57 protein-coding genes, 1 tRNA gene and 4 pseudogenes are annotated in these 57,671 nt (G+C 39.1%); 9 read left to right on the top strand and 53 right to left on the bottom strand.

Translation table 11 applies throughout. The annotated features are described in order from the left end of the window. Positions 1-45: 45 nt before the first annotated feature. A complete protein-coding gene (gene selD, locus M313_RS0106465; RefSeq protein WP_083800882.1) occupies positions 46-1,110 on the top strand; it encodes a selenide, water dikinase SelD in 1,065 nt (354 codons plus the stop codon). A 24-nt stretch (positions 1,111-1,134) separates the two neighbouring features. Here selD and M313_RS26305 read toward each other — a convergent pair whose 3' ends face one another. The 7 genes from M313_RS26305 to M313_RS0106435 form a co-directional block, all read right to left on the bottom strand. Further along, entirely contained in the window at positions 1,135-2,031 is an 897-nt protein-coding gene (locus M313_RS26305; protein WP_234946546.1) for a SelB domain-containing protein, read from the bottom strand. 43 nt (positions 2,032-2,074) lie between these two features. Then, a complete protein-coding gene (selB, locus tag M313_RS26300; RefSeq protein WP_234946545.1) occupies positions 2,075-3,007 on the bottom strand; it encodes a selenocysteine-specific translation elongation factor in 933 nt (310 codons plus the stop codon). Then, positions 3,000-3,230, bottom strand: coding sequence for a spore germination protein (locus tag M313_RS22865; RefSeq protein ID WP_234946543.1), 231 nt, complete (start codon positions 3,228-3,230; stop codon positions 3,000-3,002). Before M313_RS22865 ends, selB begins: the two co-directional genes overlap by 8 nt. A 58-nt stretch (positions 3,231-3,288) precedes the next feature. Then, complete coding sequence (locus M313_RS0106450) at positions 3,289-3,780, bottom strand: hypothetical protein (protein WP_010193521.1); 492 nt, start codon at positions 3,778-3,780, stop codon at positions 3,289-3,291. Positions 3,781-3,942: 162 nt separating this feature from the next. Continuing rightward, positions 3,943-4,092, bottom strand: coding sequence for a hypothetical protein (locus M313_RS25750; RefSeq protein ID WP_010193520.1), 150 nt, complete (start codon positions 4,090-4,092; stop codon positions 3,943-3,945). Between the two features lie 131 nt (positions 4,093-4,223). After that, positions 4,224-5,141, bottom strand: a complete 918-nt coding sequence (locus M313_RS0106440; RefSeq protein ID WP_010193519.1) for a hypothetical protein — start codon at positions 5,139-5,141, stop codon at positions 4,224-4,226. A 44-nt stretch (positions 5,142-5,185) separates the two neighbouring features. After that, the gene (locus M313_RS0106435; RefSeq protein ID WP_010193518.1) at positions 5,186-6,031 is read right to left on the bottom strand and encodes a hypothetical protein; all 846 of its coding nucleotides are present in this window, start codon (positions 6,029-6,031) and stop codon (positions 5,186-5,188) included. 237 nt (positions 6,032-6,268) lie between these two features. On the opposite strand from M313_RS0106435, the gene M313_RS26095 reads away from it, so the two are divergent. Next, positions 6,269-6,439: a hypothetical protein gene (locus M313_RS26095; protein WP_010193515.1), complete on the top strand. Its 171-nt coding sequence runs from the start codon at positions 6,269-6,271 to the stop codon at positions 6,437-6,439. Between the two features lie 41 nt (positions 6,440-6,480). Here the strand turns inward: M313_RS26095 and M313_RS0106425 are convergent, their stop codons facing one another. From M313_RS0106425 to M313_RS0106390, 8 genes are all read right to left on the bottom strand, one after another. Next, the gene (locus M313_RS0106425; protein ID WP_010193514.1) at positions 6,481-7,182 is read right to left on the bottom strand and encodes a hypothetical protein; all 702 of its coding nucleotides are present in this window, start codon (positions 7,180-7,182) and stop codon (positions 6,481-6,483) included. After that, positions 7,179-7,934 carry a hypothetical protein gene (locus tag M313_RS0106420; protein ID WP_148978917.1) on the bottom strand — a complete coding sequence of 252 codons (756 nt, stop codon included), beginning with the start codon at positions 7,932-7,934 and terminating at the stop codon, positions 7,179-7,181. Before M313_RS0106420 ends, M313_RS0106425 begins: the two co-directional genes overlap by 4 nt. Next, the gene (locus M313_RS0106415; protein WP_010193512.1) at positions 7,918-8,814 is read right to left on the bottom strand and encodes an ATP-binding cassette domain-containing protein; all 897 of its coding nucleotides are present in this window, start codon (positions 8,812-8,814) and stop codon (positions 7,918-7,920) included. The genes M313_RS0106420 and M313_RS0106415 overlap by 17 nt, the downstream gene beginning before the upstream one ends. Before the next feature lie 3 nt (positions 8,815-8,817). Then, positions 8,818-9,198 carry a GntR family transcriptional regulator gene (locus M313_RS0106410; RefSeq protein WP_010193511.1) on the bottom strand — a complete coding sequence of 127 codons (381 nt, stop codon included), beginning with the start codon at positions 9,196-9,198 and terminating at the stop codon, positions 8,818-8,820. Between the two features lie 133 nt (positions 9,199-9,331). Beyond that, a complete protein-coding gene (locus M313_RS0106405; protein ID WP_010193510.1) occupies positions 9,332-9,823 on the bottom strand; it encodes a GyrI-like domain-containing protein in 492 nt (163 codons plus the stop codon). 11 nt (positions 9,824-9,834) lie between these two features. Beyond that, positions 9,835-10,311 carry a GyrI-like domain-containing protein gene (locus M313_RS0106400; RefSeq protein WP_010193508.1) on the bottom strand — a complete coding sequence of 159 codons (477 nt, stop codon included), beginning with the start codon at positions 10,309-10,311 and terminating at the stop codon, positions 9,835-9,837. 81 nt (positions 10,312-10,392) lie between these two features. Further along, positions 10,393-11,052 carry a DUF429 domain-containing protein gene (locus tag M313_RS0106395; RefSeq protein WP_010193506.1) on the bottom strand — a complete coding sequence of 220 codons (660 nt, stop codon included), beginning with the start codon at positions 11,050-11,052 and terminating at the stop codon, positions 10,393-10,395. 21 nt (positions 11,053-11,073) lie between these two features. After that, positions 11,074-11,835 carry an AAA family ATPase gene (locus M313_RS0106390; RefSeq protein ID WP_010193504.1) on the bottom strand — a complete coding sequence of 254 codons (762 nt, stop codon included), beginning with the start codon at positions 11,833-11,835 and terminating at the stop codon, positions 11,074-11,076. Between the two features lie 140 nt (positions 11,836-11,975). Between M313_RS0106390 and M313_RS25745 the strand changes: the two genes are divergently transcribed. Both M313_RS25745 and M313_RS0106380 read left to right on the top strand, forming a co-directional pair. Beyond that, positions 11,976-12,072: transfer RNA gene (locus tag M313_RS25745), tRNA-Sec, on the top strand. 708 nt (positions 12,073-12,780) lie between these two features. Next, positions 12,781-13,023 carry a DUF2817 domain-containing protein gene (locus M313_RS0106380; RefSeq protein WP_010193502.1) on the top strand — a complete coding sequence of 81 codons (243 nt, stop codon included), beginning with the start codon at positions 12,781-12,783 and terminating at the stop codon, positions 13,021-13,023. Positions 13,024-13,105: 82 nt separating this feature from the next. Here the strand turns inward: M313_RS0106380 and M313_RS0106375 are convergent, their stop codons facing one another. The 9 genes and pseudogenes from M313_RS0106375 to M313_RS0106335 form a co-directional block, all read right to left on the bottom strand. Then, on the bottom strand, positions 13,106-13,465 hold the full coding sequence (locus M313_RS0106375) for a hypothetical protein (protein ID WP_010193501.1): 360 nt from the start codon (positions 13,463-13,465) through the stop codon (positions 13,106-13,108). A 146-nt stretch (positions 13,466-13,611) separates the two neighbouring features. Continuing rightward, positions 13,612-14,100: a hypothetical protein gene (locus M313_RS0106370; RefSeq protein ID WP_157182426.1), complete on the bottom strand. Its 489-nt coding sequence runs from the start codon at positions 14,098-14,100 to the stop codon at positions 13,612-13,614. 124 nt (positions 14,101-14,224) lie between these two features. After that, positions 14,225-15,484: a glutamate-5-semialdehyde dehydrogenase gene (locus M313_RS0106365; RefSeq protein ID WP_010193498.1), complete on the bottom strand. Its 1,260-nt coding sequence runs from the start codon at positions 15,482-15,484 to the stop codon at positions 14,225-14,227. 48 nt (positions 15,485-15,532) lie between these two features. Next, positions 15,533-16,654 (bottom strand): annotated as a pseudogene (gene proB, locus M313_RS22860) (glutamate 5-kinase). A 34-nt stretch (positions 16,655-16,688) separates the two neighbouring features. Then, a complete protein-coding gene (proC, locus tag M313_RS0106355) occupies positions 16,689-17,531 on the bottom strand; it encodes a pyrroline-5-carboxylate reductase (RefSeq protein WP_010193495.1) in 843 nt (280 codons plus the stop codon). Between the two features lie 422 nt (positions 17,532-17,953). Next, positions 17,954-19,162, bottom strand: coding sequence for a purine-cytosine permease family protein (locus tag M313_RS0106350; RefSeq protein WP_010193494.1), 1,209 nt, complete (start codon positions 19,160-19,162; stop codon positions 17,954-17,956). Beyond that, positions 19,155-20,327, bottom strand: a complete 1,173-nt coding sequence (locus tag M313_RS0106345; protein ID WP_010193491.1) for a DUF58 domain-containing protein — start codon at positions 20,325-20,327, stop codon at positions 19,155-19,157. Before M313_RS0106345 ends, M313_RS0106350 begins: the two co-directional genes overlap by 8 nt. A gap of 2 nt (positions 20,328-20,329) precedes the next feature. Continuing rightward, the gene (locus M313_RS0106340; protein ID WP_029326368.1) at positions 20,330-21,268 is read right to left on the bottom strand and encodes an AAA family ATPase; all 939 of its coding nucleotides are present in this window, start codon (positions 21,266-21,268) and stop codon (positions 20,330-20,332) included. Positions 21,269-21,412: 144 nt separating this feature from the next. Continuing rightward, positions 21,413-22,204: an ATP-binding protein gene (locus tag M313_RS0106335; RefSeq protein ID WP_010193485.1), complete on the bottom strand. Its 792-nt coding sequence runs from the start codon at positions 22,202-22,204 to the stop codon at positions 21,413-21,415. Between the two features lie 132 nt (positions 22,205-22,336). Here M313_RS0106335 and M313_RS0106330 point away from each other — a divergent pair, with 132 nt between their 5' ends. Then, positions 22,337-22,762: a DUF2621 domain-containing protein gene (locus M313_RS0106330; protein WP_010193482.1), complete on the top strand. Its 426-nt coding sequence runs from the start codon at positions 22,337-22,339 to the stop codon at positions 22,760-22,762. A gap of 17 nt (positions 22,763-22,779) precedes the next feature. Here M313_RS0106330 and M313_RS22855 read toward each other — a convergent pair whose 3' ends face one another. From M313_RS22855 to M313_RS0106315, 3 genes are all read right to left on the bottom strand, one after another. Continuing rightward, complete coding sequence (locus M313_RS22855; RefSeq protein WP_050780653.1) at positions 22,780-23,274, bottom strand: CcdC family protein; 495 nt, start codon at positions 23,272-23,274, stop codon at positions 22,780-22,782. Between the two features lie 153 nt (positions 23,275-23,427). Next, entirely contained in the window at positions 23,428-23,787 is a 360-nt protein-coding gene (locus M313_RS0106320; protein WP_010193477.1) for a response regulator, read from the bottom strand. Between the two features lie 105 nt (positions 23,788-23,892). Beyond that, positions 23,893-24,603 (bottom strand): cytochrome c biogenesis CcdA family protein, encoded by a 711-nt coding sequence (locus M313_RS0106315; RefSeq protein WP_010193473.1) that lies wholly within the window; start codon positions 24,601-24,603, stop codon positions 23,893-23,895. Positions 24,604-24,830: 227 nt separating this feature from the next. On the opposite strand from M313_RS0106315, the gene M313_RS0106310 reads away from it, so the two are divergent. Beyond that, complete coding sequence (locus M313_RS0106310; protein WP_010193472.1) at positions 24,831-24,992, top strand: aspartyl-phosphate phosphatase Spo0E family protein; 162 nt, start codon at positions 24,831-24,833, stop codon at positions 24,990-24,992. Between the two features lie 104 nt (positions 24,993-25,096). Here M313_RS0106310 and M313_RS0106305 read toward each other — a convergent pair whose 3' ends face one another. From M313_RS0106305 to M313_RS0106275, 7 genes are all read right to left on the bottom strand, one after another. Next, positions 25,097-26,896, bottom strand: a complete 1,800-nt coding sequence (locus tag M313_RS0106305) for an ABC transporter ATP-binding protein (RefSeq protein WP_010193471.1) — start codon at positions 26,894-26,896, stop codon at positions 25,097-25,099. Between the two features lie 3 nt (positions 26,897-26,899). Next, a complete protein-coding gene (locus tag M313_RS0106300) occupies positions 26,900-28,648 on the bottom strand; it encodes an ABC transporter transmembrane domain-containing protein (protein ID WP_010193470.1) in 1,749 nt (582 codons plus the stop codon). A 129-nt stretch (positions 28,649-28,777) separates the two neighbouring features. Continuing rightward, positions 28,778-28,996, bottom strand: a complete 219-nt coding sequence (locus M313_RS0106295) for a YneF family protein (protein WP_010193468.1) — start codon at positions 28,994-28,996, stop codon at positions 28,778-28,780. Between the two features lie 92 nt (positions 28,997-29,088). Beyond that, on the bottom strand, positions 29,089-29,520 hold the full coding sequence (gene sirA, locus M313_RS0106290) for a sporulation inhibitor of replication protein SirA (protein WP_010193467.1): 432 nt from the start codon (positions 29,518-29,520) through the stop codon (positions 29,089-29,091). 165 nt (positions 29,521-29,685) lie between these two features. Further along, positions 29,686-31,692, bottom strand: a complete 2,007-nt coding sequence (tkt, locus tag M313_RS0106285; RefSeq protein ID WP_010193466.1) for a transketolase — start codon at positions 31,690-31,692, stop codon at positions 29,686-29,688. A gap of 92 nt (positions 31,693-31,784) precedes the next feature. Then, on the bottom strand, positions 31,785-32,015 hold the full coding sequence (locus tag M313_RS0106280) for a DUF896 domain-containing protein (protein WP_010193465.1): 231 nt from the start codon (positions 32,013-32,015) through the stop codon (positions 31,785-31,787). Positions 32,016-32,060: 45 nt separating this feature from the next. Further along, positions 32,061-32,735, bottom strand: a complete 675-nt coding sequence (locus M313_RS0106275; RefSeq protein ID WP_010193463.1) for a YneB family resolvase-like protein — start codon at positions 32,733-32,735, stop codon at positions 32,061-32,063. Positions 32,736-32,873: 138 nt separating this feature from the next. Here M313_RS0106275 and lexA point away from each other — a divergent pair, with 138 nt between their 5' ends. Further along, entirely contained in the window at positions 32,874-33,485 is a 612-nt protein-coding gene (lexA, locus tag M313_RS0106270) for a transcriptional repressor LexA (RefSeq protein ID WP_010193459.1), read from the top strand. Between the two features lie 39 nt (positions 33,486-33,524). Here lexA and M313_RS0106265 read toward each other — a convergent pair whose 3' ends face one another. From M313_RS0106265 to hflX, 8 genes are all read right to left on the bottom strand, one after another. Then, a complete protein-coding gene (locus M313_RS0106265) occupies positions 33,525-34,148 on the bottom strand; it encodes a DUF421 domain-containing protein (RefSeq protein WP_010193456.1) in 624 nt (207 codons plus the stop codon). Between the two features lie 107 nt (positions 34,149-34,255). Beyond that, positions 34,256-35,194 carry a nucleoside hydrolase gene (locus tag M313_RS0106260; protein WP_010193454.1) on the bottom strand — a complete coding sequence of 313 codons (939 nt, stop codon included), beginning with the start codon at positions 35,192-35,194 and terminating at the stop codon, positions 34,256-34,258. Positions 35,195-35,264: 70 nt separating this feature from the next. Beyond that, entirely contained in the window at positions 35,265-35,498 is a 234-nt protein-coding gene (locus M313_RS0106255; RefSeq protein ID WP_010193452.1) for a phage holin, read from the bottom strand. Positions 35,499-35,518: 20 nt separating this feature from the next. Then, positions 35,519-35,920, bottom strand: coding sequence for a hypothetical protein (locus tag M313_RS0106250; protein ID WP_010193450.1), 402 nt, complete (start codon positions 35,918-35,920; stop codon positions 35,519-35,521). A gap of 124 nt (positions 35,921-36,044) precedes the next feature. Further along, positions 36,045-37,379 (bottom strand): type I glutamate--ammonia ligase, encoded by a 1,335-nt coding sequence (glnA, locus tag M313_RS0106245; RefSeq protein ID WP_010193448.1) that lies wholly within the window; start codon positions 37,377-37,379, stop codon positions 36,045-36,047. A gap of 68 nt (positions 37,380-37,447) precedes the next feature. Beyond that, a complete protein-coding gene (locus M313_RS0106240) occupies positions 37,448-37,852 on the bottom strand; it encodes a MerR family transcriptional regulator (RefSeq protein WP_010193446.1) in 405 nt (134 codons plus the stop codon). 563 nt (positions 37,853-38,415) lie between these two features. Beyond that, a complete protein-coding gene (locus tag M313_RS0106235) occupies positions 38,416-39,684 on the bottom strand; it encodes a methionine gamma-lyase family protein (protein ID WP_010193444.1) in 1,269 nt (422 codons plus the stop codon). Between the two features lie 12 nt (positions 39,685-39,696). Continuing rightward, complete coding sequence (gene hflX / locus M313_RS0106230) at positions 39,697-40,965, bottom strand: GTPase HflX (RefSeq protein ID WP_010193443.1); 1,269 nt, start codon at positions 40,963-40,965, stop codon at positions 39,697-39,699. Positions 40,966-41,140: 175 nt separating this feature from the next. Between hflX and M313_RS0106225 the strand changes: the two genes are divergently transcribed. Continuing rightward, the gene (locus tag M313_RS0106225) at positions 41,141-41,749 is read left to right on the top strand and encodes a trimeric intracellular cation channel family protein (RefSeq protein WP_010193441.1); all 609 of its coding nucleotides are present in this window, start codon (positions 41,141-41,143) and stop codon (positions 41,747-41,749) included. Between the two features lie 35 nt (positions 41,750-41,784). Here M313_RS0106225 and M313_RS0106220 read toward each other — a convergent pair whose 3' ends face one another. Beyond that, positions 41,785-42,858: a glycosyltransferase family 2 protein gene (locus tag M313_RS0106220; protein WP_010193439.1), complete on the bottom strand. Its 1,074-nt coding sequence runs from the start codon at positions 42,856-42,858 to the stop codon at positions 41,785-41,787. 140 nt (positions 42,859-42,998) lie between these two features. Between M313_RS0106220 and M313_RS22850 the strand changes: the two are divergent. Further along, positions 42,999-44,505 (top strand): annotated as a pseudogene (locus M313_RS22850) (phytoene desaturase family protein). Positions 44,506-44,549: 44 nt separating this feature from the next. Here the strand turns inward: M313_RS22850 and spoVK are convergent. The 10 genes and pseudogenes from spoVK to tdh all read right to left on the bottom strand — a co-directional run bounded on the left by spoVK (position 44,550) and on the right by tdh (position 57,374). After that, complete coding sequence (spoVK, locus tag M313_RS0106210; protein WP_392396761.1) at positions 44,550-45,470, bottom strand: stage V sporulation protein K; 921 nt, start codon at positions 45,468-45,470, stop codon at positions 44,550-44,552. Between the two features lie 318 nt (positions 45,471-45,788). Then, the gene (hfq, locus tag M313_RS0106205; protein ID WP_010193436.1) at positions 45,789-46,016 is read right to left on the bottom strand and encodes an RNA chaperone Hfq; all 228 of its coding nucleotides are present in this window, start codon (positions 46,014-46,016) and stop codon (positions 45,789-45,791) included. 30 nt (positions 46,017-46,046) lie between these two features. Continuing rightward, positions 46,047-46,997, bottom strand: coding sequence for a tRNA (adenosine(37)-N6)-dimethylallyltransferase MiaA (miaA, locus tag M313_RS0106200; RefSeq protein WP_010193435.1), 951 nt, complete (start codon positions 46,995-46,997; stop codon positions 46,047-46,049). A 93-nt stretch (positions 46,998-47,090) separates the two neighbouring features. Continuing rightward, positions 47,091-48,982 (bottom strand): annotated as a pseudogene (mutL, locus tag M313_RS22845) (DNA mismatch repair endonuclease MutL). Positions 48,983-49,008: 26 nt separating this feature from the next. Beyond that, positions 49,009-51,616 (bottom strand): annotated as a pseudogene (gene mutS, locus M313_RS0106190) (DNA mismatch repair protein MutS). 146 nt (positions 51,617-51,762) lie between these two features. Next, on the bottom strand, positions 51,763-52,302 hold the full coding sequence (locus tag M313_RS0106185) for an outer spore coat protein CotE (protein ID WP_010193431.1): 540 nt from the start codon (positions 52,300-52,302) through the stop codon (positions 51,763-51,765). 654 nt (positions 52,303-52,956) lie between these two features. Next, positions 52,957-53,394 (bottom strand): YlbF/YmcA family competence regulator, encoded by a 438-nt coding sequence (locus M313_RS0106180; RefSeq protein ID WP_010193429.1) that lies wholly within the window; start codon positions 53,392-53,394, stop codon positions 52,957-52,959. 3 nt (positions 53,395-53,397) lie between these two features. Then, on the bottom strand, positions 53,398-54,942 hold the full coding sequence (miaB, locus tag M313_RS0106175; RefSeq protein WP_010193427.1) for a tRNA (N6-isopentenyl adenosine(37)-C2)-methylthiotransferase MiaB: 1,545 nt from the start codon (positions 54,940-54,942) through the stop codon (positions 53,398-53,400). A 191-nt stretch (positions 54,943-55,133) separates the two neighbouring features. Continuing rightward, positions 55,134-56,312: a glycine C-acetyltransferase gene (locus tag M313_RS0106170; protein WP_010193426.1), complete on the bottom strand. Its 1,179-nt coding sequence runs from the start codon at positions 56,310-56,312 to the stop codon at positions 55,134-55,136. Between the two features lie 21 nt (positions 56,313-56,333). Continuing rightward, positions 56,334-57,374, bottom strand: a complete 1,041-nt coding sequence (tdh, locus tag M313_RS0106165) for an L-threonine 3-dehydrogenase (RefSeq protein WP_010193425.1) — start codon at positions 57,372-57,374, stop codon at positions 56,334-56,336. Positions 57,375-57,671: the final 297 nt, after the last annotated feature.

The raw sequence follows: 57,671 nt of genomic DNA, 5'->3' as shown, positions 1-57,671 counted from the left end.
GCCTTTGAGCGAATATACTTAGACAAGACAGGAGGTGCCCTAATAATGAGTGAATACGAAAAAATTCGTTTAACATCACTATCGACTAAAGCTGGTTGAGGATGCAAACTTGGTCCTAGCGACCTCGCGCAAGTTTTGCGTGATTTACCTGCGAATAACCACGATCCTAATTTATTGGTTGGCTACAGCACTTCAGATGATGCCGGTGTCTATAAAATAACGGATGAAATTGCCATGATCCAAACACTTGATTACTTTACACCGGTTGTGGATGACCCGTACATGTTTGGACAAATAGCTGCTGCGAATGCATTGAGTGATGTTTATGCGATGGGTGGCACCCCAAAAACAGCACTCAATATTGTTGGATACCCAATAAAAAAATTGGGACCAGAAATTCTTCACTCCATCCTTTCAGGTGCGATGGCTAAAGTGAAGGAAGCCGGTGCAGTCATTGTTGGTGGTCATTCCATTGATGACCAAGAACCAAAATTCGGCTTATCTGTTACAGGGTTTGCCCATCCGGATCATATTTGGAAGAATATCGGTGCTCGCCCCGGGGATGCACTTGTATTAACAAAACCTATTGGGGTGGGAATTCTGACTACCGCCATAAAGCGGGAAAAAGCAACAGATGAACAAATTACTCTCGTAACGGAAACAATGGCTTCCTTAAACAAACATGCTGCTGAAACATTGAAAGAATACAATCCGAATGCCGTTACAGACGTTACTGGTTTTGGACTTCTCGGACATGCAAGTGAAATCGCCCGTGGAAGCGGCTTAAGCTTACATATCGATCAGAAGAAGGTTCCTGTTCTGGCCGGAACGTATGAGCTGGCAGAAGAAGGAATTGTCCCTGGTGGATCTAAGTCCAACCATCAATGGTTAGAGAATGAAGTCTGTTATGATGATTGCGTCTCTTTACATGAGCAGCTGGTGTTGTGTGATGCCATCACATCTGGCGGCTTGTTGGTCAGCATGCCTGAAATGGAAGCATATCAGTATGTAAGCAAGCTCAAAGAGAATAATGTGCATGCTACTGTTATAGGATCTGTGAAAGAAAAAAGTGGAAAATTCATTTATGTAAACAAAAACGGTGCCAACTGATGACTTTCAGTAGCACCGTTTTCATTATAACCAATACCGAACAGAATCTTCTCTTTTTGTAATTTGTAAGGCATCTAGCAATTCCATATAAGGAATCAAATACTTACGGGACAATCCAAGTTCCTCTTTTACTCCGCTCAGCTCTATTTCCTTTGAATATTTTTTCTTTAGTTTAGAGACAGAACTTTCTATACTTTTTACACTTACTAAATGCTTTTCATCCAACTCATACACTTTTTTCTGCCTGATTAAATAATGCTGAAGGTCGCGCAGTTCCTTTTCAGGAAGTCCCGCCTCTCGCCCATATTGTTCATAAGGTTTAGGTGTAAGCGCGTCCCCCTCAATACCAGTTACGACCTGTTCCATTCTTTTTTTCCAAGAAGGAGGAAAGTGCGGTTCAAAGCCAGCATCATACAATACACTTTCATCGCGCATTATTTTACCGTCATCTTGTAGAGTTTGAAGGACATGTTCTACTAAATTCTTAGGTGAAAAATTAGAAAGTAATTCTGCCTTTGCCACTCCTGCTTTTAATGGATTGGCCTCGTGGAAAGCATGAATGTAGCTGGTTACTTGATGCGAAGTAGCTTTAATATTTTCTGAACTTGTATAGTATTTATCCTTTATTTTGATCAGTTTTCCTACTTCCAATAAGGAATTCAGCTCCATTTTGCTCAATCCTGTTTCTTCTTGTATATCTTTAGGTTCTAACAGCTTATTCTTTCTTAATGCTTGAGCGACCCTTTCTTCCGGGCTCCCTTCTTTCACTTTTTGTAGTGTTCGTATTGTGTTTTCTCCAAACTTATATTTAGAGCCTTTTGCTTGTATAACCAAGCCTCCACCGACTGTTTCGACTGGAGTAGGTCTTCTGACGATGAATTTGTCTCCTCGTTTCACTGTTATTTTTTGCTCTAAACGCAACTGACACAGAACATCTTCATTTGAATCTTGATATTCATTTCGATCAAAAAAAGATGATTTTCCCCATCACTTCGGCAGTACCGATATGTACTTTTACTACACTTCTTTGCTTAATAGGATATTGCAGTTTCTTAATGAATTTCAAACTGACATCAATGGTATCTGTTGTTTCATATGTCTGGGAAAGAACTAGTACGTCCCCTCGGGTGATATCCTCAGCACTAATATTTGGAAGATTAACCGCAACCCGCTGACCGGCCTTTGCCTTATTAACCATTTTATTATGTACTTGCAACTGCCTTGCTTTTACTGGTACTCCAGCAGGAAGAATTTGAAGCTCATCCTCTGTTTGAACGATCCCCTCCAAAATCGTTCCCCGGACGACCGTCCCTTGACCTTTGATGGTAAACACCTGATCAATCGGCAAACGGAAATCTCCAGTCTCCTGCTTATGTTGTATATTTTGTAATTGACCACGGATCGTTTCCTTTAAGTTCTCTATACCTATATTCTTGGTACTGTCCAAGAAAACTACTGGAGCATGATGAAATACGGAACCCTCTAACTCATCCATTATTTCTTCTTGAACTAAATCCAATAATTCTTCTTCCACTTTATCTTTTTTTGTAATGGCGATGATTCCTTTCTGGATTTGGAGGAACTTGACTATTTCCAGATGTTCTTTCGTCTGTGGCATAACCCCTTCATCTGCAGCAACGACCAAAATGACCAAGTCTATTCCCGACACCCCTGCAATCATCTGACGAATAAACCGTTCATGTCCAGGCACATCTATAATGGATAAAAGAGACCCATCCTCCATTTCTAACGGAGCATAACCGAGTTCAATGGATATTTGTCTCTCCTTCTCTTCTTTGAGTCTATCGGTATCCACACCAGTAAGTGCCTTTGTCAGCGTGGTCTTTCCGTGATCGATATGCCCTGCCATCCCGATGGTATAATGTTTATTAATCAAACCCCTCACCTATTTCATCATTAATTTGTACATTTTTCTTCCCGCATACGTTGACCACACTTATTTTTGTAAACGTTTTGATGCACTGTCCAAGATTTCCGGAACCAGAGCCTGTCACACCAGTTTCCTCTACAATTGGACTAGCTTTAAATATGTTACCAAAGTTTACGACTCCACCGCTTACTTCCTTAATTACAACTTTATTAATAAAGCATGCCATCATTGTCACCCCTTTTCTGATAGGGTATGAAAGCATGTTTATGCTTGTATAGGTGGACGTCCTATTTTTTATAATGTTGTTTCAAGTATTGTTGCCACTCTTCTTCTGTCCAAGAAGTGTGTTTTTTTTCTTGTAAGAAACCCTTTTTCCATTGCCTTTTTACATTTGCGACCTCATTTGCCTGGATACTACTATGATTTAGTGCTTTTGCCCGGATATCGTCCCAATCAGGTTTTCGATCTCCAGGGGGACGGGAAAGAAATGGATCAAAGATTAACTTTAATGCTAAAAGTAGCAATAGAATGCTAAGGATAAATTTCACCAATGTATGTAGCGGAAGGATTAACAAAATCAGAGCAAAGAACAATAACACTGTCCAGATTTTGCCGCTCAAGTTCTTCATTATCTTCCTGCTTACCTTACTGCTGTTTTGAATTTGAGTTTCGTATTTATTTTCTATTTCACAATACACACAATATGGTTCAATCTCCTGTGTTACCCTGTTATAACATTCCGCAAGTGCCTTTTTGTGCTTTGTACAATATAAGTCCAAATCGTGCCTCCACTAAAACTGTCTTTATCCCCGATTATACCAATCAATTGGAGAAACTTGAAATATTATACGGTACAATGCAAAAGAAGCGTCACCAATATGGTACGCTTCTCTCTTCTTGCTTTTCCATTATGTAGGATTGCAAGATCATGAATTTGAAATTTAGTAGTTTAGTTTTATTGGATTTACTAAAGCCGGTAAGCTTTCTGTTGAATCCGAAACATTTACTTCAACCACTTTAAAATCAGTTGCATATGTCTCCAATTTGTATTCTGCAAATTCATTTCCGTCTTTTAAAATTAGTTCTTTCATGGCTCAAACTCCCCTTACAAATTTTTATCACACAATGAAAAGTATATGCGCTTTGTGAAAAAATGTGACAGGAGAGAGTAAAAATTTAAAAGACTCCAGGATTCTTGTGAACCCTGGAGTCTACTACTTAATTATTCTACTTCCGTTTCTTCTTCCATTGTTTCTTCCTCTACCGTAATACGAACAGCAGATTGAAGTGCAGCATGTTCTTTCGCTTTTTCGTTAGCATTTTTGCTACCGTTAGCGTTTTGTTTGTTCTCAACAGAAGGACTTACCTTATCAGTAGTTTCTTCTGAAGTTTCCTCTTCTACTTCTTCTGTTGCTTCTTCTGTAGTTTCCTCAGTTACTTCTTCAGTCGCTTCTTCCGTAGTTTCCTCGGTCACTTCTTCTGCCGCTTCTTCCGTAGTTTCCTCAGTCACTTCTTCTGTCGCTTCTTCCGTAGTTTCCTCGGTCACTTCTTCTGTCGCTTCTTCCGTAGTTTCCTCAGTCACTTCTTCTGTCGCTTCTTCCGTAGTTTCCTCGGTCACTTCTTCTGTCGCTTCTTCCGTAGTTTCCTCAGTCACTTCTTCTTCCACTACTTCTTCAGTATTACCGTGGACAGCAGCATTAGGCGCGGCATTTAGTTTCGCTTGTTCATTGGCTTTTTCACTTGCCATGGAACGGCCTTTGTTTGCTTTTTTCTCCTCTTCCACTTCAACCGCTTCTTCCGTTACAGGTTCTTCTTGAACTTCATCGATAACCGGTTGTGCTTCTTTAGGCTCTTCTACTTTTTCTTCCGTGGAATAATGTACAGCAGAGTTAGCAGACGAATTAGCTTTCGCTTGATCACTTGCATTTTCGCTTGCTTTTGACTTTGCTTTATTTTCAGCAGAAGGATTCACTTTTTCTGCTTTTACAGATTTTGCTTGGACTTCAACCTTTTGTGCTGCGTTTGGCTTGTTCTCTTTCCCTGCAGCCTCACTCATTCCAACTCCAAACCCTAAAGAAAGTACACCTGCTAAAACTAAAGATTTCACGACTGTTTTACCGTTCATAAAGTTGATTTTCATTTTAAATTCGCTCCCTTTTCCATATCATATAGTTTTATATATTATTAGAAAAAAAGAGCATTTTCCGGTGGTGGTGCTGGTGGCGCGTTAACCCACTGGTCCCGATAAATATGTTGCCTCATTACATAAGGTTGCAGGAAATTCACTTGTATTTCCTCGAAGGAATTTGCTATAAGATCAACGATAGATTTTGATGATACTTTCTGATCAGAAGACTGCCCTTTCAAGTTACTTCCTGAAGGTTTAGTCTGAGAAATAAATAATTCCTGAGACTCTTTTTTAGGAAATTGCTCTGGAAGATTTTCTAACGGTAAATCGTCATTGGCCACTATGTTTACAGAGTTTATCTCCTGATTTTTTAAAGATTCTTTTGCAAAACTATTAACTGATCTATTTGCCGAACTGTCTTGGAGATGCTCTATTTGAACCTGTTCAATGGGCTCAAAGCCTCTAATTATCATTACAGTTTCGGATTTAGGTTTAGACACTTTATGTATAGGCCTATTTGGATTCGATTTCTTCACTTTTTCAGTTTTCATCATCCGAGCTTCATTTGCTTTCTCGTTTGCCTCATCAGGTAGCTTTTTTGACGGTTCAGGTTGCTTTTCATTGTGTGGTGAAACTAACTCAGGCTTCTTTGAATGATCAGCCTTGGAACTTTCAGCCTTGCTTGTAGTCACTTTAGCGTTCTCATTTCGAGAAGACACAGATTTACCATTCCCTTTAGACTCAGCTATCTTGGAAGTCTTTTTTAAGTCCACCACATTTTTTTCAGCAGATTTTCCATTTCCTTCAGCTTGATTTGCCCCTTTTTCAGCAAATCCGATCGTAGGAAAAAGCAGCAAAAACAGAAAGGCAAGTGAAAAAATCAAACTGTTACGCACATTCATCGCTTCACCTCCTTTCCAGTTGTAACGCATAACTACTACAATATTCCTCAAAAGGTATTATTTTTTGTCGGTTTCCTAAAAAAATTGTTAGAAAATGAAGAATTTTCGAGGGTTTTCCGGTTATTAGGTAAATTGGATAGCCAGATTTGAAAATCCCTTGGAATCTTTTTTCTGGGTTGTACTTACGACCAAACTGCATATGTTAGACTAACATCGTAATCTAAGGGGGGAATATTATTGGAGACTTTCGGTAGAGGTTGTTTATATGTCATTATTGGTATCGGAGTATTATTTTTATTAGCCATCGTGACACAAAGCCACATCAACATCCCGTTTTTTATCGCTATTCCATTAGTCATCTTGGCTTTTTATATAGCGAAAAAGAAAACAGACGAGAAAAACAGATAACCCAGCATGAATGCAAGCTTCATGCTGGGTTTTTCATTTACCTATTTTACTTCGTCTACGAATATGTTTTCTTTATCCCAGATTACATTCACATCCTTTGGAATCTTGATGTAAATAATGGGACTTCTCGAAGCACTGCTAGAACCTTGCTCTTCCCAACGCTCCCTATTAAATTGTGTAAACGGAAACTCCGGGGTCATGAAAGCTATATTCTTTTCAAAAAATGGGGCATTCTCCACTTCTATTATGTTATCAGTATAGTTGACAATGGGAAGGGGAAGTTCATCTGAAAAATCAAATTCATTAATTTCAAACTGTCCTTTATAGATCTTAACCTCTATTTCTTCCTGTAATTCCTCTGTTTTGATAAACAATACATTATATTCTATAGATCTCCCTTTACTTCTTATTACAAGTTCCTTCTCTTCTAGTGGATAGTCATCAACACTTGCAAGGTACTTTTCGTCCACCTCTTCTTTATTCATCAGACTTTCATAAAGTTGGAATCCATCTTGATTTACTTCTTTGTTTTGGACTTCCATATATTTCTCATCTGGGATCATAAAGTAAATAACCATAGAGACAAACAGAATGAAGACGTATCCACCTAAAACAAATATGTTTTTCTTAACGGAAGTGGAGAAATTAATCCTTTTCGCTCCTTTGGAAAAGAATAAATATAAGGCAACAAAAATCCCGATAAATAGTACGAGGTTAATAATAAGGCTAACAATAATGCTCATTGTCTGACCTCCATTCTGTTGAAGATTGCACCAGAACTTGCAAACAGAACTATTACAGTGAGTATTGCTTTGAGCACAAATGTTACTAGTGAAGTTTCAAAGTAGAAGAATTGTACTACTGTAGCCAGACCGCTGACCTCACTTATCATTCTACCAAAAATTAGATATCCTATAAAAACTACTGGAACCATGATCTTGATTAGGGAAGACAACCTAACTAACGTTCCCACGAAATATCCAGCGGCTGCACTGATCAAAATATAACAAAACGCGATCACTATTCCATAAAACACAAAGCTGCTCATATTCATCGAAATTGGAGAGTAATAGAACATATCGAATTTTGGAAGAAATAACAGAATTACTTTTATTAAGAATGTTGATAGAAGGGCTGTAACAGTCCCGATAACACTGACAAAAATCACGAAAAGTATATTGGATAGATCACTGCTCAATCTATTGCTCACAAAGGAAAAGTCCTCGTTTCTGTAAACTTTAGATGTTATGATAATCGATACAATAAACACCCATAACATAGTGAAAATAAAAACTAGATTGCCAGAATAATAATGTAGACTGTAGCTTATTTGCTCAGATCCTCCTCCAGACATGCCAACACCATTCAGAGAAAAAAGCACTGCGATTAGTTGCAGAATAATCAAAGATATAAAAACTCCAGAATAGGCACCTAATTTATAAATAAACTGGTTTTTCACTACTTGTTCCAGTGTTACTTTATTTAAAGACATCATCAATCCCTCCTTTTTCCTTCCCAGTTAGATAGATACAAATGTCATTGGATGAAACAGGCGAGAGTTCAAATCCAAATTTATTTGCATCTTGTTTGATTTTTTCCGAGTAAATGTTTTCGATTACAGCATATATCATGGAAGTACCAATCTCTTTTTTATAAAGCACCTCTTTATCGTCCAACCACTCAATAAGTCCCTTTGGGTTTCCTTTGACGCCTATTGCATATTCTTTTAAATCAGACACGGGCAAATGTAATATTTTTTGTCCATCGTTCAGTAGAAGGATATCCTCGAGAAGGTCCTCCATCTCTTCCAGATGATGACTTGAAATAATGATTGTCCTAGGGTTCGCAATATAATCTTTAAGCAAAGCCCTATAGAAGTCCTTTCGAACGGATGCGTCCATCCCTGTAGTAGGTTCATCAAACATGGTAAGCGAGCACTTGGACGCCAACCCAACAATCATGTTAAACGTACTTTTCATTCCTTTGGACAATTCACTATGTCGCTGATTGTTCTGAAAAGAAAAGTAATCAAATAATTTCTTGGCCAATCCATCATCCCAGTTAGCGTAAAATCTTCCTGCTGCATCCAACACCTCTCCTAAATTTAACGAAGTGGGAAACGCCATTTGATCATCTACAAGAATGCTGTTGGCTGAAGCAAACAAGCTATTATATGGTTGTTCATTAAAGATTTTAATCCCTCCTGAAGTTTGCTTTAGAAAACCAGCCATTATTTTTAAAAGAGTCGTTTTACCTGCACCATTTCTTCCTATCAACCCTGTTATCTTATTTTCACTAATTTGGAAACTTAGGTCATTAAGTGCCTTTGATTGACCGTATTTCTTAACCAATCCCTCACATTCCACTACTTTCATCCATTACTCCCCCTTGCTCTGTTTACTTTCCTTTCTTACCATTTCAAGCAGTTCATCCATCCCTACGTTTAATTGTTCGGCCTCTGATACCAGTTCCGTAACCAATCTTTTCAAGGTATGTTCTCGTCTTTTTGTCAGGATGATAGCTTGTGCTGCTTCTGTAACAAACATGCCGAGCCCCCTCTTTTTATATAAGACTTCATCTTCCACCAATAATGTAAGACCCTTTGCTGCAGTTGCAGGGTTTATATTAAAGATTTCAGCTAATTGATATTGAGAATACACTTTTTGATCCTGTAGAAAATTCCCGTTCAGGATCTCTGTCTCAAGCCATTCGGCAATTTGCACATAAATCGGTTTTGTACCATCCGTATTTAAAATCAATGTTCCACCTCCATCCAACCACAGTGCATTAGTGTTGTAATGCAGTATATTATAATCACCAAAATAATGCAACGGCTATTGAGGAAATTTTTTACACAAAAAAACGACACCAGCTAGTGGCATCGTTTTATGTTCATGATTTTAATTCAATTGGGATAAGAATCTTAAAATGTGGATCTTCTAGGTCCCTATCAACAGGGTATCTTTCATGCTTTATTGGAAGATCATCGAAATATTCTTTTCCTTTTTCCTTCCACGGTTGATAGTCACACTCTTTAAACCATTGATAAATTCCCGTATAGGTCACGCCAATATCTTTTCCCTTAGGGTGCTTGACTAATAAATAGGTCATTTCTGGAACAATGATTTCTATCATTCCAGGCAGTATCTCCTGTTGTTCATCCACTTCAAAAACAGAATAATGAACAAACCCATCAGACCTTAGATGATAAGATAACCCTAATTGCGTTTCAGGTTCTTTTGCAAAAGCAAACTCACCAACTCTTTTACTCATCTGAATAATAAGTTCTTTTAGTTGTGGCACCTCTGCATAGGCACCTTCCCACTTTAATCCCATCGCCCGATAAGCAGGAATAGTTACTATTTCACCAACCAATGTTTTCATATCATAACCCCCTATTCGACTATAGGAATATATAATTCTACGATTTCTTCCTCTACATTGTCTTCAAAATAAAAAACTTCGATAGGAAATGCTTTCTCTAGACTTTCTTGCCTGTATCCATTTTCCTTCATCCAAGAGAAGATTCTGTCATAACCTATATCAACTGTTTTGTTTGAACAGCTTATTTTTGCATAAGATGTCAGTGGGATATTTAATGCCATCATCCCTTTAGGAATATCTTGATATTCCTGCACTTCCACACAGGCAAAATAAGTAGCAACCAGACTATTTGCAAGGTACGGACTATAAATCACATCACGATTTACCGCATGCCTCACTTCGTCTCTTCTATTCTCAAATTCTTGTTGTACATTCATCGCAACTTCAGGAAAGGACTTTGGAAAATTACCTGTGGCACATTGACCAACTAACTGAAGTTTTCTTTGAACCACTTCGCACTTAAATGTTGCAATGGAATTCTGAATCATATTAACACCCGCCCCTTTTGGATAAATTCACCATTAATTGATTTCGATATAAAAGATAAATCTCCTGCTTAGATTTTGCATTTAACAACAATAATCATATGGATGCAAGGGAGGCTGTGCTGTATATATCCATTGTGGCTTTAATGATTGATCCGCCCAGTGCCACGCTGCCAATGCTGCTGCACAGGAATCGATGGAGTGGCTCTCATTTTCTACACCATCGGGCAACCCGATCACGTTTTGTTGTTCACACCAGTTCTTAAGATATTTTCGTGATGAAAGATTTTGCTTGTATGTAAGAACATATTCTAACTTTTTTTCCGATACTCTTGATCCCATTGCCGCTCCTGGATGCACTTCAACTATAGAAACTGGAAAATTCGTATGGAGTTTCTCTATCTCTCTCGTGAGCTTGATCCCTCTTAATGTAAGATATACCATTCTAGTGAATGTGGGCGGCATAATGGAACCTGGCTTCATCCCTAAGGAAACAATAAATTTTCGTAACTGTTTGTCACTCATTCTGTCTCCACCACCATCCTGATAGGATAATGGAGCATCTATTCCAATGACGACCTCATCTAATCTACTTAAGTCTATAATTTCGTATAATATTTCTTCGTCGCTGATGTTTGAGATCATTTTTCGGAAAATTAAATGATCCTTATTTTGTTGAAAAACGGTTAGTACTGTATCCTTATGATTACTTGGACCAGCTAAGTCCAATCCGATTACAATCATTTGTCTTCCTCCTTTAACTCCTCAATTAGACTGAAACAGGTGATACAACATCCTTTCTCTATTACCAAAGAATTGTTTCATAATTGTAAAGTGAGGAGTCTCCTCTAAAGAGGTTTCGCACATTCCTTCGTCTGTAAGCTCTAAAATTTTTGCACCAGGATAAGCCATGACTATCGGGGAGTGAGTAGAGATAATGAATTGCGATCCATCTTGCACCAGCTCGTTAATTCTGGCAAGCATCGACATTTGTCTCAGCGGTGATAAGGCAGCTTCCGGCTCGTCAAGTATGTATAAACCTTTTCCTTGAAACCTTTCCACAAATGCTGCGAAAAAGGACTCTCCATGCGATTGTTGGTGCAGTGATTTTCCTCCAAATGAATCAATGATTCTTCTTCCGCCTCCAGATTCACGGTCCATTTCCTCAATATTGGTTGCAACATTATAAAAGGTCTCCGCTCTAAAGAAAAAGCTGTCTTCTGGTCTCTCTGCACCTTTTATAACCCGTAAATAGTTGTCTAATTCCGAATGGGAGTCGTAGCTCGTAAAATTAAAATTTATCGTTCCTCCCTCAGGGTTAAAACCTAAAGCAATAGCTATACCCTCAAGCAACGTGGATTTACCCATTCCATTTTCCCCGATGATGTAAGTGACATTAGGATGAAGGTGAAGTGTGTTCAAATTTTTTATTACTGGGAGGTTGAAAGGGAATTGGTCGAATGTGGGAATGGTTTCTCTTTTTAATGTAATTCCTCTTATGTATTGGGTTTCTTTCTCTAATTTCAACTTTTTCTCCCTCCTTTTTTGAAAATAATACTCTTATAGTGAATAATGTACCATAACCGAACAAACGTTTCCAATTTTTATAACAATATTTTTATTGCATTCTTCCATAGCTATAAGTAAAATGGTACTATCCAATGTATGGGGCTGATTGCAATGCTGGTGCTTGTCTCGGTCTTCAAAACCGCTTGTGAGGCGCGTGCCGTCTCAGGTGGGTTCGATTCCCACGCAGTCCCGCCATACATATTCTTCACAAACCCTCATACCTTTTACACCTCAAAAAAGCTACTCAACTATTTATCCAATTTGAATACCGAAGGCTGTTGCATTGTCTATGCTGAAAAGTAAATGGATTAAGTTCGGTTTTGCTTTTATCGTTATTTTTCGATTTCTACATTTCATCGTACCCCTCCTCATTCTAGTGAACTTAGAAAAACCACCTGCAAGTTCCGGTCATTTTATCAAAACGTATGAAGAATCAAAAATACGCTTTTTAAGTTACGAAAAGGTTTTATCTATGATTGGGACACTTTTGATAAGAACATGAACACAGACTAAGAGGACCTGAAAGGTTTATTCCAACCAACTAAAGAAATCGCCACCTTAACTTGGAGAGATTTAAGGTTTTACGGGAAAATTGCAAAGACGGTACTAATTGATTAAAGTACTAAAATAGAGACAGCGCTATTAAGCCGGCAATATACGCAGCCAAAAGGTCTACTATGATGGCCAAGAAGATGAGCCTTCCACTGAATTTACATAGGGCTTGTTTGAGGAGATCTTGTTATCTGATTACGCTAATATACTTCACGTCGATCTGCATACAGGCTATGGTCCTCGTTATCAAATGAAGAAGAAGCACAAGAGACATTTGAATATCCGCTGGTTTTTACTCCTAACTCTGATGAATTTTATGTAACCAATGCTGATGTACCGGAGTATTTTACTATGCTTAAAGACGAAATAGCGCCTTCCAAAAGTTTATATTCCACTACTTTTGAGTTCGGAACAATGGGTGACGGGTTATTGGCTTCTATTGATTCAGTAAAAAGAACAGTTATGGAGAACCAACTGGTCCATCATGGAAGTAATAATAAACAGACAATAAAAGTATTAGAATCACGTTATCGAGAAATGTTTTACCCTTCCGAGCAGAAATGTCCTGATAAGGCAAAAGAAGATTTCCTTTAAGCTATGGAGGGAGTAATGAAATTTAATAATATCATGGAATAGCTAACACAAAAAATGGCAGGACCTAGTCCTGCCACTTTTTTTAAGGGGTCATGTTACTATCCTGCATAACCATTTCAGGATTACGACCAAACATTACATAATCCGTGGAGATTGGTAAAATGTCGATAATGCTATTAAAATTCAATAGATTATCAAACTGAGTTCCTCTTACTGTAACGATTTGAGTTTTACTGTAAATATCTCCATTGAAATTTGTCGACATCACAATACCATTTAAGAACGGATTTTCTTCACTTCCGTAGAAAATGGTTCTTGTCTGTCCTGGACGAAGGGTGAATACAACTTCTCCGGCGTAGTTTGCTGGGTTGCTACCTTGACGAACAAGGAGAACCATTTGTAAGCTAGCTGCACTACGATTGTTAAACGTTTTTTCTGCCATACTTTCACCCCCTTTTTTCCGGAATTACTTTATAGTATTCTAGTAATTCCAAATTGATAGGGTAAGTATAATAGTCAAATCTATTAATTTTCATAAAAAAACAAAAGAAAAACGTAGCATTCTGTTTAATGAATGCTACGTTTTCTTTATTGTTGATTATACTGTTCAAACCAACCTACCAAATCTTCTGGCCATTTTTCCTCATCTATAATCTTTGGTGTGAAGCCGCCCATTTCAATCAACATATACCTTGCAGAAGTCTTTATGATAAAGAAATCTTCCTTTGGAGTCGGAATAATCTTTTCTATTTCCACATCATGCTTTTGTAGGAATGACTTTATATCATCCTCTTCCTTAGTGTTCATAGGATGAGGAGGTGCATCAATAAGTGTGTTGTTTGAACTCAATCCAATTTTTTTACGTCTTTTAGGTATGTTCTCGTTAATCACTTCCAGGATTCTAATAATTTCTGATAAACCAATCAATACCATTCCTGTAACAAGGGAACCAAGTAAAGTAGTAACAAAAAATATAAAACTGTTTGTTTGTGAAGCTCCAATAATTCCGAACAAGAATCCGAGGGCTATTACTATACCGCCTACTACTTTAAGTATTGCGCCAATTTGATTTTGCAAAATATCTCCCCCTTTCTCTCTGTACAATATGTATTCCACTTTCGACAAAAAAATCCTCTTTTTATTTAATATGTTTAGTGAAAAGAGCCCTGCCCATGGAGGCAAGACTCATAACAAAATATTTTTATCTAATTTGACCATTACCAGTCATTTGGAATTTAACCGTTGTTAATGCAGGTAATCCCATAGGACCACGAGCATGAAGTTTTTGAGTGGAAATACCGATCTCAGCACCGAATCCTAAAGCTCCACCGTCTGTGAAACGTGTAGAAGCGTTATGATAAACAGCTGCTGCATCCACTAGTTTCATAAACTTGCTGGCAGTTTCTTTATTTTCTGTAATGATGGCTTCGGAATGCTTTGTTCCATATTCATCTATATGGTCGATTGCCTCGTCAATGTCCGAAACCACTTTCACTGCAATATCCAAGCTTAAATACTCGTTTGTCCAATCTTCTTCCCCAGCTTTAACTGCTCCAGGAATTGTTTCAACAACTGTGTCATCTCCGTGCACGGTAATCCCATTTTCCTTGAACATGTTGATTAATGCTTCTTTATTGGCGTGGAACCAAGCCTCATGGACAATCAACGTCTCTGCTGCATTACAAACCGCAGGACGGTCCGTTTTGGCATTGACAACAATAGATAATGCTGTCTCGACATCTGCATCCTTGTCAACATAAAGGTGGCAATTCCCAACACCTGTCTCAAGTACTGGTACTGTAGCATTTTCTACGACAGCATTAATCAATGATGCTCCTCCGCGAGGAATCAAGACATCAATATGATCCTTCATCGTAAACAGCTCTTGAGTTGCTTTGCGGTCTGTACTCGCTATAAACTGTACTGCTTCTGCAGGGATTGAAGTTGTCTTTAAAGCTTTATGAATCACATCGACAATCGCCTGGTTGGAGTTGATGGCAGAAGAACCACCTTTTAATACAATCGCATTACCAGATTTCAACGCTAATCCAGTCGCATCAACTGTCACATTTGGACGTGCTTCGTAGATCATCCCGATAACTCCAAGTGGAACACGGACTTTTTCGACTTGAAGGCTGTTTTCCAATGTCCAATCTGACAGAATGTCCCCAACAGGATCCTCTAGTTCAGCAACTTCTCTTAGACCATTTGCGAAATCCGCAATGCGGTCTTCAGATAATGCCAAGCGGTCCATATATGCTTCTGTATAGCTCTTTTCGCGCCCTTTGTCCAAATCCTTATTATTGGCTTCCAAGATGTGTGAAACATTGCTTTCAAGGGTGTTAGCGATATGCAAAAGAATCCGGTTCTTTTCTTCTGTTGTTAATAGGCTGACAACTTTTGCTGCTTTCTTTGCTTGTTTTGCTTGTGTTTCTACATTTGTCTCTACTAATAAAGACATCAAATTCCTCCTAGAATTTATTTAAATTATATTTTTTAATAATGTCTATTAGATCCCAACCGGAATCGAAGCTTCTAAATGACATACTAAATCGTCATTCTTCACTACTTCTTCTGTAAATTTATCCTGTGTCTGATCATACTCTCTTAATTGTTCGGATGAGTAGTTAACCACTCCAAGACCGATTCTGTTTCCTTCAAAGTCCAAGATCCTCACAACGGAACCTTCCCTGGAAGTACCCTTTCACTTTACAGATGCTTGACGGCAATAATCTCTTTTTTGCCCAGCATGGACACGTCGGCACCTTCTGCGAGTACTACTTCTCCTTCAGGTCCTGAGTTGAAAGCTATCCATTGCTTTTTATGGTTTAAGTTCCCTGCTGTATCCTTTGATTCAAAATAAGTTCCGGTTTGCTTCTTTTTCCACTGCTTGAAGGAGAATGTTTGGAACTCCTGCTTTACCTAGGAAAGCAGGGATTCCAGATGCCATAGCAATCTTCACAGCATCAATTTTTGATTTCATTCCGCCAGTTCCGACAGAACTTCCTGGATCTCCAGCTGCCGCTTCAATTTCAGGGGTGATCTCTTCCACTTTTCGTAAAAGAGTGGCATCCGGATCTTTGCGTGGATCTGCATCATACAAACCGTCGATATCAGACAATATTAATAACATATCTGCATCAACAAGGCCTGCTACCTTAGCAGAAAGTGTATCATTATCCCCAAATTTTAGACGGTTTACCGTGACGGTGTCATTTTCATTGACGATCGGTACAATACCACGCTCTAAAAGAACATTAGCGGTGTTGCGCGCGTTATTGTAGCGATTTTCATCTGAAAAATCTTCTCTTGTAATAAGGATTTGAGAGGCAACGTAACCGTTAGATAATAACAGCTCGCTGTATGCTTCCATCAACAAGCCTTGTCCGATGGACGCTGCTGCTTGTTTTTCCGGTAAACTTGTTGGTCTATTCAGGCAGCCTAGCTTTCTGTATCCGGCTGCTACTGCCCCTGAAGATACCAATAAGACTTCATAGCCCTGATCCTTCAGTTGAGCAACTTCATCAACAAGCCTTTCTAGTTTTCTTCTGCTTATTTCACCGTGTGAACTTGTCAATGAGCTGCTTCCAATTTTTATTACTACCCGTTTTGTCTTATTATCGGGGGTCATTCAATCACTCCTGTTATAAACATAGTTGTAAACCTTACTGTAATACCAATTCTTTTTCTTTTTCTGCACTGATCTCTTTAGAACGTTCTGCTGCACCTTTAATGGCAGCTGAGATGGCTTTTCCACCTCCGTTGTCACTTAATGCTTCTAATCCTGCTGCTGTTGTACCGTTAGGAGAAGTCACTTTCTTGCGTAGCGAAGCTGGTTCTTCATTACTCGCCTGCATCATTTTCGCAGCACCGAGAATAGTTTGTGAAACGACATCGCGTGTTACCTCTTCATCTAACCCAGCATCTTTCGCTGTTTTTTCCATATGTTCCATTAAATAATAGAAATATGCTGGACCACTTCCTGCTACTCCTGTGAAAACGTCCATTTGTTCCTCTTCTATGTTGTATACTTTACCGATTGTTTCTAAAATGACTTTTGTGTCTACTATATGATCCATCGCAACATGCTTCCCAGCTGAAATCGCTGTTGCCGATTCACCTATCATGCTTGACGTGTTTGGCATCACGCGAATAACGGGCTGGCCCGGGTTTAACCCATCTTCCATATAGCTAGTGGATACGCCTGCTAATACGGAAAGCAATAATTGTGAAGAGTTTAATTGATCTTTTAAGGAAGCTAATGCAATTTCTATATCTTTCGGTTTCATGGCCAGTACAATAATGTCTAGTTCACTCATATCTAAATCCTGTTTCATCACGCCACGAACACCGAATTTATCTTCAAGTTCCATTAATCTGTCGATGTTTGATCTGTTACTTACTACTACATTATTAGCAGGGATGATTTCACTTGCTACTATTCCTGAGATCATCGCTTCTGCCATTGATCCTGCTCCAATAAATCCAATCACTTTTTCTTTCAGCATCTAATCGCTCCCGTCTGTCCGTTCGTTTTTAACAACGTTTATAATCGTAACATGTAGAGGATGTATATCAAGGGTGTTTGGGCAATTAGTCCGTATGAAAGCCAAATAGTGAGTGTAAACGCTACCAATAATATCGACCTTCGTTTAATTACAGTAGAAGCGGAATAATCGCTGAAAATGGAGAAATACGGCGAAATATGATGGAGGATAATTATGGAAATGCAGCGCAACTCCATATATGCTTTGATTTTGAGCGGTTTTTCTTCGATGAGGACTTCTCTATACATATTTCCAAGTCACTGCGGTCTTCATACCGCTGAGGAAGACTTCTCTCTACCTAATCTCCCTTCACTAAGGTCCTCATAACGCCCCTCCAAAATAAAAACAGTGCACCCCTAGTTGGATACACTGCAAGATAGTCTTTAACTCGCTTTTTTCCACTGCTTCATCACTTTTCGAATTTCCTCTGCCATCGTCCTGCAGGTTTCTACTTCTGAAGGGGATAGCTTCATTTCGCCATATCTTACTTTGGCATACAGCTCCATAAAGTTTTCATTAAATGAGGTTTCCCGTTTTAACCATTCCTCCAATGTTTCGTTTGGAAGGCGCCCACGGTTCTTTTTTAATGCCAATTGCTCCAAATCAAACATAAGCTTCCTAACTTCATCTTCGGGTGGCTTTTGCTTTCTTCTACCAGCGAAGAATCCACCGCCACTCTTTTTAGTCATCGTAGAAGAAAATTGCTGTTCAGTCTGTACTTCTCGTTTTTGATTGTTCACTTTTTTCTTATTTAATAGGAGGTAAAGGACAGATAAGAAAACAATGATACCAACCGCTACTACTACAGGGCTATCAAATAACCCTTCAGATGGTAAGAGCTCAGCAGTTTCCGCTTCTTCCTTCTCCCCCATCTCAATGCCTCCCTCATCCTGAGGCCCACCGCTCTTGATGGTCCAATCATGCAAACCCAAAAGATAAAATAATGGCCTTGCCAAAATATCGAAAATAAAACTAACACCTAAGCCGAAAACCGAAAGCCCCGCTGTTATCAGGTATTTACCTATAGTTGCAAAGACTGCAGAAACAGCGGCGATACCAATAAAAACGGCCGCTGTCGCACCAACCACCCTTTTTTGCATATAGCGGTTGCCATTCAATTGAAACACGGCATTTCCACTATACAATAGAATAACTAGGGCCAGCTGTGCACCAAATAATATCATTAATGTAAGTCCATGAGGATAGTTTACCAACGTTCCTGCCCCGTAAACAAAAGGCATCCAAATGAATGACATGATCAATAGCGCGAAGGTGGAAATGAACCTTTCCTCCACAAAATACATAAATGCCCGGAAACTAATAATAGCTCCTATAATAAGAGAAAGCCCTATACTATAGGATGAAAGATAAGCAAAAAGAGCTAGAATGGGTGCCACAAGCATGATAGCTACATAACTACTTGGAAGTTTGTTTCCTAAAAAGCCAAATATCGCAATTGCAAACCCATATGGCAACAAGATTCCTGCAAAAGAAGGCAGATTTCCGGAATCTAAGTACAAGAGCAAGATGAAAAAATAGAGTATATTGAGCTCTAGCAATAAGTGAATGCTGTTCCTCCAAAGATTACCCATTTACAGCCTCCTTCCTTGCTTCTGACCGCCATGGTATTAATGTACAACTATCTTCTTTTACATCCAGGAGGTTTACATTAGTACCAGTTGGCATCCTCCAACCTCGCAAACGCTCTTCCTCGCCACAAAGAATCACATATGGGGCATGTGCAGCATGTTGAAAGGTTATTCTTTCAAAAGTAGCCATTCCTATGGATACACTGTTTCCTTGCAATCTTGCCAACATGGTCAACGCAGTTTGCAGATGGCGTTTCCCTTCCCCATAAGGCAGTTCAAAATAACTTGGTGTCCCAACCCGCTTAATGTTAACAAGTAAGGAATATGGGATATTGAATTTGGTCGCATGATGTAATAAATGGGTAATCCCTTTGATTCTCTCTTCTAAATTGCCAGACCTAATATCAAAAACAATTAACCAAGAATATTGAGAAGTCTTTTCATACATTTTCGTTTGAAGGGTAGTGACTTTAGCAGTAGCTTTCCAATGTATTCTATTGAAGGAATCCCCGGCTGCATAATCACGGGTCCCTATAATGGTGCTAACATCTTCAAAAAGAGACGAGCGAGTTGGATAGGTGCCCTGATTCTTTGGCATGATTCTTTCAAGACCGGTTACTGGAACCTGCTCTGAATAAACCAGCGCTTCAAATTTCGTTAGATCGTTCTTTTGGAGATACACTTTACCAAAATCAATAAAATGTGAGATTTGCAGCTCAATATGATGTAATTTAGCCACTCCTCTTTCTATTGCCGTAAAAGGAATTTCAATGACTAATTCACTTTTCCCCATTAAGGAAAATGGCAGACTTATCTGGCTGATGCGTGTTCTCCTGTCTCCGTTTTGAAACTCAATGTTATTATCTGCAACAAGTTGAATCCGGCCAGAAAAAACAGGCAACCTGGATGGTTGTTCGACCTTCAATTTAATGATTCCTGTTTCTCCAGGAAACACTTTAACTTGCCCATCTAAAATTGTAAGCTTGAGTTTCTTTCCTACATTGGCTAAATAATAGTAAGAAACAACGAAGTATACAAAATACAAACTCCCCATAAAAAATAAAATGGGATGTCCTGTAAAGAAGCCGATTGCAATAATGACAAATGCACATGCTCGGAAATAAATATGGTGAGTCAGGTTATCTACTTGTTGATTCCACCTAGTCATTCCTATAATGTCGCCTCCACAGGCACCACAACTCTTGCCAACACTTCTGTAACAATTTGCTTATTGGTCTTTTTCAACGACCCTTCCATTGTAAGTACTAAACGGTGACTTAATACATATGGAGCCATTTTCTTTACATCTTCCGGTGTAACGTACTCTCTTCCATTAACAAATGCCGCCCCTTGTGCCGCACGCATTAATGCCAATGTTCCACGAGGGCTTACCCCAAGCTCAATTTCCTCATGATTTCTGGTCATTTGAACGATTTCAAGTATGTAATCCTCTACTACTGAAGATACTTTCACCTGTTTAACCTGTTCCTGCAATTCCATGACTTCTTCTTTACTAAAGAAAGATGTCAATTGCTTGATCGGCTCGTCTAACCGATATTTATTCATCATTTCTTTCTCTTCTTCCATCGTTGGATAGCCTAAATCTAGCTGGATAAAGAAGCGGTCCATCTGTGCTTCCGGCAATGGAAACGTACCCTGTTGAGATTCAATTGGATTTTGCGTCGCAATTACCATGAACGGTCCAGGAATGGATAATGTCTGCCCATCAATGGTTACTTGTCGTTCCTCCATTACCTCTAGTAAACTTGATTGCGTTCTTGGAGTAGCACGGTTGATCTCGTCCGCCAACAAAATATTTGTCATGATAGGGCCAGGTCTTAATTCAAAGTTTTGTTCCTTTGGATTAAAAAACTGTATCCCTGTGACATCACTTGGCAAAACATCAGGAGTAAACTGGATTCGTTTAAAGCTTGCATCCATTGTCTTGGCAAAACTCTTTGCCAACATCGTTTTACCCGTACCGGGAACACTTTCTAACAACACATGTCCTTTATTAAGTAACGAGATAAATAAGAGTTCTACAACCTCGTCTTTTCCGATAATTACATTAGAAAGTTCTTTCTTTAATTGTTCTACTTGTTTCAATATCAGGCACCCCTTTTGTATTTTTCTTTCTATTTAGAATTATTTTACCATTATTCCACTTGCAAAAATAGACAAATTTCACTTTTTGTTTCGTAATACGAAAAACCCATAGCAATAGTTTGCTATGGGCTAAATTTTGGAGCAATATTAATCTTTATACATTGTTAAATCTTTGGTTCTATAACTCTCCGGTGTCACAATGGAAATCAACTGATTTTGACTCATTTTATTTTTTATTCGATCTGCAATCCGTTCTCCATACCGTTTCGTCAAATCCCCTGGATGGATATTGGAAGTAAACACGATACTTTTTCCTTGCCTTTGGTTCAAGATGGAATAAATGGTCTGATCTACCCACTCACTTACCCTCTCTACTCCAAGGTCATCGAGAATAAGGACATCCACTTCCGCGATGGCCTTCATAAACTTACTCTCCGAATAGCCTGAATCATTATCCCAAGATGCAACGATGGTATCCATCAGTTTCGGCACATCAAAAAACATCGCGGTAATATTATTTTCCTTGAAGTATCTATACAATCCGACTGCTAAATGTGTTTTCCCTCTGCCCGTTCGGCCAAAATAATATAAATTTTCTTTTCCCGTGAACTGGTCAAAAAAATCTATTGTGCTAGCTAATGCCTCACCTTGGCTGGAATAGTCCACTTTGAAGTTTTCGAGAGTAGCATCCTCAAGCTCCCTAGGGATGATACAAAACTGTTCAAAGTACTTATGTTTTCGGCGTTTTTCTGCTTGCATCGTTTCAGCAGCCAATCGACAATCACATTCATTTTCATATTCTTGCCATTTACCTTTATTTTCTCCACCGATAATTTGCATGCGTACACGTTTTACTTCTCTATTGCATTTCGGGCAGACTCTTTGGGAAAGAATTTCCGTTTTCCCCATGCTGCCAATTACGGCACCAATCTTTTTCATCGTCGCCACCTCCGTCAAAACTTTGTCATTTTTTCTATATCAATTAGGTTGGATTTTTCATTTACTAGTGCAATTATAATAGTTTCGGTTATAATAATACAAGAATGTTAACGAGTTCGGAGGGAAAAGAACATGTTAACCGGATGGTTTTTATGGTTAATTTTATTTTGGGTCGTTGCAATGGTTGGATTATTGGCCATTGGCGGGTTCTTTATGTTTCGTAAATTTCTTAAAAGAATGCCTAAAGAAGATGGCAAATCGGAATTGGATTGGCAGGATTTCTATTTAGAAAAAACCCGTCACCTCTGGCCGGATGATTTGAAACAGCTGTTAGAAGAGCTTGTTTCACCTGTACCGGAACTTTTCCGTGATATTGCAAGACAAAAAATAGCAGGGAAAATAGGCGAAATTGCTTATAAAGAAAACGCGAAAGAAATAACAAGAGAACATGTTATTCGTGGCTACATTCTCGCTACACCTAAACGGGATCATAAGTTCCTATTAAAAAAATTGGAACACCTTAATATTGATCACACCCCGTATCAACACCTATTTTAAAGGAAAAACCTCGGTTATTATACCGAGGTTTTTATCGTTGGTGGGATGGACCCACTCTCTATCTTCTTGTATTTAATATACATCGCAATTCTCCATGGTACGATCATCCCGAAAGCTAGCAGCCAAAACATCCCTGTCAGTTCACCAATATCAATCTGTGTACTGAGGACCAGCTTCATGACAACTCTTACCGCTAATAATCCCAGCAATATGAAAACAAACGCCTTTGATCTTTTTAAGTATATATCATTATCCTTCATTTCAAACTTGGAAGTCTTAATTAGAAATATTGAAAATATCGCACCAACTGTTAGAGCCTCTAGTATTTGTAACGAGGAGACCCGAAATTCGGGAAATAAAAACATCAATGCCCCGGTACTCATGAAAATAGGAGGTAATACAATTTTTTTCACTGATGAAGGTTTTTTCGCAGCTTTCATTCTGATAAATATTACCAGAAGTGCCATACATACTGCAAAAATCGTAGATAGTACTGTATACAAATTAATCATCCTCTGTATTCACAACTTTTAACCTCTTACTATTATACCGAAAAAGAGAAATATTAAAAGTGATATCTAAGATTTATGATTTTAAAATAGAGGTTGAAAACTCTTACCTATAGAAAAAAAACTATCGTACAAGAAGTCCGATAGTTTTTACACTTAACCTAACACTCTTTTAACAGCTTCCAATACCCTGCTCTCATCAAAAGGCTTTACAATGAAGTCTTTTGCACCTGCTTCAATTGCGTCTACAATAAGGCGCTGCTGCCCCATGGCTGAGCACATAATGATTTTTGCTTTCGGAAAGTCTTTCACTATTTCACGAACAGCTTCAATACCGTTCATTTCAGGCATCGTGATATCCATCGTTACAAGATCAGGCTGGTGATCTCGATAGAGTGAAACCGCATCTTTTCCATTCTCTGCTTCACCGATAACAGTGTGGTTAGATTTAGTTAAAATGTTCCCAATTGTTAGTCTCATAAACTTTGCATCATCCACTACTAAAACGTTGGCCACCACAGAGCCCTCCTTATGTCCTAAAAAAAAGTTGTAATTTTCCTTTATTCCCAATTTTAACTTTACTCTTTTCGGACATAAGAATCAACTAAAATATCACACAATTTAAAATCCTTGAAATCCTCCTGTAATAGCTGTGAGCCAGATAATAATTTTAGTCATCCAATTAAAGAAAAGCATTACTCCCAGTATTATCATCGCATATCCACCAATTTTCATAATTAGCGTATGGTTACGTTTAATCCATCCCATCTTTCCAATGAAAAATGAAAGAATAAAGAATGGAATAGCAAATCCTAATACATAGGCTAGCATGTAATACATACCTGATGATGGATTATTAATCGACATCGCAATTACCGCCCCAAGAATAGGCCCGGAGCAAGGCGTCCATCCGGCAGCAAAAGCCATTCCTATCAAAACAGTCCCAATATAACCGGAAGGTCGGTTTTTAAATGCAAACTTTTTATCTTGCATTAAAAATTTCGGTTGGAAAACTCCCAATATTACCAAACCAAAAAAGATGATTAAGATGGCACCAACTTGCCTAATTAGATCCTGGTATTGCAAAAAGAATCTACCTAAAAAAGTTGTACTAAATCCTAATGCAATAAAAATCAGAGAAAATCCAACTAAAAAGAATAACGTATGTAAAATACTTCTCTTTTGCAGCATTCCTTTTTCTTCTTTTAACTCCCCTACAGATACCCCTGTTATATAAGAAAGAAAAGCAGGGTAAATTGGCAAGGTACATGGAGATATGAAAGAAAGTACTCCAGCCCCAAATGCCAAGAATAACGTTAGATCTCCAGACATATAATCACTTCTCCTACAAAAGTATATCTATAATAGTATCAAAAAATCAGTTAAAACAAACCATCTGTTGATAACATTCTATGTCGAAACCGTGACAGTATTGTCTAGTTATTTTTCACTAGTTTAACAATTATTAAAGTCCCATTAACTTGAAGTTTTTCTTTGTATTGCCTCCTAAATTCTAGTATAATGATGTTACGAATTGGAAGAAGGAAGGATACTCAACATTGGCTACTAAACACGAACTAATAGAACTAATTGAAAAAAAGCGATCTGAACTGATTGATATTGTCGCAAAGTACGGAATGTCCTCTTCTAAGACACTAAAGCTCAGCCAGGAACTGGATACTTTACTAAATAAGTATAACCATATCATTGTACCTAAATAATACATAGAGCTTTTAACAGGCAAAACCCCTTCTAAACAATGAGAAGGGGTTTATTTTTAAAACAAAAAATACACGGCCAATTAAAACAGCCGTGTACAATTTAATTAAGGGTGAATGACCGCATCTTCCACCTTTTCAGGACTACCGTTTTGAAGAAGATACATTTTGTAATACAAACCTTCTACATTCAATAATTCTTGATGTGTTCCTCTCTCGACAATTTCTCCTTGATGCAAAACTAAAATTTGATCAGCGTCTTGGATAGTAGAAAGTCGATGAGCAATCGCGATGGTCGTTCGTCCTTTTCTCATTTTTTCAAGAGCTGTCTGGATTGCTTCTTCTGTTTCAGTATCAATGTTTGCCGTTGCCTCATCAAGAACTAGAATTTTTGGTTTTGTTGCAATGGTTCTTGCAAAAGCCACCAGCTGCCTTTGACCACTAGAGAAGGTCGCTCCTCTTTCGACTACTAATTGCTCATATTGGTCTGGTAATTTCTTAATAAAAGAATCTGCCTGAACAAATTCAGCCGCTTCTTTTATCTCTTGATCTGTTATGGATGGATCATGCAAGCGGATATTATGATTGATGGTACCATAGAAAAGGAATGGATCTTGAAGTACAAGCCCCATGTTCTTTCTAAGCTCCTGATCTTCGAAATACTTTAATGGGAACCCGTCAATAAGAACTTCCCCTCTTTCAATCTGATAAAATCTCATTAGCAGGTTGATGATAGAACTTTTCCCACTGCCCGTATGGCCGACTAAAGCAACTGTTTCCCCAGGTTTTGCTGTAAAAGATATATCCTTTAATACATCACGTTTTCCATCATATGAAAATGTTACGTTTTTAAATTCGATTTCCCCAGATGCAATAGATGGTGCGCTTAGTGACTTTTCCGCTGTTGGTGCTAGTTCCTTTTCATCAAGAAGATGGAAGACCCTTGAGGCGGATACTATAGCCTGTTGGTACATAGACAGCCTCATCATCATTTGATTAACCGGTTCAAAGAATCTCCCCAAGTAATTGACAAATGCATAAAGGACTCCTATTTCTATCACGTTACCAATCGATGATATTCCAAAATAACTCAATACCAAGATTAACGAAAGTACATAGACAAAATCAATAGCAGGGCGAAGCAAGAGTCCGTCAAGCTTAATATTTTTCACTCCAGCCTGGTAGTGCGCTTCATTAATTTCTGCAAATTCCTTGCGAAGGCGTTTCTCTTGTCTGAATACTTGAATGATAGACATACCTTGTAAGGATTCATTCAGTTTGGCATTCAACTGACTGAGCCTTTCTCTCATATCCGCATAAAATCTGGAGCTGAAATGTCGGTACGTGGCCATGATTGCGAAAATGATCGGGATGATCAGCAAACAGAAGATGGCCAATTGCACATTCAATAGAAACATTGCTATAAAAATTCCAATTAAGAACACGCCATTTTGGACGAATGTCGAGATAACACTTACAAACATATCCTTGATTGCCTCTGTATCATTAGTAACTCTTGAAACGATACTTCCTCCTGGGGTTTTATCAAAGAACTTCAATCCAAGTTTCTGTACTTTTGCAAAAATATCAATACGCAGTTCTTGTATTATCTTTAACGATATCTCTTGAAATTTTAACAGTTGAAAGTAAGTAATGATTACTTTTGCGATCAAGATCCCGATATAAAGCGAAGCAAGGGTGACAATAGGACCTGTTTCCATCACTTGTGGTGTTAAATAATCATCAATGAACACTTTAATGATTAAAGGCCCAACTATTTCACCGATCGTTGCAAGGACTAGTAAGCTGAAAGCAAATATAAATTGTTTAGTGTGCGGTCTGGCATACCCCAATAATCTCTTTAAAACCTGCCTTTGTTCTTTTGCTGTTATTGTCTGATTGTTCATCTCTTAACCCCCATGCTCCACAAGGGATTCCAATGCTTGACGATGATACATATTCTTATACCAACCTTCCTCATCCATTAGCTGCCCATGTGTCCCCGTCTGCACGATGTGCCCATTTTCTAAAACGATAATTGTTTGTGCATGCTGGATGGCACTTAATCGATGAGAGGTTATAATAGTTGTTTTTCCTTGACGATTTTCCTTAAGTGCATGCAAGATGCTTTCCTCTGTTTTTGCATCAACAGCGGAAAGAGAATCATCGAGTATTAAAATTTCGGGATCCATTAGCAAGGCCCTAGCAATGGATAATCGTTGTTTTTGTCCACCCGATAAGGAAACTCCACGTTCTCCAACCATTGTCTGATAACCGTCAGTAAACTGAATAATATCTTCATGGATATTTGCCAGTTTCGCTGCCTGAATGATTTCTTCAAATGTTGCTTCAGGTACTGCAAAGGCGATATTATCAGCAATGGTGGCAGAGAATAGAAAGTGATCCTGTGGAACATAGCCAATCGCTTTTCGCAAAGCTTCTAACCTGTATTTTTTTATAGAAGTTTCACCAATCAGGATTTCCCCTTTTATACCGTCAAATTCCCTGATCAGCATCTTCAATAAAGTTGTTTTCCCACTACCAGTCTTTCCAACTACTCCAAGTGTCTGACCTTGAGTTACGTGTACATTAATGTCTTTTAACAAAGGTTCTTTTTCGGTTGGATATGTAAAACTTTGCACGTTGTACACAATATCACCGGTTGGAACTGTCTCGATTGCTCCTTCGGTATCTTTTATATCAACTTCCTCTTTCATCAGGGCTGTTACACGGTCGTAAGAAGCCCTGCCGCGTTCTACAATGTTGAAAAGCCAGCCAAATGCAAGCATCGGCCAAATCAACAGACCAAGATAGGTAGTGAATGCAATTAGTTCCCCAATTGTCAGTTCCCCTGTCATGACATATTTAGATCCAAAGGCGATTGCAAGGAAAAAGGAGACGCCAATCACCAACCCAATTGTAGGGTCAAACAGGGAGTCTATTTTTGCCACCGTTACATTTTTTTTCACCACGTCTTCTGCCTGTTTTTCGAACTCAACTATTTCTTCTTTTTCTTGCCCGAAGGTTTTGACCACTTTTATTCCATTAACACTTTCTTGTACTTTATCATTTAGAGAAGAGAATGCAGCTTGTGCCTTATGGAATGTTTTGTGAAGCAGCGTTCCGTAATAGTTGGTTGCTAAAGCCATGAGCGGAAGAGGAATAAGGCAGATTAGCGTCAATTTCCAACTGATCGTCGCTGCCATGGCAATTAGAACAAATCCTCCAGTCATTAAGGAATCAACAAGAGTTAAAACCCCCGCTCCTGCGGTCTGTTGGATAGCTTGTAGGTCATTCGTCGAATGTGCCATTAAATCCCCAACACGTCTCCGTTGATAAAAACTTGCCGACATTTTCGTAAAATGCTCATACAAATTATTGCGAAGTAATCTGGCAAGTCTTACTGCCGGACCGAAAATCATGATTCGCCATAGATAACGCAAGATGTAAACAATAACGGCGGTACCAAGAAGAATCAGCATCAGTTGCAGAATAGTCTCCCTTGTAAGCGTACCTTCCACAATGTGATCGACCGTCATTCCTACAATTCTTGGCGGAATCAGTTCTAGGAATGCTACAAAAGCAAGAAGAAGCACCCCTGGCATGTATGACTTCCTTTCTTGTTTAAAAAACCACCAAAGGTCTTTGAAAATACTCATGATCTTTCCCCCGATTTTTTATCTGCGTTCAACTATAACAGTTTAGCAAATATTCAAATTTTTAGGAAGATACTTTTTGTAGTGATTTTTTTCTAAAAAGAAAAAGCACCCATAGTGAGTGCTTTTCATTTATTTCATTTGTTTATTCATCGCAGACATCATCTGATTAATTTTCTTTTGGGATGGTTTCATTCCCATTTGCATCATCATCACGCGAAGCATTTGCTCATTAATTGGTGGATTTTTCTTTAGGTAAGTCATCATGTACTTACGAGCGATGAAAAATCCTAGTGCAACCCCAGCAATCAATGCTAGAACTACAATAAGAATCCAAATCCATGTTTCCATTAAAAAATTTCCTCCTCAAAACTAGGTCTACCAATGTAGTGTACTAAACTAAAACCTATTATACAACATTTTCCGATAGATTTCTCCACCAATTAAACAAATTTTCTCTGTTTAATTGGTTGGAGCCAACCATAGCGATTTGAGCTGGCGTCTATTGCAAGAAAATATGGAGCTTGTTTACGTATAATTTCAAAGAAGATTGCCTCTGCTTCAAATGATCCCTTCGAAGAAAGCTTTAAGTACTTTTCGAATATGGATAGCTTTGCTGTGGAATCTTCTCTCTCTATTTTATGCTGATAGGCCACTCTTTTGTAACCTTCCTTGTTCTTTAAGGCCTGCTCTAATGATTGTTGAAGTGGAAAGGTTGGGACTGGGAGCGTAACATAATCAACTTGCCGTTTAATAATGGAGCGAAGCGGTTCCTCTTGTTCGTATTGCTGAAAAAGCTGGAAAAGTTTTAACTCATTACCAGAGTAATGTTTAGCTACTTCTTCCTCTATCAAATAAATCATATATTCACGCAAACGAAACCCTCCAGTCACTTCTTTTCTTTTATTATAGAGAATGATAGAGCAGAGTTTTGTCTTATAGTGTAGTTGACAAGGGGCTATTTTTAGCAATTATTGTCGAATGCATAAAAAAATGAGCATTACCTTGTAATTAGGTAATACTCACTTTTTTTAACATGCTTATTTATCTAACAACGCTTTAACACGTGCAACTACATTTTCAGTAGTAAAACCGTATTCTTTCATGATTCTTTCGCCTGGTGCAGATGCGCCGAATCCGTTGATGGCGAGGATATCCCCTTCATCACCAGTATAACGCTCCCACCCTAGTGGAGTAGCCATTTCAATTCCAAGGCGTTTCTTCACGTCTTTCGGTAATACAGAATTTTTGTATTCTTGGGATTGTTGTTCAAAGCGATCCCATGAAGGCATACTTACGACAGACACATGAATACCTTCTTGTTGTAATGCTTTTTGAGCATCCACAGCAAGACCAACTTCAGATCCTGTTGCAAGGATAAGTGCATCAGCAGTTTCTTTTTCAGTTTTGGAAATGACATAAGCACCTTTACGCACACCTTCAAGTGCCGTCTCATCTGTCCCTTTAATAGTAGGCAGGTTTTGACGTGTTAACACAAGTGCTGTTGGTGTCTTTTCGGATTCTAATGCCACTTTCCATGCTGCAGCCGTCTCGTTACCGTCTGCAGGACGAATAACACAAAGGTTTGGCATTGCACGTAATGATGGAAGTTGTTCAATCGGTTCATGTGTAGGTCCGTCTTCTCCAACTGCAATGGAGTCATGCGTGAACACATAGGTTACAGGCAACTGTTGAAGTGCCGCTAATCGTATAGCTGGACGCAAGTAATCGGAAAATACGAAGAACGTTCCACCGTATACTTTTAGACCGCCATGTAACGCCATACCGTTCATAGCTGCACCCATTCCGAATTCACGAACACCAAACCAAATATTGCGACCGCTATAATCTTCTGCAGTGAAGTCAGCTTCGTTTTTAATATTCGTTTTGTTTGAACCAGCCAAGTCAGCAGATCCACCAAAGAAGGAAGGTACTTGTTTGGCAATTGCGTTCAGAACCTCACCAGATGAAGCACGGGAAGCTAAGCTTTTTCCTTCTTCATAGACAGGAATCTCAGAATCCCATCCTTCAGGAAGTTCACCTTTCATCGCTGCTTCAAGTTGTTTTCCAAGGTCTGGGTATTTTGATTTGTAAGCATCAAACATATCATTCCATTCCGCTTCCACTTTTGCACCTTTATCTGCAACTGTTTCACGGAAATGAGTGTAAACTTCTTCCGGAACATGGAAATCGTTATCAAATGTCCATTTATACGCTTCCTTAGTCAGTTTCAATTCATCTGAGCCTAGTGGTGCACCATGAACATCTGATTTACCTGCACGGTTTGGTGAACCGTAACCAATGGTAGTTTTTACTTCAATCATGGTTGGACGGGAAAGGTCACTTTGTGCTTCTTCCACCGCAGCAGCAATTTCTTCTAAATTGTTTCCATCTTCCACGCGGATATATTGCCAGCCGTATCCTTTGAAACGCGTTTCAATGCTTTCAGAGAAAGAACGATCTAAGTCACCATCAAGCGAGATATCATTAGAATCGTAAAGAACAATGAAACGGCCCAATTTCAAGTGAGAAGCTAGAGAAGCAGCTTCTCCAGAAACACCTTCCATCAAATCCCCATCTCCACAAATGCTGTATGTAAAGTGATTTACAAGTTCCATATCTTCTTTGTTATATGTAGCTGCCAAGTGGCGCTCTGCCATAGCCATTCCAACACCCATTGCAATACCTTGTCCAAGCGGACCAGTTGTTGCATCTACACCAGGCGTGTGACCAACTTCAGGGTGTCCTGGAGTTTTGCTTCCCCATTGACGGAATTCTTTTAAATCATTCATAGATACGTCATATCCGCCTAAATGTAAAAGGCTATAAAGTAACATGGAACCGTGACCTGCAGAAAGTACAAAGCGGTCTCTATTAAACCAGTTCGGATTCTTAGGGTTGTGGTTCATAAATCTTGTCCATAAAGAATATCCCATAGGTGCAGCACCCATTGGCATTCCTGGGTGACCAGAGTTTGCCTTTTCAATTGCATCGATAGATAATGTACGGATTGTATTAATGGAAAGTTGATCTATATGTTGTGTCATCTTATCCACCCTTTCTCTCTTTAACTTATTTTTTCATGGAAAAATTCTATTTTATCATAAATAGTATGTTCCAATGTTCTGAAAAAAAGCGATTAATGCTTTAAATTCTTTTTAGTATCCTTTAATTTTTCTGGAGTGACATCATTTCCTTCCGGATCCACGATTGTAACACCTTGCAAAGTATTTTCCATGGAAGCTCGGAATGTCTTGATATACTCTTGACGAAGCTTTTGTTGTTCAGCTGTCTCTTCCTTTGTAAGGCCTTCACTTTTGGCCTTTTTGGAAAGTGCATTGATTCTTGCTATTTTTTCTTTTGATAACATAGAAAACTCCTTCTTTCATCCTTGTGAAGATATGCTTTTATCTTACTAGAGAGGTTCTTTTTTTACAAGCAAACCGGTGTCGTTCTCTTCTATATACTCCCGATAGCGTCTATTTACTGTTGCTTTAGAAACTTCATACCCAAGCCCTCTCAATGTGGCAGCGATTTCATGAAAAGTGAGTTTATTTGTACGCAGTCTGACTATCTCTTCAATCGGCACCTCAATTTTCTCGCGGCCAGGGCTCATATGGAGGTTTGTCAGGTTTTTGGTGGGGTCATACCCTCTTTTAACCGCACGTTGCATGCCTCTTTTTATTTTCAAATTATGTAGCTTTCTTTGGTATTCCTCAACAATTGCCACAATATCCATAACCATCGAATCAGAATCAGATAATCTCAGTTCTCCATTATCCGTTATAGAAAATATCTTAATTTCGTGTTTTCTCAACCAATGTAAAAAAGCGATTTTTGCATTCCCTCTGCCAAGCCTTGTTTCATCCTGAATTAGAAGGACATCAATATGTTGACTTGAAATAAGCTCGATTATTTGAAAAACCCCTTCACGATCCAAATCATATCCGCTCGCCTGTTCCTCCACTATCTCAATGATTTCGATATCTCGGTTTGCCGCTAAGGAAACTAATTCTTCCCTTTGCCGGGACAATGACGTTTCTTGTGTATCTTTTTTGGTACTCACACGACAATAAATGATTCCCTTCATGTATGATTTCCTCCATCATTCTTTTAAACTATTATTATCAAGCGAACGTATATTCTTGTCAATAATTCGAACTTATGTTTGTATTTTATACCAAAACATGCTATACTATCACTAATATAAATGATAGAGGTGCGGAATATGAAACTATCAAAAAGGCAACAGGACATATTAGATTACATAAAAAAAGAAGTCCAAGCAAAAGGATATCCACCTTCCGTCCGTGAAATTGGGGAAGCAGTTGGACTTGCTTCTAGCTCCACGGTTCATGGTCATCTTGCACGACTAGAAAGCAAAGGTCTCATACGCCGAGACCCTACTAAACCGAGAGCCATTGAGATTATGGAAGACGAACTGGTACCTAAGATATCTGCAGTTAATGTTCCAATCATCGGTAAAGTCACTGCGGGTCAGCCAATTACAGCCATTGAGAACGTAGAGGACTACTTTCCGCTTCCTGACCGCTATGTGGCACCAGACGAACAAGTTTTCATGCTTGAGGTTATGGGGGATAGCATGATCGAAGCCGGGATCCTTGATGGAGACTATGTTATCGTTCGTCAGCAGCAATCCGCTAACAATGGAGACATCGTCGTTGCCATGACAGAAGAAGATGAGGCTACTGTCAAACGCTTCTTTAAAGAAAAAGACTATATCCGATTACAACCGGAAAACTCTACATTAGAACCGATCATTGTCCGAAATGTGAGCATTCTTGGTAAAGTAATCGGAGTATATCGTAATATCCATTAAAAAAGCCGTATATCGGCTTTTTTATTTTCATCAATTTAGTTAATCAAGGGTTTCACTGGGACGTTCTTTTAGTTTATGGTTTCCATTCTTCACTTCGGTAAATAGATTTCCCTCTTCCTCTTTTTCAATACGGCTTGGTTTGCTTGAGGGATTAATCATTGTTTTTAAGAGTTGAATTTCTTGATAGAGGAGACTCCATTCCTTCTTTGTTATCGGCTTTGCTTGATCGGTTAACTCAAATCCTAACTGACCGTTTGGCTCTAAAGTAGCCCATTTAACATCACTTATACTAGATATACTATTTTGTCTAAGCTTCATCTCCAATTGGTCAATGGTAAATCTCAATTTCTTTAATGTTTTTTCATTTAATTTTCCATTTTCTATTAGCATCTTGGATTTACCCGTAATTAACTTTTCAAAAATGTCGGATTTTAGTTGTAGGAACTCCATTAACACTAGTGTTACTACTAGAGTAATACCCACACCAAATGTTACCCAAATACTTTTGCCTGCCAAAGGTTGAATTAACAGAGAACCAATTCCAATCATGATTACCACTTGAGCTAAAGTCATTTGCGAAATGGACTTTCTGCCTGCAATTCTTAGTAAAAATGTCCCTATTATAGTTATTAAAACCGCTTTCCAAATCCAATTCAAATCCATTACTTCACCACCCCATCGAATTATTATGTTTTTATAATAATCCCGTCGCTGTTTTTTATTCAGCAATAAATAGAAGGGGGTAATCAGTTATTTAATTTTACATGTTTTTATTGGCTTGCGTCTCTCAAGTTCACCTCAATAAAGTCATTAATAAAATCATTATAATCAAAATCCATAGCTATATAATGCTCGCGTTGTGGTTGCTTATATACCATCCTTAAATCAGCTATACTTTGCCCTCTGTTCCCGTCAACAACTGCAACCCTTACATCTCTTTGGATAGTATATGTTTTATCCTTATTTAATAGATAATAAAGAGTGAATACATCATGCACCGGTGAACCATCTATACCTGGCATCACTTGGTCGTAGAATGTAGCATAATAATTGGTGACAGCTGGAATAAGATATTTGTACGGACTGCTAGTTTGATCAAAAATGAATGTCGCTATATCCCTAGTAACTATGGCCCTGTTTGTTACATTTAGTGGCGTTATATATACCTTTTTCGCTTTATTCAAAATTACAGAGGTAGCAATCGGGTCTCCCCAAAAGTTCGCTTCCGCCACATCTGTTACATTACCAGGAACCATGAACGCTCCACCCATAAGATATACCTCTTTAACCTGATCCATAAGTTCAGGTCGTAAGTTAAATGCAAAAGCAAGGGATGTTTGTCTACCCACATCCACAATTACAATGTCTTCTATATTTTCCTCGATAATCTCGAACATTAACTCAAAAGGACTAACCTCAGCTTTGAATTCTTCAGGCGGTATTATCGGTCCTAATCCCTGTGGTCCATGTATCTCAGGATAAAAAACCGTGTGAATACCACTTAAAGGCTGTGAAGTTCCCCTCACTACGGGAATATCTGATCTACCTGCAAGCTCTAAAAGGAAGGAGGCATTTCTTGTTGCATCAAAAACAGAAACATTGCCATACCCTGTTACAATCCCCAACAGTTCTATTTCTGGATGAAGCAATGCATAAATAATCGCTAAAGAGTCATCAATTCCTGGGTCTGCGAAAAGCAGTACTTTCATTTTTCTTCACCATCCACACTATATAAATAACAAAAAACCAAGGTGATATCACCTCGGCCGAGCATACACACTACTTAATTCTGCTTCTAGCTTTCTCTGACCAATCATTATCCTTCCACCAAGCAACGAGCGCCGCCACGGCAGTCCAAACTAAACTGAATAATTGCTCCAACTGAGCTTCTGTAAAAGGTAATGGCGATTTTCCATAAACTACGAGTAGCTGATTAACAAGAGCAAATGCTAGAAACACGATTCGGAACCATGCACCTTTAGAAACCGGTCTAATCTGTTTCTGCTCTGACATCTCTCCATCCCCCTCTTAAATTATTTCGGTGTAAGCGGCTTTACGGAAATAGCTAACGATGAACTAGTTACTAAACAACCTTCCAAGTCCTTTTCCTTGATCAAATTAAGTTGGATAGCGGCTTTGATTTTAGCATCATCCGGCTTTTTAACCGTCTTTATCAGTTCTGTCATTCTCAAATCCTCAAGCTTTTGAACAGTATCATCGGAATATTTCTCCGATTTCCTAACCTGTCTTTGCAGCTTGTATCCTCCCATCACAACTTCTGCTTTTTCATCTTCTCCAAAGCTTTTGTCAAAATAAAGATGAAATCGTTCTTTTAGTTCCTCCATCTGTTTTTCTATTTCTTTCTTTTGCTTATTGCACTCATAATACTTTTCAATCATTTCAGCAGTCACAGTTGGATAATTCACCTTTGCCATATAGCCACTCCCTTGTACACTTACTAGTAAAGCTTATTTGTTTGAAGTGGATAATATGACAGGACAAAAATCTCAATTCCACAAAAAAACCTCCGCACGTTATGTGCGAAGGTTTTTGAATATCTTAGTATTGAGTTAAATATTGATCTCTTTCCCATGGGTGAACCTGTGTACGGAACATATCCCACTCGATTTCTTTTGCTTCGATGAAGTGCTCAAGTAAATGCTCACCTAAAGCAGCTTGGATAACTTCATTTGATTTTAATTCTTCAAGTGCAGCATAAAGTGTTGCCGGAAGGTCAGCGATGCCAGCAGCGACACGCTCTTCTTTGTTCATCACATAGATGTTGCGGTCGATTGGTTTTGGAGCTTCCAATTTGTTTTTAATGCCGTCTAGTCCAGCTTTTAATAATACAGCCATAGCAAGGTATGGGTTTGCTGCAGGGTCTACACTACGAACTTCTACACGAGTGGAAATACCACGAGAAGCCGGAATACGAATTAATGGGCTACGGTTACGAGCAGACCATGCAACATAACAAGGTGCTTCGTATCCAGGTACTAGACGCTTATAAGAGTTTACAGTAGGGTTAGTTACTGCAGTGAAAGCTGTCGCGTGCTTAATGATACCTGCGATAAAGTGTCTTGCATTATCGCTTAATTCTAAGTCACCGTTAGCATCATAGAACGCATTTTCGCCGTCTTTGAATAAGGAAAGGTTGCAGTGCATACCAGAACCGTTCACTCCGAACAATGGTTTTGGCATGAATGTTGCATGCAATCCGTGTTTACGAGCGATTGTTTTTACAACAAGCTTGAATGTTTGGATGTCATCACAAGCTTGAATTGCGCTTGCATATTTGAAATCAATTTCATGTTGTCCTGGAGCCACTTCATGGTGGGAAGCTTCAATTTCAAAGCCCATTTCTTCAAGCTCAAGAACGATATCACGGCGGCAGTTTTCACCAAGATCCGTTGGAGCAAGGTCGAAATATCCACCTTTATCATTTAATTCTAAAGTAGGTTCGCCTTTTTCATCTAATTTAAATAGGAAGAACTCTGGCTCTGGTCCAAGGTTGAAATCGGAAAATCCTAGGTCTTCCATTTCCTTTAACATACGCTTTAAGTTTGCACGAGGGTCTCCATCGAATGGCGTTCCATCTGGGTTGTAGATATCACAGATGAAGCGTGCAACTTTACCTTTTTCAGAAGTCCAAGGGAAAACTACAAATGTGTCAAGATCAGGGTATAAGTTCATATCAGATTCTTCGATACGTACGAATCCTTCGATAGAAGATCCGTCAAACATCATTTTGTTATCCAAAGCTTTTTCTAACTGACTTACAGGGATTTCCACATTTTTGATTGTCCCTAGGATATCCGTGAATTGTAGACGGATGTATTTTACATTTTCCTCCTGGACGATACGTTTGATGTCCTCGTGTGTGTACTTAGCCATAATAAAGTTCCTCCTCAAATTTTCTACTCTTATAGTTTTAATAAAAACTTACCAAAAAACTCAAAAAATTAATGGAAAAATCGGGACATGTCTCCTTGACGAAGACTCGTTCGATTATATCTTCCAGCTTGCATCATTTCGGCACGCAATAATTTGCGTAATTGGTCATCCGACAATTCAGGCTTAACAGCTTCTTTCGTAACCTCTTCTGAAGGAACCTCGTTAAGCTGTTGCTTGACTGTCATCAACTGTTTGATGCCAGCAATGTTCACTTTTTGTTCAATGAGGTTTTTAATCTCTAATAGAGTGTCCACATCATTGAAGGAAAAAAGTCGGCGATTGCCTTCTGAACGAGCAGGAAATACCAGCTCATTTTCTTCATAATATCGGATTTGTCGAGCTGACAATTCCGTTAGTTGCATGACAATTCCTATTGGAAATAAGGGCATCGAACGTCTAATATTGTCACTCACTACAAATCCTCCTTTCATCATTCCCTATGAAGTTACTCTTAGTTTATGCGATGTTAGATAATCTGTCAAGAACATGTTAGGTTTTCTAACATCATTTTTTTATTTTCTAAGAATAATTAAGGGATGGATAAGGAAAGTAGTTCAGTTCTATGTAATAGGGATATTGGTCCCCTTTATCTAATACCACTTACAATCATTTGAAAACATATAAAATAACTTTTAAAAATTTTATAGTTAGGAAGCACTGTGTGATTGTTCTTTCCATATTGAAACAGAGATTGTAAATTGCATGAAGACCATCTCCTAACCATTTTCCGCCTTACTCAGATCTTCATCTGGCTCATGAAGACTTCTCCTGTCCATTTTCCACCTCATTCATGTCTTCATCGACCTCATGAAGACTTCTCTTCACCCTTTTCCGCCTCACTCAGGTCTTCATCGACCTTATGAAGACTTCTCTTCACCCGTTTCCGCCTCACTCATGTCTTCATACTTTAAACGCCAGTAAAACATTTCCATAAAAACAAAAAAGCCCAGGGTAACAACCCCCTAGGCTCAAAAAATTAACTATCCAATAACCCCTTACTAATCAAATGATCCACCGCACTGCACACTGCAATTTTCACATGCGAATACGTCAAGCCCCCCTGGACATACGCCACATACGGTGCTCTGATCGGACCATCTGCCGTAAGCTCAATACTTGCACCTTGAATAAACGTGCCTGCAGCCATAATGACGTCATCTTCATATCCAGGCATATAGTTGGCATATGGCGTAACATGAGAATTGACAGGTGATGCATATTGAATTGCCTGACAAAAGGCAATCATTTTTTCTTTATCATCAAATTGCACAGATTGTATCAAGTCCGTACGGTGTGCATCCCAGCTTGGGGAGGTATTCATCCCAAGCTCTTCTAAAAACGCAGCAGTGAACATAGCGCCTTTCAACGCTTGGCCGACTACATGGGGAGCAAGGAAGAAGCCTTGATACATTTCTTGCAGACTGTATAGGCTCGCACCAGCCTCCGCGCCAATCCCAGGGGAAGTCATCCTGTAAGAACAAGCTTCCACCAACTCTTTTTTTCCGACGATATATCCGCCTGTTTTAGCGATACCTCCACCAGGATTCTTAATTAGAGAGCCTGCCATTAAATCTGCCCCAATATGGCATGGTTCTTCAAGCTCCACGAATTCCCCGTAACAGTTATCCACAAACACTACCACGTCTGGTTTGATTTCCTTAACAAAACGGATCATTTCTTTAATTTCTTCTATTGTAAAAGAAGGTCTTGTAGCATACCCCTTTGAACGTTGTATGCCAATCATTTTGGTGGAAGGCGTTATTGCATTGCTCACAGCTTCCCAGTCAATTCCACGATTATTCTTTAGATCAATGGTTTTATAGCCAATATTGTATTCTTTCAAAGAGCCCACGCCACTTCCGCGGATTCCTACAATTTCTTCTAATGTATCATATGGCTTTCCAGTGATATAAAGTAGTTCATCTCCCGGTCGTAACACCCCAAACAGAGCGATCGAGATTGCATGTGTGCCCGAGATGATTTGTGGTCGCACCAGTCCCGCTTCCCCACCAAATACTTCCGCATAGATTTTCTCAAGCGTATCTCGTCCAATGTCATCATATCCATATCCAGTGGATGGAATGAAATGAGAATCACTTACACGATTCTCCTGAAAGCTTTTTAGAACTCGGAATTGATTGGTTTCCACGCCTGCATCCACTTCCCGAAAACCTTCTTGAAGCTTTTCTTCTATTTTACGTACGATTGGTTCAATGACTTCCCCGTGTTGTAATAAATGGAACATTCTTAATCTCCTCTATTTCTTCATTCTTTGCTGAATGACAGAAGCCAATTTTGAGTTATCAAAATAATACCCTTGTAATTCATAGCTTTCTGTCTCTTCGGTAAATTCCATAGTTGAAAGGACGGTTTCTTGCTTTAATTGTGCAATCATTTTCCCTTCCGAAGACGGCACAACAATATGATAGGGCTCCATCTGAACTTTGATGAGCGATTCTATCTTATTGATCAATAAGGTGATGTCCATAGGGTCTAAAGCACTAATATGCAAAATTTCTTGATTATAAGCAGGCGTGAACCCTTCAGCGGTCTGATCCTTCTTATTATAAATGGTTAATACAGGAACACCTTCCACTCCAAGTTCCTTCAGCAGTTTGTCTACCGTTTTTTCATGGTTGACGTGATCGGGACTGGAGCTATCAACCACATGTAAAATCAGGTCAGCTTCCGTCACTTCTTCCAGTGTAGAACGGAATGCCGCGACAAGCGAGGTCGGCAGGTCTTGGATAAAACCTACAGTGTCAGTCAGAAGGGCATTAAATCCAGAGGGCATCATGACCTTTCTTGTTGTTGGATCGAGTGTTGCAAATAATAGGTTTTCCTCAAACGTACCCGCTTCCGTCAGACGATTGAAAATGGTTGATTTACCCGCATTGGTATATCCGACCAACGAAAGTTGAAATGCTTGATTTCTTTTTCTGCGCTCACGATATCTTTCTCGATGACTGACAATCGAAGTTAACTGTGTTTTGATATCCACAATTCTTCTATTAATATGTCTGCGATCGGATTCTAATTTCGTTTCACCAGGTCCTCTTGTTCCTATTCCTCCTCCAAGACGGGACAGTTCCACACCTTTTCCGCCAAGGCGGGGTAATAGGTACTGAAGTTGAGCCAATTCTACTTGAAGCTTACCTTCTTTTGACTTGGCACGCTGAGCAAATATGTCTAAGATCAACTGTGTGCGATCAATAATTCTGGCATTAAGTATTTTGGAGAGGTTCCTGTTTTGACTTGGTGCCAGTTCTCCGTTAAAGATAATAATTTCAGGTTCTAATTCTTCTTCAAGTTGGACCAACTCTTCTAATTTCCCTTTACCTATGTATGTAGCAGGGTGAACCCGTTCTCTTTTTTGAGTTAAGGAGACTAAAACTTCTCCGTTGGCCGTTTTGGTCAGGGATGCTAATTCATCCATCGAATAGAAGAATGCTTGATCGTCATCTTTTGGCAACTGACAGCCAACTAGAATGACTCTTTCCATGTCTTTCTTTTGCGTTTCGTTCAAATGCGTAACCCCTTTTTCTAAAATATTGTTAGGAATGGTTGTATAAGTTCCTTAATCATATCAAAATATGCGTTTTTTCTCTATTAAATCCTCTAAAACTATTGCATTCAGCTGGATTTCTATATAAAATCAGGAAGGCTTTATGAATCTTGTATTATTTTGATGGAGTGATAGCATGACTTGGGAAGTTTTCAGCATCATCGGGACCATCGCATTTGCTATAAGCGGAGCGATTGTAGCGATGGAAGAAGAGTATGACATACTCGGCGTTTATATATTAGGAATAGTGACAGCTTTTGGAGGCGGAGCAGTTCGAAACCTCCTCATCGGGGTTCCAATCTCCGCGCTTTGGGAGCAAGGAATGCTGTTTCAAGTTGCCCTGGTCGCAATGACAACAGTCTTCCTTTTTCCAAATAATTTATTAAAGCACTGGAGAAAGTGGGGCAATTTCTTTGATGCGATCGGTCTTGCTGCCTTTGCCATCCAAGGGGCATTGTTTGCAACAGGCATGAATCACCCAATTAGCGCAGTAGTGGTCGCTGCAGTATTAACCGGGAGCGGCGGCGGTATCATCCGTGATCTACTTGCAGGCAGAAGGCCACTTGTACTAAGAGCGGAAATATATGCAGCTTGGGCAATCCTCGCCGGCATAATCATCGGCTTTGGAATTGCAAGCTCCCCAGTTCAACTTTATATTCTTTTTGTAGGAATTGTTTCTTTACGTGTCTTATCTTACACGTACAAATGGAGGTTACCTAACCGAAGTTTACAAAGTGCTGCTTAAATCAGGAGGTGTATTTGCCTCCTGTTTTTTTTGTTTTACAGGTCAATTTTCCGCCCTTTCCAAGTAACATTCTTTTTGAGAAATGTTTGAACACAAGAGTAGCCAAACAAGATAAAAAAGAAAAGTAGATGAAAAGGAAATAATAATGCCGTACCCCACCCGAAGTTTCCGATAATTGCGAGTGTTCTCTTAATATGCAAAGCAATTAACACATAGCCAGTAACATAAAGTTCTAAAGGAAGGGTTTGATAGCTTGTTAAAAATGTCATCAAACCTCCAAGCCATATACAAATCAACATCAAATACCAAATGTTTGTTCTAGATGCTCCTGTTGCAAAGCTTTTGCTCCATCCATTCCATAGCGAACCAAAACCTTCAGGGTACATCCTCATTTCAATAGCTCCCATTCCGCTATAGCACCTAACTTTCCCTCCATGCTTTTGAACCTGATAACCAAACGCCATATTCTCCATCAATTCTCCCTGAATTGCTTGATGACCACCATACTTAAAGTAGTCTTGGCGATGAATCAGAAGACAGGCTCCGAACGCCCCCTTCACAGGCAGCCATTTTTGCAAAATATGAAAGGCACCAAGGGATCCCATCACCACGAGATGAAAGAAGGACGATAAGCTTTCATATTTTTCTTTTATCTTGTGATAAGGTTGAACAGAAAGTACTTCTCCCTCTCCCTTGTATGCCGTAAGCATATTTTCTAATCCATTTTCTGAAATAATTGTGTCCGCATCTAAAAATAAAAATAATTCTCCGCTTGCACGCAATGCCCCGTTCCAACATCCAAAGGATTTACCAAACCATCCTGCAGGAAGATCCTCTAATTTCACAACACGTGCGCCTAATGTTCTTGCAACCTTTACAGTATCATCGGTTGAGTGATCATCTACCACAATAATTTCTTTTACCTTACCGTGATACCCATGCAGTGATTTTAATAAAACAGGAAGATTCCCTTCTTCATTTCTGGCAGGGATGATTACCGAAACCTTTTTCAAAAGAGAATTCTTCTCTGACTTAATGGCCAAACTCGGAATATGAAAAAAAAGTACTCTCCCAAGTAATAATGTCATAATTAATATTAATGCTGTCACTACTAACTCCTCCATATACATCTATTTTTGTTTGAAAATAGAAAAAAAGGGTAAAATGTAAAGTTGTATACACATTTATATTACTTCTATCTACTAGACAGTCTAGTCAAACTTATTAGTTTTCATAAGGAGGAATAAGTATGAGAAAGAAAGTAGTAGTAATTGGTGGCGGTCTTGGTGGTTTATCGGCTGCTATAAGGCTATCTGCTGACGGTTACGATGTCCATGTCATTGAAAAAGGAGAGCGTCTTGGAGGTAAGTTAAACATCCGTTCAGGCAAAGGGTTCACTTTTGATACTGGTCCCTCTATCCTGACGATGCCATGGGTGTTGGAACAATTGTTTGCTAGCGCAAAAAGAAATTTACATGATTATATTACCATTGAAAGAGTGGAGCCTCAATGGAGAACCTTCTTTGAAGACGGTACGAAAATAGACGTAACCAGTGACCTCCCTAAAATGCTGGAGCAAATTAGAGAACTTTCAGCCAAAGACGCAAATGGCTTTTTCGAGTATTTGAATTATTGCAGCAAAATGTATGAGTATAGCATGAAGAGTTTTTATAAGAAAAGCCTTTCAGGATTAGGTGAACTTCGTGCACTGCATAACTTGAAGGAACTTATTGGGATGGATCCGATGAAATCGATGGATCAAATTACAAAGAAATATTTTGAAGACAAACATATCCAACAACTATTTAATTTCATGATTATGTATATTGGTTCTTCTCCATATCATGCTCCTGCTGTCCTGTCTCAATTAACACATGTTCAACTTGGACTTGGTATTTATTATGTTAAAGGCGGGATGTATAAGATCGCCGAAGCGATGCAGACCCTCTTGGGTGAAAATGGGTGTTTCGTACAGCTTAAATACCTCCGTTCGAAAAATTACAACGGATGGAAAAAAGGCGACCGGGATTATCTTAGAGAATGGCGAAGAGATTCCTGCAGATCTGGTTGTATCAAACCTTGAAGCGATTCCGACCTATAATACGTTATTAAAAGATATCCCAATTGCCAAAAAGGCCGCAGAGGATTTGGAAAAGTTCTCACCGACTGTTTCCGGACTTGTTCTTTTACTTGGCGTGAACAGAAAATATGACGAACTGGCACATCATAATTTCTTCTTCTCTGAAGATCCTGAAGTGGAGTTTCACACCATCTTCAACGAAGGAAAACCGGCACTTGATCCTACCATTTATATCGGGGTATCGTCGAAAACAGATACAACCCAAGCTCCACAAGGAAAAGATAACTTATTTGTCCTTACCCACGTCCCACCACTAAAAGAGGGAGAAACATGGGATGAGTATAAAGATATCTACCGCGAAAAAGTTCTTTCAAAATTAGAAAGAATGGGTCTAGAAGGATTGTCTTCATCCATAGAGTTTGAATACTGTTTTACTCCGAACGATTTAATGAATCTCTACGGAGCAAACGGAGGCTCCATTTATGGAGTAGTGACAGACCGCAAAAAGAATGGCGGATTTAAAATACCTTGCAGGAGTAAGCTACTCGATAACCTATACTTTACCGGTGGCTCTACTCACCCAGGTGGTGGAGTACCAATGGTGACACTTTCCGGACAACTGACCGCAGATGCCATTAACGAAGATTGGGAACAAGTTAATAAAAGTATTGGATGACACAAAAATAGCAGCCGCCTGGCTGCTATTTTTAATTTGGATAATCATTTGAGGAGAAGATCCCTCGCTTCAATCGTCATCAATTCATTTTTAAGAAAACTGTCATACATTAAAAGTCGCATTGCTTGAGTCCTTATTGATTTTTCCAAAACGTTTCTTATATAACGGCCATTGCTGAACGCAGAAGGCAATAATACACTTTTCATTTGATTGAGGTGCTCACGCATTTTCCATTCCGCTTCTTTACTCATAATATATTCACGTTCTTTCAACATACGCTGACAGATCTCCATTAACTCCTCCACTGAATAATCGGGAAAATCGACGATAATTGGAAAACGGGAAATTAGCCCGGGATTCGTCCGCAAAAACTCTTCCATCTCTCGCTGATAGCCTGCAAGTATTAAAATAAAATCATGCTGCTTATCTTCCATGTGTTTTACAAGGGTATCAATCGCTTCTTTTCCAAAATCTTTTTCCCCACCTCTTGCAAGGGAATAGGCTTCATCTACAAACAATATGCCTCCTAATGCTTTTTTCACTAGATCTCGCGTCTTTTGAGCAGTATGACCAATATATTCCCCGACAAGGTCCGCTCTTTCCGCCTCAATCAGGTGTCCTTTTGAAAGAACATTCATGTCACAAAACAACTTCCCAATCAACCTGGCAACAGTCGTCTTTCCTGTACCGGGGTTTCCTTTGAACATCATATGAAGCACTTGTCTTTCTGTCTTCAACCCGAATTCTTCCCGCTTTTTATTCACATAAATCCAGGCATAGATTTCTTTAACTACTTTTTTCATTTCCTGTAATCCTACCAATTCCCCCATTTCCCGCTCTATTTCCTGCAATATTGCATGATTGGTAGGAGTAAGCGGTTCCTCTAATGTATGAACATGGGTGACTCTCAACGGCTTTTTCTGGCCATTTAAAACGATATTTATTTTCCCATTCTGATTTTTCATTGGTTGATCCAAGATGTCCACCTCATTTCCACGCCAAAATCCGACATATCCTGATGCAGCACACTATTCCTTATACGATATTCCTCTTAAATCCGCTCTCTTTCGATTCTCTTCTACAATTTTCATATATTTTCATCAAACTATTGACAAACTTGTCATATTATGCGCTTTCCCGAGAAATAATTACTGTTTTTCGAGCCTATTATTTCCGCAATAAAACAAATGGAGAGAAATTCTCCATTTATTAACTAAATATATGATGATAAGAGCGCTATATGTTTATTTTATGCAAAATAAAAAACCAGCATATAGCTGGTTTTAGGCTTCTGTTTCAATTTGTACATTCTTTGATGGAGAAAAAGTAGAGATGGCATGTTTATAAATCAACTGTTGCTTCCCTTCTGTTTCTAAAAGCACAGTGAAGTTATCAAACCCTTTTATTAATCCGCGAAGTTGAAACCCATTCAGCAAGAAAACCGTCACGCTTGTTCCATCTTTTCTTAATTGGTTAAGAACTTGATCTTGGATATTAATTGATTGCTTCATCTTTTCTTCCTCCTCTTATCTCTATCTTCCTTACTTATTCGCTTCAAGTCGAAGCTTTCCTGCTATTACCGTGAAAATTTGTGATAACTTTTGCTCAAAATCGCCATCTGTCATATCAATCCAAGTTACATCCATTTTATTACGGAACCAAGTGAGCTGTCTTTTTGCATACCTTCTTGAATTTTGCTTCAAGTCGTCCACAGCCTGCTCCAACGTTACCTTACCATCAAGATAAGCATACAACTCCTTATACCCGATTGCTTGGATCGACTGGCAGTCCCGAATCCCATTGTTATGGAGAGTTTGCACTTCTCTTAGCAAACCTTCCTTCATCATTAGGTCCACTCTGAGATTGATTCTTTCATATAGCCTTTCCCTGTCCATGGTGAGACCGATTAAGGCAATGTCGTACAACGATTCAGGTTGCTGGGTATCTTGATATTCTGACATGGTTTTACCCGTAGTATAGAAAATTTCCAACGCACGGATTACTCTTCTTACATTATTGGGATGAATATTGGCAGCACTTTTTGGATCAATATCCGTAAGCTCTTGATGCAATTTATCTACTCCAATTTCTTGACTTCTCTTTTCAAGGCGAAGACGAGTTTCTTCATCCTTCCCACTTTCTGAAAATTGATAGTCATATAGGACAGATTGAATATATAGACCCGTTCCCCCGACAATGATGGGAATACGACCTCTTGAAGAAATTTCGTCGATCTTATTTCGGACCTCCCTTTGGAATTCTGCGACCGAATAAGCTTCTTGAGGTTCCTTAATATCAATGAGGTAGTGAGGAATCCCCTGCATTTCTTCTTTTTTCACTTTCGCAGTCCCAATATCCATTGTCTTGTAGATTTGCATAGAATCTCCGCTGATGATTTCACCTTTTAAGCTTTTAGCCAATTCTACACTTGTTTTCGTTTTTCCTACAGCTGTCGGACCAATTATCACAATGACTTTTTGTTTCTCTCCCAACGCTCACTCACTCTCTCAATTTTTCTTTATCACAAGATATCATTATACCCATTTTCCATAGAGCTCAATCTAATTGATAAAAAATTCTTATTTTCACATGACCCGTTTAAACATTTTTTCTAATTCATAAGAAGAAAAATGAATTAGAATCGGTCTTCCATGAGGACATGTAAATGGATTTTCAGCTTCTCTTAACGTGTTTAAAAGTGCCGTTATCTCATCATGTCTAAGATGATGATTGGCTTTAATAGCTGCTTTACAGCTCATCATGATCGCCGCTTCTTCTCTTAAGTCAGAGATGTTGATTTTTTTCTTTTCCAAACATAAATTTATCATTTCATCAATCGTTTCTCTTTCTTCACCTCTAGGAAACCAGACTGGATGAGCCTTCACGATAAATGTTTGATGGCCAAAGGCTTCAAGCATGATTCCTACTTCTTCGAATACTTCCGCGTGCTCTTCAAGGAAAAGATACTCGTCTAAGGAACATTCGATGGTCAAAGGAACAAGCAGTTCTTGTAGATTTCTTTCTTCCTGGCCGAGTTTTTGATAAAAATATTCGTAGTTAATTCGCTCCTGTGCTGCGTGCTGGTCAATTAGATATAATCCATTTTCATTTTGCGCAACGATATAGGTTCCATGCATCTGACCTATAGGATATAGAGCAGGAATACGGGATTCCCTCTTTTTTTCATGAGAAGGTCCAGGTTGTTTTTCGTTATGAATTTCCTCTTCTTCGATAAAAGAATCTTCTACATACTCATCAGACTGATTACTTTGATAGGCATCATTATGATTGGTATCTCCCCAAGTTTCAGTGGGTTCATTCACCTGAATCAATCTACTCTCTTCTACTATCTGTTTAATAGAAGGTTGTGCCTGCCTTTCTACTGTACGTTCAACCGGAATACTTTCTTGAAGTGTAAAGGTTTGCTGAGTAGGCTTTGGTTCTTCTGTATAGCTTGTCTGCTTTCTTGGGCTATTAGAAGGAATAAGCTGCTTTTGACCAAATACATCTTTTATTCCTTCTGCTACAAGTCTATAAAGCTCATCTTCCTTACTAAGCCTTACTTCTAACTTGGCCGGGTGTACATTAACATCTACTAAAAGAGGATCCATCATAACTTCTAAATAAACAATTGGATATCTACCGATCGGCAGTAGTGTGTGATACCCCTCTCGAATCGCTCTTACCACTGTATAGTTCTTCACATAGCGTCCATTAATTATGGTTGAGATATAATTTTTGGATGCTCGTGTCACTTCAGGCATGGCAATATACCCTTTCACTTCAAAATCTAACGAAGTAAAGTGGATGGGAATCATTTTCTTGGCGATATTCATTCCATAAATGGCAGCTAATACATGCAGACTGTCACCATTACCATTTGTAGCGAGCATCCTTTTCCCATTATGGCTTAAACGGAAGGAAATAGAGGGATGAGCTAAAGCAAGCCGATTGACCATATCAGATATATTACCTAATTCCGTGTGGATCGTTTTCATATATTTTAATCTTGCAGGAGTATTAAAAAATAAGTGCTGCACCACGATGTCGGTTCCTTTTCGACTGCTAGATAACTCTTGGGTTTCCAACACTCCACCTTTAAAGCTTAGATGTGTACCAGGAACTTCTCCTGTACTTGTGGTGATATCAAAAAGGGAGACAGAGGCAATACTCGGCAGTGCCTCTCCTCTAAAACCAAGCGTTCGGATACGGAACAAATCATTCTCATTCTTTATCTTACTTGTTGCATGACGTTGAAATGCTGTCAGACAATCCTCTTGTTCAATACCGTCTCCATTGTCCAACACGCGGATTTTAGAAAGACCCGCTTCCTCAAGCTCAATCTCGATGATGGTAGAATTTTGCGTCAATCGCGTTTTCCACCAACTCTTTTACAACAGATGCAGGTCGTTCTACCACTTCCCCGGCTGCTATTTTGTTTTGCTAAACTCTCATCTAATTGGACGATCTTGCCCATTCTATTTCCTCCTTCCTTTTTATGATTTAACTTTTTAATAGCTTCTGAATTTCGTACAATTTATTTTAATGCTTCTAACGGTGTCGTTTCAAGTAATTCTAACTTTTTGAGTTTTTCAAGAGCTGCTTTTTCACTTTTGGACTGCTTGTCACTCTGCTTTTTGTCATCGGTTTCTGCAAAGAAAGACAGTTGTGCAAGTGGGTCTTGATCTATTGATTGTACCTCTTTTGTTGCAGCTACTTCGACAGGCTCGCTCTTCGGTTGGCTTTCTAACTTTTCAAGGATAGTCTGGGCTCTTATTATTAATTCTTTAGGAAGTTCCGCAAGTTCAGCAACATGAATTCCATAGCTTTTATCTGCAGGTCCTTCTTTCATTTTATGAAGAAACACCACTTTACCATTTTGTTCGACGACGCTAACGTGAATGTTTTTCAGCTTTTTAAGCTCTTCATCCAACGAAGTTAATTCATGATAGTGAGTGGAGAACAACGTTTTTGCTCCAATTTTATCATGGATATACTCAATCAACGCTTGAGCTAATGCCATGCCATCATAAGTTGATGTTCCCCGGCCAATCTCATCAAAAAGAATCAAGCTGTTCTGTGTGGCATAGACAATGGCGTTACGTGCTTCTAGCATTTCGACCATAAAAGTACTTTGACCAGATATCAAATCATCCGCAGCTCCAATTCTCGTGAATATTTGATCGAAAATGGGAAGTGACGCCTCTTTTGCAGGAACGAAACAACCTATCTGAGCAAGAATCGCTGTCAGGGCCACTTGGCGCATGTACGTACTTTTACCTGACATGTTTGGTCCTGTAATAAGCAGCATCTCATTTTCCTTATCCATCCATGTATCATTTGGTACGTACTCATTCGCATCCATCACTTTTTCCACTACAGGATGACGACCGTCTGTGATGTATACCTTTCTCTCCTCGTTAAAGGATGGTCTTGTGTAGTATCTGTCCTCACTGATGGTCGCAAAGCATTGAAGGACATCAATTTCACTGACTGCTTTTGCTAGTTTCTGTAGTCTTGGAATATATACCTTTACTTCTTCACGTAGTTTCAGGAAAAGTTCATATTCTAGTGCGACAATTTTTTCTTCTGCTTCTAAAATAAGTGTCTCTTTTTCCTTCAGTTCTTCTGTAATATATCGTTCTGCGTTGGCAAGTGTCTGTTTTCTCTCATACCTGCCTTCAGGAAGAGAAGAGATATTCGCTTTTGTTATTTCAATATAATAACCAAAAATGCGATTATATCCTATTTTAAGAGACCGTATTCCCGTTAAATCTCGTTCTCTTTTTTCTAATTCAGCAATCCAAGTCTTGCCGTTTCTTCTGGCATCCCGGTACTTATCCAGTTCCTCATGGAAACCATCCTTCATCATGTTGCCTTCTTTGACCGACAAGGAGGGTTGCTCAATTAAACTATCATGAAGAAGAGTTGTTAACTCCTCACACTCATCCATATTGTCCAGAATAGAAGCGTTCTCGATTGGCAGCTTTTCCACCATCGCCTTCAGGTGAGGTATCTGCGAAAGAGACTTGCGTAATTGCACAAGATCTCTTGCATTTACATTTCCAAATGCTACCCTTCCCGCCAGTCTCTCAAGATCATAAACTTCTTTTAACAACTCACGTATTTCTTGTCTTGTAAAAAATTCATTTATAAGAGTTTCCACCATATCATGACGTTGTTCAATCAATGCAGGGTTGATTAACGGCCTGTCCACCCATTGCTTTAACAAACGACCACCCATTGCTGTTACCGTTTGATCTAACAACCAGAGCAAAGAACCTTTTTTTCCTTTGGAACGAATGGTTTCCGTCAACTCAAGATTGCGCTTGGAAAAGAGGTCAATTTTCATTGATTGATCTAATTCAAAAAACCTTGCCGGTTGAAGGTGATCCAAACTGCGTTTTTGCGTCTTCTTTAAGTAATGAAGTAATCGCCCAACAGACATTTGCAACTTCTCTTGTTCCAAATTTTTAACGATTTGATCAAATTCCATCGGGATATCTGTTACTTCCTCATATGAGCATGTGGTAACCATTCTCTCTTTGATTATTTGAACAAGATTTGGCGGAAATTTCTCAGAAACCACAATTTCCTTTGCCCCGATGGAATATACCTCATTTACAAGTTGCTGGACAGGTCCGTTAATTACAGTCGTATGTAATTCCCCAGTGGAAAGGTCCGCATACGCAAGTCCAAACGTCTCGTCTTCAAAGTGGGTAATGGAAGTCAAGAAATTGTTTTGTTTATCAGATAAACCTTTCGTTTCCATTACCGTACCAGGAGTGATTAGTTGAACCACTTCTCTTTTTACGACCCCTTTTGTCTGTTTTGGGTCCTCCACTTGTTCGCAAATTGCTACTTTAAAGCCTTTTTCAATTAATTGATCTATATAATTAGGAGCCGAGTGGTAAGGAACCCCACACATCGGGATTCGTTCTTTTCCCCCACCGTCGCGGCTGGTTAATGTAATTTCAAGCACTTGAGATGCTTTAGTCGCATCTTCAAAGAACATTTCATAAAAATCGCCTAGGCGAAAAAATAAAAAGGCATCTTGATAGTCTGCCTTTACTCTCAGGTATTGCTGTATCATCGGCGTATAAGAAGCCATCGTAATCCCCCAACTATTGTTTTTTGCTGCTTTATTATATCATATTTTAGGGTTTCAGGGGGTGATTGCCGATAGCTTGGTCATCACGACTGGTGAAATCATCATCTAACAAAAAAACCAGGAAGCATAGTGCTTCCCAGTTTCCTTTACTCTTCGTAACCGTCGACAATAAAGTCTGGATTCAGATCTTCAAACTCATCTTCATCAACATCCCAGCCATTATCATCCGCTAATGTGTCTGGATGTACTTCAACAGTTATTTTGGTTTCCCCAATAATCTCAGTTAAGAATTCTCTCTCCACTTGGACTTCTACTTTCGCTTCCTTGTCAGCGATGCTCGCTTCTAAGCAATTAGGTTGTTGTAGGACACGCGCAATTACTTCATGATCCTCACCAAGGCTGTTATCATCTTTATACCTTAGCTTGACGACATCTTTGTAGGAAACCGTTTCCGTCACTACCTCCGTCTTAGTATTGTCACTGTGTGAATACCAGACGTTGATATCATATTTCCCTTTTACTTCCACGGTATCGTCCACTTTTTTCGCATCATACGTATGGTTAATGACCCAGCATCCTAAAATGCTTGTAGGACGATGCGAGGGACTTATCGTATGTTTGGACTGCGTAAACTTTCTACCTTTGCCGGTTACTGCTCTTGTGATAATTTCTCTGTATTCAGACATTCGAGCATACACCCTCCTCATTACAATCTTCATTTCATCCTATGCGGGTTAAATGACAATTGTGATTAGATTGAATTTGCTGCATAACTAAATGATTTCTAACACATTAACGTATAGTTCATTGTATGCAAGCTAATCTGGATATGTGCCTATTTTTTGAAAAAATCACAATGTGCAGCAGACGATAAAAAAAGCATGGAGAACCAACCCATCTATTAAAATCAAAAGATTAATAAGCGGTCTACCGCCGCTGTTACTTTCCGCAAATGGCTTCGCTTTCCGCGGGACGGTGCTTGAGCCTCCTCACTTCGTTGCGGGGTCTCAACCTACCGTTACTCCCCCGCTGGAGTCTCTGCCATTTGCTCCAATCCACAGCTAAAAATTACATAAACCATATATTAATGCTTTTTCAGTTAACTCAGACAGATCTCTTTTCAAAACCCTTCAATGAAATAGATCACCTTGTTGATTGGAGTGGAAGGCGCGCAGACGCCCGCGGGAGGAAGGGACAGGTGAGACCCCACAGGCTGCAAAGCCGAGGAGGCTCACGGACCGCCCGCAGGCAAGCGAAGCGCCTGGAACGGAAATCAACAGTCTAATATATTTTTTATATAAAAAAAGCATGGAAAAAAGCTTCCATGCTTTTGATTCAAATTATGAGCAGCTTCCTCCACCGTATGTGGTGTTTTTTACGTAGGAGCCGGTTTCTCCGCGAAGAACATCTCCTCCAGTTGCAACGATGATTTCGTCTGTAACTGTTTTGGAGATATAGGAAGAAACTAATTGTAATAGGTCGTTTACATTTGTTTGGGAAGTTTTGAATTCTTGCACAATAGGAATTTCATCCATTTCTGCTAAAAGTGCATCTAATTTCGCTTCTGTTTTCTTCAAGGCTTCTGTTTTTCCGTAATGTTGGAAATTAACAGCCTGTTTTTGTAAGCTCTTTACACTTGCAACCATTTCTTTGATCTTTTGGTTTTCATTGATTTGTTCTTCTGCACGTTTGAAGTATTCCACTTCTTCTGTGTCAGCGATCATTTGTGCCAATTCTTTTGCTCTTTCTACTATATCTGATCTCGTATATTTTGCCATTTTTTATACCTCCAGTGCTTCTTCTGCTACTTCTTCCACCAATTCTCCATCCAATGTCCAAGTTTTCGCTTTTACCACTTTCACTTTGACCATTTTACCGATGACAGATTTTGGTGCTCTAAAGTTAACTAGTTTACTTTTATCTGTGTATCCGGCAAGAACTTCCGGATTTTTCTTACTTTCCCCTTCAACTAACACTTCCACAATCTGCCCTTCGTACTCTTTTAATTTCTTGGCAGAGATTTCATTTACAAGTGCGTTAAGTCGTTGCAGGCGGTCTTTCTTTACTTCAAGTGGAACGTTATCCACCATTTTTGCAGCAGGAGTACCTTCACGTGGAGAATAAATGAAAGTATATGCTGTATCAAATTCCACTTCGCGATACAGAGACATCGTTTCTTCAAACTGTTCTTCTGTTTCATTAGGGAATCCAACGATGATATCCGTCGTTAATGAAGCATTTGGCATTGCCGCTTTAATTTTACCAACTAACTCAAGATATCGTTCTCTATCATATTTACGTGCCATTAATTTCAATATTTCCGAACTGCCTGACTGAACTGGTAAGTGAATATGGTCGAGAAGGTTGCCGCCTTTTGCAAGCACTTCGACCAAGCGATCATCAAAGTCTCTTGGATGACTAGTTGTGAAACGAATTCGAGGTATATCAATTTTACGGATTTCATCCATTAAATCGCCAAGGCCATATTTTATATCCTCAAAATCTTTTCCATACGCATTTACATTCTGTCCAAGCAATGTAATTTCTTTATAACCTTGTGCTGCCAAGTGACGCACTTCTTGAATAATATCTTCTGGACGTCTGCTGCGCTCTTTGCCTCGTGTATATGGAACAATACAGTACGTACAGAACTTGTCACAGCCGTACATGATATTTACCCAAGCTTTGATTTCACCTTTGCGGTTCTTTGGAAGGTTTTCGATAACGTCTCCTTCTTTAGACCAAACTTCAATCACCATTTCTTTAGACATGTAAGCGTCTTTTAAAATGTTAGGAAGTCGGTGAATGTTATGAGTACCGAAAATCATGTCAACTTGTTGATACGTTTTTAATATCTTATTCACTACTGATTCTTCTTGGGACATACAGCCACAAACACCAATTAATAGACCTGGTCTTGATTTTTTCAAAGTCTTTAAGTGACCTAGTTCACCAAAAACTTTGTTCTCTGCATTCTCCCGGATCGCACAGGTATTTAAAAGAATAACATCAGCATCATTCACTGTATAGGTCGCTTCGTAGCCTAACGCAAGGAAAATTCCTGCCATTACTTCCGTGTCATGCTCATTCATCTGACAACCATACGTACGGATATAAAATTTCTTGCCAACCCCAAGGTTTTTAAACTCCTCAGAAATAGAAAAATCTTGATAGGCAACCTCTTCTTTTCCGCGTTTTTTCGCATCTTTCAGGGAAGGTGGTACATAAACAGACTCAAAGTATTTGCTGAAATCCTTTTCGGATTTTTTGTCCGAAGAATTTCCAGTCGCTACTTGTCCTGCTTCCACTCTTTGTTTCTCATTCATTGTGATAACTCCTTTCCAGAAAAGTAGAGCGCATAAAACTCTACACATTAACATAGTATATAATTTTATAGCTTCTTAAACAATAAATATGGAGAAGTTTACATAAATCTACATATTTAAGTGACAGGAAAGCTCATTCATTATGAATACACAACAAGAGAGACACGTATGAGGTGTCTCTCTTTGCTTAATTACGATATGATACCTAGTTCTTTTCCTGCTTTTTCGAAGATGTCTAGTGCTTCTTGAAGCTCTTCTTTTGAATGTTGTGCAGTTACAATTGTTCTTACACGCGCAAGTCCTTTTGCAACTGTCGGGAACGCAATACCTTGTGCGAAAACTCCGTATTCTAATAGCTTATCAGAGAATTTATGGGATAAAGCTTCGTCCCCTACGATAACTGGTGTAACCGGTGTTTGGCTTTCGCCGGTATTAAAGCCTAGTTTTAGAAGTCCATCTTTGAAGAACTTGGCATTATCCCATAGTTTTTCAATAAGTTCAGGCTCTTCAAGTAAAACTTGAATTGCTTCATCACATGCAGCAGTTACTGCTGGTGGATGAGAAGTGCTGAAAAGAAACGGGCGGCCCTTGTGAATTAAGTAGTCAATTAATGAGCGAGAGCTCGCTACATATCCGCCAAGAACGCCGACTGCTTTACTTAATGTACCAACTTGGATATGCACACGTCCATCTAATCCAAAGTGATTCACAGTACCACGCCCATTTTCTCCAAGAACGCCTGAAGCATGCGCATCGTCCACCATTACTAGTGCGTCATATTTTTCAGCAAGCTCCACGATTTTATCAAGAGGGGCAATGTTTCCGTCCATAGAGAATACACCGTCTGTTACGATAAGACGTTTACGGTATTCGCCGGATTCTTTCAATGCACGCTCTAGATCTTCCATATCCACATGCTTGTACACTTTACGTGCAGCCTTTGTTAATCGGATACCATCAATAATGGAAGCATGGTTTAACGCATCAGAAATTACTACATCTTCTGGGGAAAGAATTGCGGAAAGTACCCCTTGGTTTGTCGTGAATCCAGATTGAAACACTAGACTTGCTTCTGTATGTTTAAACTTTGCTAATTTTTCTTCTAATTGCTCATGCATAGTGAAAGTCCCGGCAATGGTACGAACCGAACCTGTTCCGGCACCGTATTTTTCCACAGCTTCTAAAGCAGCTTTCACTAAGCGAGGATGGGTTGTCAATCCTAGATAGTTATTAGAAGATAGCTGAATCACTTCTTTGCCGTTGATAACAACTTTGGACCCCTGATCGGACTCTAAAGGTACCAACTTACGGAATGTACCTTGTTCTTTCATTTGATCTAACTCTTCTTGCAGGTATTCAAAACCTTTCATTTTAACCCCTCCTGTTATCTGTTATGGATGTAATACAACTTTACCACATTGACCGGAAATCATTAAATCAAAGCCTTTTTCAAATTCCTCAAGCGGAAAGTGATGGGTAATCATCGGTTTCACATCAACCTGACCTGATTTAAGAAGGCTTGATACTTGCTGCCATGTAGAATACATTTTTCTTCCTGTAATCCCTTGAACCGTAACACCTTTGAATACAATATCGTTAGTTATATCAAGCTCAACCGGACGGACAGGCAAGCTCAAGATGGAAACTCTTCCGCCGTTAGTGATCATTTTAAAGCCTTGATTCATAGCTATCGGATGACCTGACATTTCACATACCACTTCTACACCATGTCCATCTGTCAACTTCATGACTTCTTCAACAGGGTTGGCTTCTTTAGCATTGATAACTGTTGTAGCACCCATTTTCGTTGCAAGATCTAAACGGTATTCATTTAAATCGATGGCAATGACTTGAGAAGCACCTGCCGCTTTGGCAACACCTACTGCCATAATACCAATAGGGCCGCAACCGATAACTGCTACAGATTTTCCTGTTACATCACCTGCAAGTACCGTATGAACCGCATTTCCCATCGGTTCTTGAACAGAAGCAACATCATAAGGCATTTCTTTAGGGTTTTTCCATACATTTACTGCAGGAAGAGCTACGTATTCAGCAAAACAACCTTGTGTGTCTACCCCAATAATTTTCGTGTCTTTACAAATGTGGTAGTCACCTTTTAGGCATTGTGGACATTTGTAGCAAACGATATGCGTTTCAGCAGAAACTTGGTCGCCCAATTGCACATTGTTAACCTTGCTGCCTACTTCAACAATCTCACCAGCAAATTCATGACCGAATGCATAAGGAGGGTTTACCCTGCTTTGAGACCATTCATCCCATGTATAAATATGAACATCCGTACCACATATGGATGTTGCTTTCACTTTTATTAAAACTTCATCTTCTTTAATCTTTGGTATATCTATCATTTGAAGTTCGGCACCATATCCTCGATGATGCTTCACGATCGCCTTCATTTTTCCATTCACAGAGAACACTCCCTTATAAATATAAAACTAATAATCATAAATACTAGTAAGAGTGTAACATCTATAAGGGTTTGTGTAAACCTCATTGTCCACTGGAGAAGGACAACTGAGTATGTCAGATAAAAAAATAAGACTTTTTTATTTTTTAGATAACGCTTACATTTTTTAAAAAATTGCCAAGTTCTTTTAAAATCTGCCGACTTTAGTGTTATCGATCATCTCCGCTGCTCCTTTCCGCAAATGGCTTCGCTTTCCGCGGGACGGTGCTTGAGCCTCCTCACTTCGTTGCGGGGTCTC

The organism is Bacillus sp. m3-13 (assembly GCF_000175075.1).
GTDB lineage: Bacteria > Bacillota > Bacilli > Bacillales > Bacillaceae_I > Sutcliffiella_A > Sutcliffiella_A horikoshii_C.
This window is presented reverse-complemented; position numbering and strand designations above follow the sequence as displayed.

Coding starts and splice junctions, on each gene's coding strand:
- M313_RS0106265 (WP_010193456.1), bottom strand. CDS start 34,148: ATGGATTTGAATTGGATTTGGAAAGCGGTTTTAATAACTATAATAGGG.
- M313_RS22865 (WP_234946543.1), bottom strand. CDS start 3,230: ATGATGGCATGCTTTATTAATAAAGTTGTAATTAAGGAAGTAAGCGGT.
- M313_RS0106170 (WP_010193426.1), bottom strand. CDS start 56,312: ATGAAAGGTTTTGAATACCTGCAAGAAGAGTTAGATCAAATGAAAGAA.
- M313_RS0106255 (WP_010193452.1), bottom strand. CDS start 35,498: ATGTCAGAGCAGAAACAGATTAGACCGGTTTCTAAAGGTGCATGGTTC.
- M313_RS0106330 (WP_010193482.1), top strand. CDS start 22,337: ATGTTAACCGGATGGTTTTTATGGTTAATTTTATTTTGGGTCGTTGCA.
- M313_RS0106315 (WP_010193473.1), bottom strand. CDS start 24,603: ATGTCTGGAGATCTAACGTTATTCTTGGCATTTGGGGCTGGAGTACTT.
- M313_RS0106375 (WP_010193501.1), bottom strand. CDS start 13,465: ATGGCAGAAAAAACGTTTAACAATCGTAGTGCAGCTAGCTTACAAATG.
- M313_RS0106415 (WP_010193512.1), bottom strand. CDS start 8,814: ATGAAAGTAGTGGAATGTGAGGGATTGGTTAAGAAATACGGTCAATCA.
- M313_RS0106395 (WP_010193506.1), bottom strand. CDS start 11,052: ATGATTGTAATCGGATTGGACTTAGCTGGTCCAAGTAATCATAAGGAT.
- proC (WP_010193495.1), bottom strand. CDS start 17,531: ATGCTGAAAGAAAAAGTGATTGGATTTATTGGAGCAGGATCAATGGCA.
- M313_RS0106335 (WP_010193485.1), bottom strand. CDS start 22,204: ATGAAAAAGATTGGTGCCGTAATTGGCAGCATGGGGAAAACGGAAATT.
- M313_RS0106440 (WP_010193519.1), bottom strand. CDS start 5,141: ATGAAAATCAACTTTATGAACGGTAAAACAGTCGTGAAATCTTTAGTT.
- spoVK (WP_392396761.1), bottom strand. CDS start 45,470: ATGAAAAATCAGAATGGGAAAATAAATATCGTTTTAAATGGCCAGAAA.
- miaB (WP_010193427.1), bottom strand. CDS start 54,942: ATGAATGAGAAACAAAGAGTGGAAGCAGGACAAGTAGCGACTGGAAAT.
- lexA (WP_010193459.1), top strand. CDS start 32,874: ATGAAACTATCAAAAAGGCAACAGGACATATTAGATTACATAAAAAAA.
- hfq (WP_010193436.1), bottom strand. CDS start 46,016: ATGAAGCAATCAATTAATATCCAAGATCAAGTTCTTAACCAATTAAGA.
- M313_RS0106225 (WP_010193441.1), top strand. CDS start 41,141: ATGACTTGGGAAGTTTTCAGCATCATCGGGACCATCGCATTTGCTATA.
- M313_RS0106380 (WP_010193502.1), top strand. CDS start 12,781: ATGCTTAAAGACGAAATAGCGCCTTCCAAAAGTTTATATTCCACTACT.
- M313_RS0106425 (WP_010193514.1), bottom strand. CDS start 7,182: ATGAGCATTATTGTTAGCCTTATTATTAACCTCGTACTATTTATCGGG.
- M313_RS0106405 (WP_010193510.1), bottom strand. CDS start 9,823: ATGAAAACATTGGTTGGTGAAATAGTAACTATTCCTGCTTATCGGGCG.
- M313_RS0106400 (WP_010193508.1), bottom strand. CDS start 10,311: ATGATTCAGAATTCCATTGCAACATTTAAGTGCGAAGTGGTTCAAAGA.
- M313_RS0106295 (WP_010193468.1), bottom strand. CDS start 28,996: ATGGAAACATGGATTTGGATTCTTATTGTAGTTCTAGCATTGATTGCT.
- M313_RS0106250 (WP_010193450.1), bottom strand. CDS start 35,920: ATGGCAAAGGTGAATTATCCAACTGTGACTGCTGAAATGATTGAAAAG.
- M313_RS0106280 (WP_010193465.1), bottom strand. CDS start 32,015: ATGTTATCAAAAGAAAAAATAGCAAGAATCAATGCACTTTCCAAAAAG.
- M313_RS0106235 (WP_010193444.1), bottom strand. CDS start 39,684: ATGTTCCATTTATTACAACACGGGGAAGTCATTGAACCAATCGTACGT.
- M313_RS0106435 (WP_010193518.1), bottom strand. CDS start 6,031: ATGAATGTGCGTAACAGTTTGATTTTTTCACTTGCCTTTCTGTTTTTG.
- M313_RS0106180 (WP_010193429.1), bottom strand. CDS start 53,394: ATGGCAAAATATACGAGATCAGATATAGTAGAAAGAGCAAAAGAATTG.
- M313_RS0106275 (WP_010193463.1), bottom strand. CDS start 32,735: ATGAAGGGAATCATTTATTGTCGTGTGAGTACCAAAAAAGATACACAA.
- M313_RS0106185 (WP_010193431.1), bottom strand. CDS start 52,302: ATGTCTGAATACAGAGAAATTATCACAAGAGCAGTAACCGGCAAAGGT.
- M313_RS0106365 (WP_010193498.1), bottom strand. CDS start 15,484: ATGTCTTTATTAGTAGAGACAAATGTAGAAACACAAGCAAAACAAGCA.
- M313_RS0106350 (WP_010193494.1), bottom strand. CDS start 19,162: ATGGGTAATCTTTGGAGGAACAGCATTCACTTATTGCTAGAGCTCAAT.
- M313_RS0106300 (WP_010193470.1), bottom strand. CDS start 28,648: ATGAGTATTTTCAAAGACCTTTGGTGGTTTTTTAAACAAGAAAGGAAG.
- tkt (WP_010193466.1), bottom strand. CDS start 31,692: ATGACACAACATATAGATCAACTTTCCATTAATACAATCCGTACATTA.
- M313_RS0106420 (WP_148978917.1), bottom strand. CDS start 7,934: ATGATGTCTTTAAATAAAGTAACACTGGAACAAGTAGTGAAAAACCAG.
- glnA (WP_010193448.1), bottom strand. CDS start 37,379: ATGGCTAAGTACACACACGAGGACATCAAACGTATCGTCCAGGAGGAA.
- M313_RS0106260 (WP_010193454.1), bottom strand. CDS start 35,194: ATGAAAGTACTGCTTTTCGCAGACCCAGGAATTGATGACTCTTTAGCG.
- M313_RS0106345 (WP_010193491.1), bottom strand. CDS start 20,327: ATGACTAGGTGGAATCAACAAGTAGATAACCTGACTCACCATATTTAT.
- M313_RS22855 (WP_050780653.1), bottom strand. CDS start 23,274: ATGATTAATTTGTATACAGTACTATCTACGATTTTTGCAGTATGTATG.
- M313_RS0106305 (WP_010193471.1), bottom strand. CDS start 26,896: ATGAACAATCAGACAATAACAGCAAAAGAACAAAGGCAGGTTTTAAAG.
- M313_RS25750 (WP_010193520.1), bottom strand. CDS start 4,092: ATGAAAGAACTAATTTTAAAAGACGGAAATGAATTTGCAGAATACAAA.